Annotated in this window: 52 protein-coding genes and 2 tRNA genes (2 of these 54 cut by a window edge); 33 read left to right on the top strand and 21 right to left on the bottom strand. The window is 55.8% G+C overall.

Features of this window, described 5'->3' with window-relative positions:
- On the top strand, positions 1-263 hold the 3' portion of the coding sequence (murA, locus tag FHW71_RS12375) for a UDP-N-acetylglucosamine 1-carboxyvinyltransferase (RefSeq protein WP_008104349.1). Its footprint begins 997 nt before the window's first position; 263 of the gene's 1,260 nt are visible here — the last part of the coding sequence; its start codon lies off the left edge, out of view; its stop codon occupies positions 261-263.
- Positions 264-330: 67 nt separating this feature from the next.
- Here murA and FHW71_RS12370 read toward each other — a convergent pair whose 3' ends face one another.
- Together FHW71_RS12370 and ispB are read right to left on the bottom strand one after the other, a co-directional pair.
- A complete protein-coding gene (locus FHW71_RS12370) occupies positions 331-612 on the bottom strand; it encodes a helix-turn-helix transcriptional regulator (RefSeq protein ID WP_008104347.1) in 282 nt (93 codons plus the stop codon).
- A gap of 234 nt (positions 613-846) precedes the next feature.
- Entirely contained in the window at positions 847-1,818 is a 972-nt protein-coding gene (ispB, locus tag FHW71_RS12365) for an octaprenyl diphosphate synthase (RefSeq protein ID WP_008104346.1), read from the bottom strand.
- Between the two features lie 253 nt (positions 1,819-2,071).
- On the opposite strand from ispB, the gene rplU reads away from it, so the two are divergent.
- The 3 genes from rplU to cgtA all read left to right on the top strand — a co-directional run bounded on the left by rplU (position 2,072) and on the right by cgtA (position 4,081).
- Positions 2,072-2,383 carry a 50S ribosomal protein L21 gene (gene rplU, locus FHW71_RS12360; RefSeq protein ID WP_007886644.1) on the top strand — a complete coding sequence of 104 codons (312 nt, stop codon included), beginning with the start codon at positions 2,072-2,074 and terminating at the stop codon, positions 2,381-2,383.
- Positions 2,384-2,398: 15 nt separating this feature from the next.
- Positions 2,399-2,656, top strand: coding sequence for a 50S ribosomal protein L27 (rpmA, locus tag FHW71_RS12355; protein WP_007886647.1), 258 nt, complete (start codon positions 2,399-2,401; stop codon positions 2,654-2,656).
- Positions 2,657-2,905: 249 nt separating this feature from the next.
- Positions 2,906-4,081 (top strand): Obg family GTPase CgtA, encoded by a 1,176-nt coding sequence (gene cgtA, locus FHW71_RS12350; protein WP_008104343.1) that lies wholly within the window; start codon positions 2,906-2,908, stop codon positions 4,079-4,081.
- 40 nt (positions 4,082-4,121) lie between these two features.
- On the opposite strand, the gene FHW71_RS12345 is transcribed toward cgtA, so the two are convergent.
- The 5 genes from FHW71_RS12345 to FHW71_RS12325 are packed head-to-tail and all read right to left on the bottom strand — an operon-like array spanning position 4,122 to position 8,978.
- Positions 4,122-4,538, bottom strand: coding sequence for a hotdog fold thioesterase (locus FHW71_RS12345; RefSeq protein WP_179451889.1), 417 nt, complete (start codon positions 4,536-4,538; stop codon positions 4,122-4,124).
- Between the two features lie 3 nt (positions 4,539-4,541).
- Positions 4,542-5,300 (bottom strand): 2,3-dihydro-2,3-dihydroxybenzoate dehydrogenase, encoded by a 759-nt coding sequence (gene dhbA, locus FHW71_RS12340; RefSeq protein WP_179451890.1) that lies wholly within the window; start codon positions 5,298-5,300, stop codon positions 4,542-4,544.
- The gene (locus FHW71_RS12335; RefSeq protein WP_091003749.1) at positions 5,297-6,151 is read right to left on the bottom strand and encodes an isochorismatase; all 855 of its coding nucleotides are present in this window, start codon (positions 6,149-6,151) and stop codon (positions 5,297-5,299) included. The genes dhbA and FHW71_RS12335 overlap by 4 nt, the downstream gene beginning before the upstream one ends.
- 18 nt (positions 6,152-6,169) lie before the next feature.
- Entirely contained in the window at positions 6,170-7,786 is a 1,617-nt protein-coding gene (locus FHW71_RS12330) for a (2,3-dihydroxybenzoyl)adenylate synthase (RefSeq protein WP_179451891.1), read from the bottom strand.
- A 10-nt stretch (positions 7,787-7,796) separates the two neighbouring features.
- Positions 7,797-8,978, bottom strand: a complete 1,182-nt coding sequence (locus tag FHW71_RS12325) for an isochorismate synthase (protein ID WP_154181736.1) — start codon at positions 8,976-8,978, stop codon at positions 7,797-7,799.
- 176 nt (positions 8,979-9,154) lie between these two features.
- Here FHW71_RS12325 and fepB point away from each other — a divergent pair, with 176 nt between their 5' ends.
- Positions 9,155-10,120 (top strand): Fe2+-enterobactin ABC transporter substrate-binding protein, encoded by a 966-nt coding sequence (fepB, locus tag FHW71_RS12320; RefSeq protein WP_179451892.1) that lies wholly within the window; start codon positions 9,155-9,157, stop codon positions 10,118-10,120.
- Here fepB and entS read toward each other — a convergent pair.
- Positions 10,115-11,365, bottom strand: coding sequence for an enterobactin transporter EntS (gene entS / locus FHW71_RS12315; RefSeq protein ID WP_061718256.1), 1,251 nt, complete (start codon positions 11,363-11,365; stop codon positions 10,115-10,117). The genes fepB and entS overlap by 6 nt on opposite strands.
- Positions 11,366-11,506: 141 nt before the next feature.
- Between entS and fepD the strand changes: the two genes are divergently transcribed.
- From fepD to FHW71_RS12300, 3 genes are read left to right on the top strand one after another with little or no spacing between them, the layout of a single operon-like run.
- On the top strand, positions 11,507-12,496 hold the full coding sequence (gene fepD, locus FHW71_RS12310) for a Fe(3+)-siderophore ABC transporter permease (RefSeq protein ID WP_179451893.1): 990 nt from the start codon (positions 11,507-11,509) through the stop codon (positions 12,494-12,496).
- Entirely contained in the window at positions 12,493-13,476 is a 984-nt protein-coding gene (fepG, locus tag FHW71_RS12305; protein ID WP_179451894.1) for an iron-enterobactin ABC transporter permease, read from the top strand. Before fepD ends, fepG begins: the two co-directional genes overlap by 4 nt.
- On the top strand, positions 13,473-14,273 hold the full coding sequence (locus tag FHW71_RS12300; RefSeq protein ID WP_179451895.1) for an ATP-binding cassette domain-containing protein: 801 nt from the start codon (positions 13,473-13,475) through the stop codon (positions 14,271-14,273). The genes fepG and FHW71_RS12300 overlap by 4 nt, the downstream gene beginning before the upstream one ends.
- 33 nt (positions 14,274-14,306) lie before the next feature.
- Here FHW71_RS12300 and FHW71_RS12295 read toward each other — a convergent pair whose 3' ends face one another.
- Positions 14,307-18,218, bottom strand: coding sequence for an enterobactin synthase subunit F (locus FHW71_RS12295; protein WP_179451896.1), 3,912 nt, complete (start codon positions 18,216-18,218; stop codon positions 14,307-14,309).
- Complete coding sequence (gene fes / locus FHW71_RS12290; protein WP_179451897.1) at positions 18,203-19,432, bottom strand: enterochelin esterase; 1,230 nt, start codon at positions 19,430-19,432, stop codon at positions 18,203-18,205. The genes FHW71_RS12295 and fes overlap by 16 nt, the downstream gene beginning before the upstream one ends.
- Positions 19,433-19,691: 259 nt before the next feature.
- On the opposite strand from fes, the gene FHW71_RS12285 reads away from it, so the two are divergent.
- Positions 19,692-21,962: a TonB-dependent siderophore receptor gene (locus FHW71_RS12285; protein ID WP_179451898.1), complete on the top strand. Its 2,271-nt coding sequence runs from the start codon at positions 19,692-19,694 to the stop codon at positions 21,960-21,962.
- Between the two features lie 6 nt (positions 21,963-21,968).
- On the opposite strand, the gene pmrB is transcribed toward FHW71_RS12285, so the two are convergent.
- From pmrB to dacB, 3 genes are read right to left on the bottom strand one after another with little or no spacing between them, the layout of a single operon-like run.
- Entirely contained in the window at positions 21,969-23,030 is a 1,062-nt protein-coding gene (pmrB, locus tag FHW71_RS12280) for a two-component system sensor histidine kinase PmrB (protein ID WP_179451899.1), read from the bottom strand.
- On the bottom strand, positions 23,027-23,689 hold the full coding sequence (gene pmrA, locus FHW71_RS12275) for a two-component system response regulator PmrA (protein ID WP_008104316.1): 663 nt from the start codon (positions 23,687-23,689) through the stop codon (positions 23,027-23,029). The genes pmrB and pmrA overlap by 4 nt, the downstream gene beginning before the upstream one ends.
- Complete coding sequence (dacB, locus tag FHW71_RS12270; protein WP_154154463.1) at positions 23,689-25,122, bottom strand: serine-type D-Ala-D-Ala carboxypeptidase; 1,434 nt, start codon at positions 25,120-25,122, stop codon at positions 23,689-23,691. Before dacB ends, pmrA begins: the two co-directional genes overlap by 1 nt.
- A gap of 245 nt (positions 25,123-25,367) precedes the next feature.
- Here dacB and greA point away from each other — a divergent pair, with 245 nt between their 5' ends.
- Complete coding sequence (greA, locus tag FHW71_RS12265) at positions 25,368-25,844, top strand: transcription elongation factor GreA (protein ID WP_008104312.1); 477 nt, start codon at positions 25,368-25,370, stop codon at positions 25,842-25,844.
- A 126-nt stretch (positions 25,845-25,970) separates the two neighbouring features.
- Here the strand turns inward: greA and yhbY are convergent, their stop codons facing one another.
- Positions 25,971-26,264, bottom strand: coding sequence for a ribosome assembly RNA-binding protein YhbY (gene yhbY, locus FHW71_RS12260; RefSeq protein ID WP_007886683.1), 294 nt, complete (start codon positions 26,262-26,264; stop codon positions 25,971-25,973).
- Between the two features lie 125 nt (positions 26,265-26,389).
- On the opposite strand from yhbY, the gene rlmE reads away from it, so the two are divergent.
- From rlmE to FHW71_RS12175, 17 genes are all read left to right on the top strand, one after another.
- Positions 26,390-27,019, top strand: a complete 630-nt coding sequence (gene rlmE, locus FHW71_RS12255; protein ID WP_007886684.1) for a 23S rRNA (uridine(2552)-2'-O)-methyltransferase RlmE — start codon at positions 26,390-26,392, stop codon at positions 27,017-27,019.
- 175 nt (positions 27,020-27,194) lie between these two features.
- Positions 27,195-29,102, top strand: a complete 1,908-nt coding sequence (gene ftsH, locus FHW71_RS12250) for an ATP-dependent zinc metalloprotease FtsH (protein ID WP_036620266.1) — start codon at positions 27,195-27,197, stop codon at positions 29,100-29,102.
- A gap of 129 nt (positions 29,103-29,231) precedes the next feature.
- A complete protein-coding gene (gene folP / locus FHW71_RS12245; RefSeq protein ID WP_008104309.1) occupies positions 29,232-30,065 on the top strand; it encodes a dihydropteroate synthase in 834 nt (277 codons plus the stop codon).
- Between the two features lie 4 nt (positions 30,066-30,069).
- Entirely contained in the window at positions 30,070-31,404 is a 1,335-nt protein-coding gene (glmM, locus tag FHW71_RS12240; RefSeq protein ID WP_008104307.1) for a phosphoglucosamine mutase, read from the top strand.
- Between the two features lie 217 nt (positions 31,405-31,621).
- Positions 31,622-31,957, top strand: a complete 336-nt coding sequence (gene secG, locus FHW71_RS12235; RefSeq protein ID WP_007886689.1) for a preprotein translocase subunit SecG — start codon at positions 31,622-31,624, stop codon at positions 31,955-31,957.
- 49 nt (positions 31,958-32,006) lie between these two features.
- Positions 32,007-32,093, top strand: a tRNA-Leu gene (locus FHW71_RS12230).
- A 59-nt stretch (positions 32,094-32,152) separates the two neighbouring features.
- Positions 32,153-32,229, top strand: a tRNA-Met gene (locus FHW71_RS12225).
- A 212-nt stretch (positions 32,230-32,441) separates the two neighbouring features.
- On the top strand, positions 32,442-32,894 hold the full coding sequence (gene rimP / locus FHW71_RS12220) for a ribosome maturation factor RimP (RefSeq protein WP_036620302.1): 453 nt from the start codon (positions 32,442-32,444) through the stop codon (positions 32,892-32,894).
- 24 nt (positions 32,895-32,918) lie between these two features.
- Entirely contained in the window at positions 32,919-34,406 is a 1,488-nt protein-coding gene (nusA, locus tag FHW71_RS12215; protein WP_008104302.1) for a transcription termination factor NusA, read from the top strand.
- A gap of 17 nt (positions 34,407-34,423) precedes the next feature.
- Positions 34,424-37,114, top strand: coding sequence for a translation initiation factor IF-2 (gene infB, locus FHW71_RS12210; protein ID WP_061718245.1), 2,691 nt, complete (start codon positions 34,424-34,426; stop codon positions 37,112-37,114).
- A gap of 66 nt (positions 37,115-37,180) precedes the next feature.
- On the top strand, positions 37,181-37,588 hold the full coding sequence (rbfA, locus tag FHW71_RS12205) for a 30S ribosome-binding factor RbfA (protein ID WP_007886693.1): 408 nt from the start codon (positions 37,181-37,183) through the stop codon (positions 37,586-37,588).
- The gene (gene truB / locus FHW71_RS12200; RefSeq protein WP_061718244.1) at positions 37,588-38,532 is read left to right on the top strand and encodes a tRNA pseudouridine(55) synthase TruB; all 945 of its coding nucleotides are present in this window, start codon (positions 37,588-37,590) and stop codon (positions 38,530-38,532) included. The genes rbfA and truB overlap by 1 nt, the downstream gene beginning before the upstream one ends.
- A 133-nt stretch (positions 38,533-38,665) precedes the next feature.
- Entirely contained in the window at positions 38,666-38,935 is a 270-nt protein-coding gene (rpsO, locus tag FHW71_RS12195; protein ID WP_036620269.1) for a 30S ribosomal protein S15, read from the top strand.
- A gap of 309 nt (positions 38,936-39,244) precedes the next feature.
- Positions 39,245-41,383, top strand: a complete 2,139-nt coding sequence (pnp, locus tag FHW71_RS12190; RefSeq protein ID WP_179451900.1) for a polyribonucleotide nucleotidyltransferase — start codon at positions 39,245-39,247, stop codon at positions 41,381-41,383.
- A 129-nt stretch (positions 41,384-41,512) separates the two neighbouring features.
- Positions 41,513-42,397 (top strand): lipoprotein NlpI, encoded by an 885-nt coding sequence (gene nlpI, locus FHW71_RS12185; protein WP_008104288.1) that lies wholly within the window; start codon positions 41,513-41,515, stop codon positions 42,395-42,397.
- Positions 42,398-42,501: 104 nt separating this feature from the next.
- A complete protein-coding gene (yrbN, locus tag FHW71_RS24140; RefSeq protein ID WP_098053093.1) occupies positions 42,502-42,558 on the top strand; it encodes a protein YrbN in 57 nt (18 codons plus the stop codon).
- Between the two features lie 16 nt (positions 42,559-42,574).
- Positions 42,575-44,485 carry a DEAD/DEAH family ATP-dependent RNA helicase gene (locus FHW71_RS12175; RefSeq protein WP_008104286.1) on the top strand — a complete coding sequence of 637 codons (1,911 nt, stop codon included), beginning with the start codon at positions 42,575-42,577 and terminating at the stop codon, positions 44,483-44,485.
- Between the two features lie 68 nt (positions 44,486-44,553).
- Here the strand turns inward: FHW71_RS12175 and FHW71_RS12170 are convergent, their stop codons facing one another.
- Complete coding sequence (locus FHW71_RS12170) at positions 44,554-45,300, bottom strand: glucose 1-dehydrogenase (protein ID WP_061718243.1); 747 nt, start codon at positions 45,298-45,300, stop codon at positions 44,554-44,556.
- A gap of 183 nt (positions 45,301-45,483) precedes the next feature.
- On the opposite strand from FHW71_RS12170, the gene FHW71_RS12165 reads away from it, so the two are divergent.
- A complete protein-coding gene (locus tag FHW71_RS12165) occupies positions 45,484-46,401 on the top strand; it encodes an AraC family transcriptional regulator (protein ID WP_179451901.1) in 918 nt (305 codons plus the stop codon).
- 3 nt (positions 46,402-46,404) lie between these two features.
- On the opposite strand, the gene FHW71_RS12160 is transcribed toward FHW71_RS12165, so the two are convergent.
- The 3 genes from FHW71_RS12160 to FHW71_RS12150 all read right to left on the bottom strand — a co-directional run bounded on the left by FHW71_RS12160 (position 46,405) and on the right by FHW71_RS12150 (position 49,422).
- Positions 46,405-47,415, bottom strand: a complete 1,011-nt coding sequence (locus tag FHW71_RS12160; protein ID WP_179451902.1) for a luciferase-like monooxygenase — start codon at positions 47,413-47,415, stop codon at positions 46,405-46,407.
- A 117-nt stretch (positions 47,416-47,532) separates the two neighbouring features.
- Positions 47,533-48,417: a U32 family peptidase gene (locus FHW71_RS12155; protein WP_179451903.1), complete on the bottom strand. Its 885-nt coding sequence runs from the start codon at positions 48,415-48,417 to the stop codon at positions 47,533-47,535.
- 9 nt (positions 48,418-48,426) lie between these two features.
- A complete protein-coding gene (locus FHW71_RS12150; protein ID WP_061718239.1) occupies positions 48,427-49,422 on the bottom strand; it encodes a peptidase U32 family protein in 996 nt (331 codons plus the stop codon).
- Between the two features lie 203 nt (positions 49,423-49,625).
- On the opposite strand from FHW71_RS12150, the gene FHW71_RS12145 reads away from it, so the two are divergent.
- Complete coding sequence (locus FHW71_RS12145) at positions 49,626-50,150, top strand: SCP2 domain-containing protein (RefSeq protein ID WP_036648365.1); 525 nt, start codon at positions 49,626-49,628, stop codon at positions 50,148-50,150.
- Positions 50,144-50,650 carry an N-acetyltransferase gene (locus FHW71_RS12140; protein WP_061718238.1) on the top strand — a complete coding sequence of 169 codons (507 nt, stop codon included), beginning with the start codon at positions 50,144-50,146 and terminating at the stop codon, positions 50,648-50,650. The genes FHW71_RS12145 and FHW71_RS12140 overlap by 7 nt, the downstream gene beginning before the upstream one ends.
- On the opposite strand, the gene FHW71_RS12135 is transcribed toward FHW71_RS12140, so the two are convergent.
- Positions 50,634-50,921, bottom strand: a complete 288-nt coding sequence (locus FHW71_RS12135; RefSeq protein WP_061718453.1) for a GIY-YIG nuclease family protein — start codon at positions 50,919-50,921, stop codon at positions 50,634-50,636. The genes FHW71_RS12140 and FHW71_RS12135 overlap by 17 nt on opposite strands.
- 80 nt (positions 50,922-51,001) lie before the next feature.
- Here FHW71_RS12135 and FHW71_RS12130 point away from each other — a divergent pair, with 80 nt between their 5' ends.
- Together FHW71_RS12130 and FHW71_RS12125 are read left to right on the top strand one after the other, a co-directional pair.
- On the top strand, positions 51,002-51,433 hold the full coding sequence (locus FHW71_RS12130) for a YhbP family protein (RefSeq protein WP_179451904.1): 432 nt from the start codon (positions 51,002-51,004) through the stop codon (positions 51,431-51,433).
- Positions 51,434-51,573: 140 nt separating this feature from the next.
- Positions 51,574-52,608: a permease gene (locus tag FHW71_RS12125; RefSeq protein ID WP_179451905.1), complete on the top strand. Its 1,035-nt coding sequence runs from the start codon at positions 51,574-51,576 to the stop codon at positions 52,606-52,608.
- Here the strand turns inward: FHW71_RS12125 and nrdG are convergent.
- Positions 52,501-53,067: an anaerobic ribonucleoside-triphosphate reductase-activating protein gene (gene nrdG / locus FHW71_RS12120; protein ID WP_179451906.1), complete on the bottom strand. Its 567-nt coding sequence runs from the start codon at positions 53,065-53,067 to the stop codon at positions 52,501-52,503. The two genes, FHW71_RS12125 and nrdG, sit on opposite strands and share 108 nt — an antisense overlap.
- Positions 53,064-55,202, bottom strand: coding sequence for an anaerobic ribonucleoside-triphosphate reductase (gene nrdD / locus FHW71_RS12115; protein ID WP_179451907.1), 2,139 nt, complete (start codon positions 55,200-55,202; stop codon positions 53,064-53,066). The genes nrdG and nrdD overlap by 4 nt, the downstream gene beginning before the upstream one ends.
- A gap of 416 nt (positions 55,203-55,618) precedes the next feature.
- Between nrdD and FHW71_RS12110 the strand changes: the two genes are divergently transcribed.
- A protein-coding gene (locus FHW71_RS12110; protein WP_179451908.1) for a family 20 glycosylhydrolase crosses the window boundary here: on the top strand, positions 55,619-57,671 show its 5' portion. It continues 332 nt past the right edge of the window; only the first 2,053 of its 2,385 coding nucleotides appear in the window; it begins with the start codon at positions 55,619-55,621; its stop codon lies beyond the right edge, outside the window.

Here is a 57,671-nt window from a genome sequence, read left to right as displayed (position 1 = left end):
TGCATATCCCTGAACTGATTCGTATGGGCGCGCATGCGGAAATCGAAAGCAACACAGCGATTTGTCATGGCGTTGAAACCTTGTCGGGTGCGCAGGTGATGGCTACCGATCTGCGTGCATCAGCTAGCCTGGTACTGGCAGGTTGTATTGCTGAAGGCACTACGTTAGTCGATCGTATCTATCACATCGACCGTGGCTATGAGCACATCGAAGACAAGTTGAAAGCAATGGGTGCAAATATCGAGCGCGTAAGCGGCGAATAATTTTACCTTTGCGCATTAAAAAACCAGTCACGGTAACGCGGCTGGTTTTTTTTCATCTGCAGCACACTCAGATCTTTTTACGATCCTTGGGCGATCGTATGCGCTTTTTGCGATCCTTCAGCAGGCCGGTAAAAGGATCATAATATCGGCTCGGCCAGATCTCTGCCGGATGCACCTTGATTGCATTGGCGATTAGCCACTCGCCTTTCGGCCAAGGACGCGACAGCGCATTGGCCAATGTTGACGAGCTAAGCCCTGATTCACGTGACAGCGCTGCCAGTGATGTGCCTTTCTTACGTAATGCAGCAATGATATCTGCCGGGTGCCAATCCACTTTCCTTGGGTACATAACTTTCTTCTCCGTGTCCGTGTTATTACTTGATCTCCGCTGAAAAAGCTTTCCCGTTGCAGAGATATCTGGAAAAAACCCGCATTTTTATAGCAAATGTTTCCAGTTAATTTCCAGTAAATGTTTGAACGGCGCACGAAACTGCGTCGCTTTTCGCAAAAGCAATGCAAGCGATGTAAGTGAAAGGGGAGAAGAGTGAGAAAGGAAACGGGACCAATGCAGGCCCCGTTAAAATCAGAAGTCGCGTTGTACTGACATGTGTGCCAGTGCTTCGAGTGCGCTGCGCCACGGGCTTTCGGGTAATACTTGCAGTGCTGAAATAGCTTTATCCGCCTCTTCTTCAGCACGTTTGCGCGTCCACTCCAGCGAGCCAGTTTGTTGCATTGCAGCCAGCACCGGTTCCAGCAGGTGACGACCGTTGCCTTCTTCAATGGCTTTACGGATCATCTGCGCCTGTTCAGGCGTTCCGTTGTGCATCGCGTGCAGCAGCGGCAGCGTCGGTTTGCCTTCGCTCAGGTCATCACCGGTATTTTTACCCAGCGTTTCGCCATCCGCGCTGTAATCCAGCAAATCATCAATTAACTGGAAAGCGGTGCCAAGATAGCGACCATAATCCTGCAGCGCTTTTTCCTGCGCTGGCGAAGCATCAGCTAAAATCGCCGATGCTTGCGAAGCTGCTTCGAACAAGCGGGCGGTTTTGCTGTAGATCACCCGCATGTAGCTCTCTTCAGTGATGTCGGGATCGTTGCAGTTCATTAACTGCAGCACTTCCCCTTCGGCGATCACGTTGACCGCTTCGGACATCAGCGCCAGGATCTTCAAGGATCCCATGCTGGTCATCATCTGGAATGAGCGCGTATAGATAAAATCGCCCACCAGCACGCTAGCCGCATTACCAAACGCGGCATTCGCGGTAGCTTTGCCACGGCGCATATCGGATTCATCCACCACATCATCGTGCAGCAGCGTCGCCGTATGGATAAATTCGATCAGCGCCGCATTGGTGATGTGCAACGATCCCTGATAATTCAGCGCGCGTGCCGACAGCACAGCGATCATCGGACGGATGCGTTTGCCCCCGCCGCTGATAATGTAATAGCCCAACTGGTTAATCAGTGAGACTTCTGAATTCAGCTGCTCGAGGATGGTCTGGTTGACGGCCGCCATATCCTGCGCGGTTAATTCATTAATCTGTTCTAAGTTCATTCGTCTTTTCAGCTTTACTCGTTTTTTGCATGGTAAGCGCTTTAAACAGCGTGAGTTCAGGTAATCTGTTACTGATTGTACTTGAAAAATCGGGTTGCGAAACGTTTGCATTCGCCTTGCGCTTTTTTTCTGCAAGAGAGTGCAAAGTGCTCTTGTCTTCTGCTGGAGTATTGCGTAGAATTCGCGCCCTATTGTGAATATTTATCGCGCCGCCTGATGAACAAGAAAGGCACGCGCAGAAGCGGAGTTTTATATGTACGCGGTTTTCCAAAGTGGTGGTAAACAACACCGAGTAAGCGAAGGTCAGACCGTTCGCCTGGAAAAGCTGGACATCGCAACCGGTGAAACCATTGAGTTTGACCAGGTTCTGATGATCGCAAATGGCGAAGACGTGAAAATCGGCGCGCCACTGGTTTCAGGCGGTGTGATCAAGGCAGAAGTTGTGGCTCACGGTCGTGGCGAGAAAATTAAAATCGTTAAGTTTCGTCGTCGTAAACACTACCGTAAGCAAGCTGGTCACCGTCAGTGGTTCACAGATGTGAAAATCACTGTGATCGGCGCGTAAGAGGAGATCTGACAAATGGCACATAAGAAGGCTGGTGGCTCGACCCGTAACGGTCGCGACTCCAACGCAAAACGTCTGGGTGTAAAACGTTTCGGTGGCGAATCTGTTCTGGCAGGTAGCATCATCGTTCGTCAGCGTGGCACCAAATTCCACGCAGGTAGCAACGTAGGTTGTGGTCGTGACCACACCCTGTTTGCCACCGCAGACGGCAAAGTAAAATTCGAGATTAAAGGCCCGAACAACCGTAAATATATCAGCATCGTTGCTGAGTAAGGTTGTCGTGCTGCAGACGTCTAACGTCTGAATACACGAATGAAAGGCCCCGCAGCTTTGCGGGGCTTTTTACATTCTGCTACTGAGCTTGCTGGATAACAGTTACGCTTTAGCACAGTTGTTGTACAATTTATGTACTCCTGGCTTTGCCAATCTTGTATTATCCGCCGTCGGTCAGCGCAGAAGACCCTGGCGGACCCGTTTGCGGCCTGCAAGCTGCCGTGAACGACAGCGTGACGGAGAAATAAAATGAAGTTTGTAGATGAAGCGACGATCCTTGCGGTCGCGGGTGATGGCGGCAACGGCTGCGTAAGCTTCCGCCGTGAAAAATATATTCCAAGAGGCGGCCCTGATGGCGGCGACGGCGGCGACGGCGGCGACGTGTATCTGTTGGCGGATGAAAACCTCAACACCCTGATCGATTATCGCTTTGAAAAGTCTTTCCGTGCCGAACGTGGCCAGAATGGCCAAAGCCGTGATTGCACCGGTAAACGTGGTAAAGACATCATCGTTAAAGTGCCAGTTGGTACCCGCGTCATTGATCAGGGTACAGGCGAAACGCTGGGCGACATGACGCGTCATGAGCAGAAGCTGATGGTGGCGAAGGGCGGCTGGCATGGCCTTGGCAACACGCGCTTTAAATCCTCGGTTAACCGTTCCCCGCGTCAAAAAACCATGGGAACACCGGGCGAGAAGCGTGACCTGCAACTGGAACTGATGCTGCTGGCTGACGTTGGTATGCTGGGTCTGCCGAATGCCGGTAAATCGACCTTTATTCGCTCGGTTTCCGCGGCGAAACCAAAAGTTGCGGATTATCCGTTTACCACGCTGGTGCCAAGCCTTGGCGTAGTCCGCATGGACAACGAAAAGAGCTTTGTTGTCGCTGATATTCCTGGCCTGATTGAAGGCGCAGCGGATGGCGCAGGTCTGGGTATTCGCTTCCTGAAGCACCTTGAGCGTTGTCGTGTGCTGTTGCACCTGATCGATCTTGCCCCTATCGATGAATCTGATCCGGTCGAAAATGCCCGCATCATTCTCGGCGAGTTGGAGAAATACAGCGATAAACTTTTCCAGAAGCCGCGTTGGTTAGTGTTCAACAAATGTGACCTGTTGAGCCGCGAAGAAGCGGAAAGCCGTGCCAAAGCGGTAGTGGAAGCATTAGGCTGGGAAGAAAAATATTACCTAATCTCTGCGGCTAGCCATGATGGCGTGAAAGATCTTTGCTGGGATGTGATGAGCTTTATCATCGAAAATCCAAAAGAAGCCGAAGAAGAAGCTAAAGAGCCAGAGAAAGTGGCCTTCATGTGGGATGATTATCATCGTGAAGCCATGGAAACTGCGCAGGAAGTGGAAGAAGACGATGATTGGGATGACGACTGGGACGAAGAAGACGACGAAGGCGTCGAAATCATTTACCAGCGTTAATCGCACAAAAAAGCGGCCAGAAGGCCGCTTTTTTTATGTCTTAACCCAGCACCGCCACCGTCAATCTCGATGTGCAGCACAGCTGATCGCGGGCATTACGAATCTCGATCTGCCAGCTTTGATTACGCGCACCAAGGTGTAGCGGGCGACAAATGCCGCGCACTTCACCGCTGCTCACCGCGCGATGGTGGCTAGCACTCACCTCAATGCCCACCACGCTTTTGCCTTCTTCGATGCTGAGATACCCGGCGATCGATCCCATCGACTCCGCCAGCACCACCGAAGCACCGCCGTGCAGCAGGCCAAACGGCTGCTGCGTGCGGGCATCCACCGGCATGGTGGCTTCGAGGTAATCTTCGCCGATAGTGGTAAACACAATACCAAGGTGTGCCACCAGCGAGTTCTCACCCATCTTATTCAGCGTTTCAAGATCGACCGATCGTTTCCAGATTGCCATCACTTAGGATCCTAGCGTTGCGCCACCGTCGACCACAATATCCTGCAGTACTACGTGGCTGGCAAGATCCGAAGCGAGGAACATCACGTTCGCGACGATCTCCTGCGGTTTCGCGATCTTGCGCAGCGGGATCCCCAGCTTGTACTGATCTGGGAAACCATTAATCATCTCCTGCTCGGCTTCTGGCGTATGCCACAGGCTGCGTTGCATATCGGTATCGGTGGAACCTGGCGAGACGATATTGCAGCGCACGCCGTAAGGTGCCATTTCCAAACCCACGGTCAGACACAAGCTGCGCAGTGCGGCCTTGGAAGCGCCATAAGCGGACATACCAAGACGTGGCGCATGTGCGGCATTAGACGCGATGGTGACAATCGCGCCCGCCCGCTGCTGGCGAAACACCGGCAAGGTTTGCTGGAACATGTTGAACGCGCCGCCGGCATTCACCGCCAGACACGCTTGCCAATCTTCGAACGACAGTTCATCGGTGCTGCCAATACGCAGGATGCCGGCACCGTTCACCAGCACATCGAGACGTGGCTGGTCAGCCAGCAAACGCTGACAAACCGCTTTCACCTCGGCGGCATTCGCTACATCCAGCACCTGCGTGGCGAACGGATAATCGGTTTGATCAAATCGCAGATCGAAGCCAATAACCTGCGCACCTGCCTGATGGAAGCTCAGCGCGGTGTGATAACCAATCCCTTTGCCCGCGCCGGTCACCCAGACAATCTTTCCGCTAAAATCGAACGTCGCACTCATTTAGTCGGCACCCTTGATAACAGCGCCCACCAGCCATCGATGGTCGGATTTTTTGCCAGACTGACGAAGTCGATATCGCTGTGCACCTGACGCCAGCGCGCCGCCAGCGCCATTACGCGTACCGAATCCAGACCGTAATCGATCAGGTTCTCGTCATCTGCTGGCACATCGTCATCTTCCAGCAGCGGCAGAATCAGCGCGCGCAGATCGTCTTTGCTCAACGGCAGCGGCATCAGATCGGCGGTCATCACCACTTTACCGCTGCGACCTGCGGTGTAAGTCAGCGCCATCATGTGTTCTTCGCGCGTGAAGTCAGCCAGCGCATCCGCCACCATAAACGGCTGGATGTTACGCATAAAGGCGTCAGTCGCGGTGGTCAGGCAGCCGATATGCGCGTACACGCCGGTGATGATCAGCTGATCGCGGCCCATCTCCTGTAGGATCGATTCCAGTGGTGAGCGCACGAAGGCGCTGTAACGCCATTTGGTCAGTACCTGATCGTCCTGATCCGGTGCCAGCGCATCAACGATCTTCTGCTGATCGGGATGTTTGTTCAGGCCCGGTCCCCACATGTCGTTAAGCAGCGCGCGATCGGCATCGCTCTGCTCGTTCGGCTGAGCGGTATAGAACACCGGAATGCCCTGCGCTTTGCAGTAAGCGCGCAGGCGAGCGATGTTTTCCACCACCTGATTAACCAGCGGGCTGTTTTCGCCCCAGAAATTGAGGAAATAAGCCTGCATATCGTGAATCAGCAGCGCGGCGCGCTGAGGTTCAACCGCCCACTTCACTTTATTGGTTGGCAGTTCAGTCGCTGCAGGCAGCGCGTAAGAGTTCAGTTTTGGAATAGCCATTACAATCTCCGGAACAGGTCAGGCTTGCGCTTGTTGATCGGCAAGCTGTTGGCGTAAACGTTTTTTATCCACCTTGCCGACAGGCGTCAGCGGCAGGGCATCTACGCAGGTAATACGGTCAGGTAATTTGAACTCGGCCACGCCCAATTCGCGTAGGTGACGACGCAGCGCCACTGCTTTGATCGGTTGGCTGGCGACAATAAAGGCGCAGCTCTTTTCACCCATCAGTTCGTCGTTCATTGACACCAGCGCAGCGTGGATCACATCTGGATGGCGCTGTAGCAGGTTTTCGATCTCTTCCGCGGCGATCTTCTCGCCACCGCGATTGATCTGATCCTTTTCGCGCCCTTGCACGGTGATGTAGCCCTGCGCGTCGATCTCAATCAGATCGCCCGAGCAGTAAAATCCGTTGGCATCGAAGCTGGCAGCGTTATGTTCCGGGCTCTTGTAGTAGCCACGGAAGGTATAGGGTCCGCGCGTCATCAGGCGACCGATGGTGCCGGTTGGCAGCGCATTACCGTGCTCATCGGCGACCCACACTTCATCATCTTCAGAGATCGGGCGGCCTTGCGTGGTGAGAATAATTTTCTCATCGTCGCCAAAGCGAGTGTAGTTCACCAGACCTTCGGCCATGCCGAACACCTGTTGCAGCTGACAGCCGATTTCGCGCTGAATACGTGCCGCCAGGGTTTCGCCCAGTTTGGCGCCGCCCACCTGGATACGCTGCAGCGAGGCCAGCTGTTTATTGCTGCCCCATTCCTGAATCGCCTGTAACCACAAACTCACCGCTGGCGGCACCAAACCGGTATCGGTGACCTGATGCTTCTCGATCAGCGGGAAACAGAGCGTGGCGCTGGGATCGGCGGCCAGAATCACCTGACCACCGGCATAAAATACGCCGAGCGAGCCCGGTGAGCTCATAGCGAAGTTATGCGGTGCGGGCAGGGCGATGAGATAGCGCGTATCGGCGGTCACGTGGCAAATCTCATCACTGGCGCGAATGCTGTAGTAATAGTCGTTGTGGGTGCGCGGAATCAGCTTCGGCGTGCCGGTGCTGCCGCCAGAGAGCTGGAAAAACGCCACTTCATCGGCGGCGGTTGGCGTGGCGACGAAATCACCCGCAGCTTCCGCCATCAAGGATTCCAGCGTGTTTTCCGGCTGGTTGTCGTTGCGCAGAATCACCTGCTGCAGTGAAGGTTGCGCATCGCATAGCGCGCTGATAAAGCTATCGTCAGCAAACAGCGCGTGAGTGCGATCGGCAATCAGCAGCTTAGGTTCGATCTGCGCCGCATAGGCGCTCAGCTCGGTACGCTGATGGCTGAACAGGGCGAATACCGACGCCACGCCGAGCTTAAACAGCGCAAATACCGTGACATAAAAATCAGCCACATTGCCAAGCTGCACCAGCGCCGTATCACCGTTTTGCAGACCACGACGCTGCAGCGCGGCGGCCAGATTGCTGCTCAGCACATCCATTTCGCGATAGCTGATTTGACGATCGCCATCAATCACCGCGATGGAATCGTTGTGCTGATGACGCGCCAGAATGTCGGTCATCGGCACATCCAGCCAGTAACCTTTTTCGCGGTAGCGCGCAGCCAGATCGTCCGGCCAGCGAGTATAGGGAATGCTCATGCTCTTTCCTTTATTGCAGTCCAAAGGCGCGCAACATGGTGTCCAGCTTCACGCCGGTTTCACGCCACTCTGATTCGGGTTGGGAGTCGGCGACAATGCCCGCGCCAGCAAACAGGCGCACGCGCGTACCCTGCACGGTGCCGCAGCGGATGGTGACGACCCATTCGCCGTTGCCTTGGCTATCGCACCAGCCGACGATGCCGCCAAACAGTTGGCGATCAAAAGGCTCCAGCTGCTGAATGAGCTGCTGCGCGCGCTGATGCGGGAAGCCGCTCAACGCTGGCGTTGGATGCAGCAGGCAAGCCAGCGACAGCGCATTTTCGCGCTCATCCTGCACTTCACCGTCAATTTGCGTGGCGAGATGCCACAAAGTGGCGGTGGTGATCAGCGATGGAATGGTTGGAACCGACAGCAAACGGCTGCGCGGCTGCAAGGTGTCGCGCATCGCATCGGTCACCAGTTTGTGCTCATGACGATCTTTACCGGAATCCATCAGCGTATCGCCTGCAGCACGATCCTGTTGGGCATCGTCGTGATTGCGCCGCGCCGAACCCGCCAGCGGACAAGAGCTAAAATCGCGCCCCTGTTTGCGCAGCATCAGCTCCGGACTGGCGCCAATCAGCGCACCGCCTTGCGGCAGCGGCAGATGGAAATGGTAGCTGTTGGGGTTCTGCGCAATCACGCGCTGCATCAGTGCGGCGGTATCAACCGGCTGTTCGGTGACGATATCCATCAGACGCGACAGCACCACTTTATCCAGATCGCCGCGCTGCGTGGCCGCCACCGCATCGGCCACCATGGTGGTAAACACGTCGTGGTCCGGTATCGCTGCGCGGCGACGCACCTGCGGCAGATCGCTGACGTTTTGCGGCAGCGCGTTTTGCAGGTCGGCGCGGTTAAACGTCTGATAGGTCTCAGGAATAAACAGCGCAGCCGGCTGGCTGACGTCAAACGGGATCGCACCGACCAGAATCGGATTGTCGATGCCCTGTTTTTTCGCCGTCGCAAAATGCTGACGCAGCTGTTGTTGGAAATCACCGTCCAGCGACGCGGCATCTGCTACCGGCGCGGTAATGGTGGTATAGCATCCTTGCGTTGCCAAACTACGCCACGGCGAGGTAAAGAGGAAACCACGGCTTAGCGCGGAATAATCCTTCAGCCAGGCATTTTCAAACGTGGAAGATTCCACCATAATTTTCACCTATAAATGATAAGATTATTAAGAATGATTATCATTTTTATTATGGGCCTGTAACCTACGTCGATTGGGCAAAGGTGTCAATCCATTCGCGGGATTTCAGCTGCGTTTAAACGTAATCAGGCGCTGACGCTAAGCAGGGCAATATGCTAAAAAGTGGACCAAAACTTATGAATAAATGCGGTTTTTGGGGCATTGCAGCCCTTATATGTGTTTTCCAGACTTTCACCAGCATCGCCCATGCCGAACAAGGTTGGCCGCGCACCGTGCAGGGCGCCAACGGATCGATCATCCTCAATCACGCGCCGCAGCGCATTGTATCGACCAGCGTCACGCTAACTGGCTCGCTGCTGGCTATTGATGCGCCAATCATCGCATCCGGCGCGACCGCGCCGAACAGTCGCCTGGCTGACGATCAGGGTTTCTTCCGTCAGTGGAGCGATGTTGCCAAAAAGCAGCATCTTCAACGTCTGTACATCGGTGAACCGAATGCCGAAGCGGTTGCTGCGCAAGCGCCGGATCTGATCATCGTCAGCGCTACCGGCAACGATTCTGCCATCAAGCTCGCCGAACAATTCTCGGCTATTGCACCGACGTTGGTGGTCAATTACGACGACAAAAGCTGGCAGGATGTTGTGACGCTGTTAGGCAAGGCCTCCGGTCACGAAGCGCAGGCGGCGCAGCGCATTAAAGCTTTCGACGATCGCGAAGCAGCGCTTAAAAAAGCCATCACGCTGCCACCGCAGCCGGTTTCCGCTATGGTGTGGAATGGCGGCGGGCGCGCGGTCAATCTGTGGACCGCAGCCTCGGCGCAGGGCAAGCTGCTGGAACAACTTGGCTTTACCCTGGCAGCGCCACCGGCGACGGTTGAGCAGGGGCACAGCATGGGACAACGCAAAGACATCATTCAGCTATCGGGCGAAAGCGTTGCCAGCGGCCTGACTGGGAAAACTTTCCTGCTGTTTGCCGCTGACGATAAAACCACCCAGTCGGTGCTAGGCAATCCGTTCCTCGCGCAAAACGCTGCCGTGCAGAACAAGCAGGTGTACGAGCTGGGCGTCGATTCGTTCCGTCTCGATTACTACAGCGCCAGCAATCTGCTGGCGCGTCTGGAAAAGCTGTTCGTTAAATCATGATGCCTGTTCCGCCAGCTCTGGCGCTGGCGGATGGTAACGACGTAAACGGCCCATCACCAACCACATCAATATGCCCAGCAGCGCCGCCGCAAAGCCAAACACGGCGGCGGCCTGCGGTGGCAGCAACCATGAACCCATCGCACCAATCACCGCCGCACCAATCGCATCGCCGGTCACGTTCTGCGCGGTCCACAAGCCGTTGATACGGCCTAACAGATGATCCGGCGTTAATGCCTGAATCATCGCGTACTGCACCAGGCTGTTGATGGCGCTGAAGTAACCGAAGGCGACTAAACAGGCTAATGCCAGCGGCAGGTTCGGCATCAGACTAAACAAACCCAGCGCGATAAACGCCGCAATCGCGCTGCCGAGCACCAGCTGTCCGGGACGCGCGGCGTGTTTAAGCTTACCGCTAGTGAATGCGCCGATCGCCGCTCCGAGCGGTACGGCGGCGTACATCAGGCCAAGCTGGTCCGCGCTTACGGACCAATGCGGCGCGAGGGATGGATAGAGCACGCGCACCGCGCTGGCCAGCGTCACTAATGCGCCAATCAGCGCCACCATGCCGACAATCGGGCTGGCGAAAAGAAACTGCACGCCCGCGGCGAGGGATTTCAGCGGATGTTCACGCGGCTGCGGCGGAGGCGGCAAGGTCGGCAACTTCAGCAGCGTTAACACGGTAAGCAAAGTGCCGAAGGCGGCGAGGGCGTAGTTCCAGGTTACGCCGCCATGCGCAATCACCAGACCGGCAATCGCCGGCGATAAAATCGAGCCGAAGCGCACCGTCAACATGGTGATCGCGCCCGCCTGCATAATGTTTTCCCTGCCGACCAGCGCGGGCGTCGCCGCCAGCAGCGCGGTCACGCCAATCGCGCCGAAAAAGCCATCCCAGAAACCGAGCAGATAAACCGCAATTAAAGAGGGTTCTGGCAGCGCGGCGTTGATAGCCAGCGCGATAAAACCTAAGCCGCAGGTGGATCGGGCAAACAGAATCAGCTTTTTGCGTTCATGGCGATCCGCCAATACGCCGCCGGTGAGCAGGCCGATAAACATGCCCGCAGCGGCCAGCGTCACCGCCAATCCCACCAGCAGCGGTGAATTTGTCATGTGCTGGATCTGCACCGGCACCGCCACGGCGAGCATGCCGAGTGCGACAATCGAGATAAAACGCGCGATAAACACCGCGCGAAAAGCCGGATGGGTTTTCAGCAGTGAGAGATCGATAAAGTGGGAAGATTTGTTCATGTGTTCGCCTTATTGCACCAATTTTCCTCATCGTCCGCGAGGCGAGTCATGGTAACATAGCTAAACGCGAGTAATAACGATAACCATTATCAAGTTACATCGCGCATGCGACGACGTTGAACAGTGAAGGTTTAGAACGCTATGCGCCAGATTCGTGCATTAGCAGGCTCAGGGATTCTGCTCTTGCTCCTCATCGCGCTCAGCTTAATGCTGGGGGCAAAATCAATACCGCTTCCCGATGTTTATCATTCGCTTACCACCTCCTGTAACAGCGCGGAGTGCGTCATTGTGCGTGACGCGCGCCTGCCCCGTACGCTGGCCGGTTTGCTGGCGGGCGTGGCGCTCGGCCTCGCCGGTGCATTAATGCAGAGCCTGACGCGTAATCCGCTGGCCGATCCCGGCATTCTTGGCGTTAACGCCGGAGCCGGTTTCGCGGTAGTAATTGGCATTGCGCTGTTCGGTGCTGACTCGCCGGTAGATTGGCTCGGCTTCGCCTTTGGCGGCGCGCTGTTGGCTTCCGTGCTGGTGGCGATGACCGGCGCGATTGGCGGCGGGCGCGTCAATCCGGTGCGTCTGACGCTGGCCGGCGTGGCACTGGGCGCGGTGCTGGATGGATTAACTTCTGGCCTGTCGCTGCTCAATCCTGACATCTACGATCATCTGCGCTTCTGGCACAGTGGTTCGCTGGATATTCGCAACTTCTCCACGCTGCGCACGCTGTTCCCGGCGGTGCTGATCGGCAGCATGGTGGCCATTGCGCTGTCGCAGGCGCTAAACAGTTTGAGTATGGGCGGCGACATGGCGACCGCGCTCGGTACGCGAGTGGCGCGCACCCAACTGCTTGGCCTATTGGCGATTGCGCTGCTGTGCGGCGCAGCCACAGCGGCGGTCGGCCCGATAGCCTTTGTTGGTTTGATGACGCCGCACTTTGCCCGCTGGCTGGTGGGTAACGATCACCGCTGGATGCTGCCCGCGACCGCGCTGGTCACGCCGATTCTGCTGCTCGCCGCCGATATTCTTGGCCGCCTGCTGGTGGCGGGCGAGCTGCGGGTTTCCATCGTTACGGCGATGCTCGGTGCGCCGATGCTGATTGTGCTGGTGCGCCGTAAATTGGGCCGGGGTGCAATATGACGCGTCGTCTCTGGCTTCATACGCTTTGGCTGCTGTGCGCCTGCGCTCTGCTGGCCTGGCTGGCGATGACGCGCGGCGCATTGCAGATCAGCAGTGAACAGATCTGGCAAATTCTGCTCGGGCAGGGCGCCAGCAACGTCAAGCTGATCGTGCTGGAGTGGCGCTTGCCGCGCGTGCTGATGGCGCTGTTGATTGGTGCGGCGTTAGGCATCAGCGGCGCGATTTTCCAGTCGCTGCTGCGCAATCCGCTCGGCAGCCCGGACATTCTTGGCTTCAACACCGGCGCTTACAGCGGCGTGCTGGTAGCGCTGGTGCTGTTCAATCAAAGCATCACGGCGATGACTGGCGCAGCCTTGATTGGCGGCATCGCCACGGCGGCGCTGGTCTATCTGTTTGCCTGGCGCAACGGCGTGGAAACCTTCCGGCTAATAATCGTCGGCATCAGCGTGCGTGCGCTGCTAATGGCGTTGAATTCATGGCTGATTATCAGTGCCTCGCTGGAGTCGGCGTTGAGTGCGGGCTTGTGGAGCGCCGGATCGCTCAACGGCATTACCTGGGCGAAAACGCCGCCGGTGATTGCGGTGCTGCTGCTGGCGTTACTGCTGATGGCGCTGCTGGCGCGGCGGATGAGTTTGCTGGAGATGGGCGATGATACCGCCTGCGCGCTCGGTGTGCCGGTGGAGCGCAGCCGCATGTGGCTGATGCTGATTGGCGTGGTGCTTACGGCGGCGTCTACCGCGCTGGTCGGGCCGATTTCGTTTGTCGCGCTGCTGGCACCGCAGATCGCCCGTCGTCTCGGCGGCGGCGTCAAAGGTGCCTTGCCGCTGGCGGCGTTGTGCGGCGCGCTGCTGCTGATAGCCGCAGATTTCGCCGCACAGCATCTGTTCCTGCCTTATCAATTACCGGTTGGCGTGATAACCGTCATCCTCGGTGGACTTTATCTGATTGCTTTACTGGTGCGGGAGGCGCGACGCCAATGACCGAGATCCCTTCACGTCTGCGCGGCGATAGCCTGACGCTGGGCTACGACAAAAAGGTGGTGGCAGAGAATCTGTCGGTGGCGATTCCGCAAGGTGAGCTGACGGTGATTATCGGCCCCAACGCCTGCGGCAAATCGACGCTGCTGCGTACGCTGAGTCGCCTGCATACGCCGCTGAAAGGTGAGGTGTTGCTGGATGGCGCGGCCATTGCCAGCTATCCCACTAAAGAGGTGGCGCGGCGTCTGGGCCTGCTGCCGCAAAGTTCCAACGCGCCAGCGGGCATTAGCGTCACCGAGCTGGTGGCGCGCGGACGCTATCCGCATCAGGCGCTGTTTGGGCGCTGGCGTGCGGAAGATGAAGCGGCGGTGCAGAACGCGATGCGCGCCACCGGCGTGGCCGATTTGGCGCAGCAGTCGGTGGATACGTTATCAGGCGGTCAGCGCCAGCGCGTGTGGATTGCCATGGTTTTGGCGCAGGAAACGCCATTACTGCTGCTGGATGAACCGACCACCTGGCTGGATATCACCCATCAAATTGAGCTGCTGGAATTGATGCAGGATCTTAATCAGCAGCATGGTCGTACGCTGGTAGTGGTGCTGCACGATCTCAATCACGCTTGTCGCTATGCCACGCATTTGATAGCGATGCGTTACGGCAAGATCGTTGCCGAAGGGAAGCCGTCGGAGATCGTCACGCCCGAGTTGATCGAGCAGGTGTACGGTTTGCGCTGCGTGATTGTGGAAGACCCGGTGGCGCATACGCCGATGATAGTGCCGCTGGGGCGCGGGAGTAATTGAGGAGGTCGCCATGAATGGCGACCTTCTTTCAAATTATCCCAATAACTCCTGCAACAACGGCCCAATCTGCTCAAACATCTGCGGTGAAATGATCTCCACGTGAGCGCAATCCATCGGCCACACCTCCAGTTCACCGACATACGGCGCCCAGGCGCGGCGCGCATCTTGTCCAGGCTGCTGCGTCTGCTCGGCGAGGAACAGCGTGGCGCGACCGTTGAAACGGGCGCTGCGGGCCGTTGCCAGCAGGCGCACCGAGCTGGCGTAGTTGGCTTCGATGGTATCGAACATCGCACGCATCTCTTCACCGGCCTGATGACGCTGCGCGGCGATAAACTGCTCGCGCTCGCGATTCACCTCTTCCAGCACCGCCGGATCCAGCACGTTCTCGCCGCGTTTCTCATCCCAGTTTTGCGTTTCCGGCGGCCAGGTATCCAGCAGGCCAAGGAACGCCACTTCTTCACCTGCCGCTTCCAGCCGTGCGGCGATGCCTTGTGCCAAAGTTCCGCCCAGCGAATAGCCGAGGAAATAGTAAGGTCCGTGCGGCTGCACCTCGCGCAGGGTTTGCAGATGGGCGTCGCACACCTCATCCAGATGTGCACTTTGGTTCAGCGGGCTGTCGATATCCGGCGACTGAATGCCCACCAGCGACCAGCGTTGATCGAGATAACGCTGCAGGATACTGAACTGCCAGGCAAAACCCGACGCCGGATGGAAACAGAACAGCGTCGGTCCGTTGCTCTTACGCAGCGGCAGCACCGCTTCGAAACCGGCTTGCTGATGTGATTGCGTATCACTGAGCAGCGTTGCCAGTTTCTCCACCGTCGATGCCACCATGATTTGCCCCACCGAGACCGGCTGTTGCAGTTCACGGCGCAACTGCGCCGCTAAGCGCATCGCCAGCAGCGAATGGCCGCCGAGGGCGAAAAAGTCATCCTGCGCGCTGATTTCCTCACGCGCCAGCAGCTGACAGAAAGCATTGGCTAAGGTGGTTTCCAGCCCGGCGAGCGGGGCACGTCCAGCGCTGACGCCAGCAGATTCCGGCAACGGCAGCGCTTTACGATCCAGTTTGCCGTTGCTGCTGAGCGGGAAGGCATCGAGCTGCACAATTGCCACCGGCACCATATGCGCGGGCAAGCGTTGCGCCAGCGCCTGACGCAGCGCGTCGCTATCAACCGGCTGCTCTGCAATCACGTAGCCGACCAGCTGGCGCGCATCACCTTGCGCCGCTGTGCCACCGAGTACCACCGCGTGTGTGACCGCCTGTTCAATGCCGGGCTGCGCGCTGAGCACATGATCGATTTCATTCAGTTCGATGCGCTGACCGCGAATCTTCAGCTGATCGTCGCTGCGGCCGAGATATTCCACCGCGCCGTTATCCAGCCAGCGCGCTACGTCGCCGGTAAGATACATGCGTTCGCCGGGCACAAAAGGATCGGCGATAAAGCGGCTGGCGGTGAGATCGGGACGGCCAAGGTAGCCATGCGCCAGTTGCACGCCGGTTAAGTAGAGATCGCCCGCCACGCCCGGCGGCACCGGCTGCATGCGGGCATCAAGGATGCGCAGGCCGGTATTCCACACCGGAAAACCAATCGGCACGCTGGCACCTTCGACCGCGGCCAATGCATCACCAAACGCCGGATACCAGCTGACATCCACCGCCGCTTCGGTGGGGCCATACAGATTATGCAGCGGCACGCGCGTCAGTTTTTCCCACTCGCGCGATAAATCCGTTGGCAGCGCTTCACCGCTGCAGAACACGTTGCGCAGGCTGGCGCAGCAGGCAATCGCCGGTTGATCATCCAGCGCCGCGACAAAGGCCGCCAGCATTGAGGGGACGAAATGCGTGGTGGTGACTTGGTAGCGGGCAAACAACTGCTGTAGCGCTTCCGGGTCGCGATGGGCTTCTGGCGGTGCCATCACCAACTGCGCACCGACCAGCAGCGGCCAGAAGAATTCCCACACCGAAACGTCGAAGCTGCTCGGGGTTTTCTGCAGCACCACATCATCGGCTTGCAGCGGATAGCGATCCTGCATCCACAACAGGCGATTGACGATGGCTTCATGTCCCACCAGCACGCCTTTAGGTCGACCGGTCGAACCTGAGGTGTAAATGATGTAGGCGCCATCCTGCGGCGTCGGCTCGCTGGCCGGCTGCGGCGCATGCGGGTTGTTATACAGCACATCAAAATGCAACTGATTGACCGACGCGATGGCGCTGAAGCGCGCGCTGAGCGCCGCGGAGGTGATCAGCGTTTTCGGCGCGGCGTCCTCTAACATCAGCTGCAAACGGCCATCCGGGTATCCGGTATCGAGCGGCAAGTAGGCGGCACCGAGCGAAACAATCGCCTGCAGCGCCAGCGAGAGCTGCACCGAACGCGGCAGCGCCACGGCGACAATATCGCCACGCTGCACGCCTGCGGCGCTGAGATCGGCGGCCAGCGCAAACACCTGCTGCTGCATTTCGCGGTAGCTAAGCTGATGCTGTGCGTCGGCCAGCGCTGGTGCATCGGGCGTACGCGCCGCCTGTTGCGCTAACAGGGAAGCGAGCGTTTCAGCTGGCAGCGGATAGGCGGTTTGGTTGATCGCGGCAATCTGCGCATGTTCTTCGGCGGTGAGCAGGTCGAGTTCGCCGCACGGCCGTAGCGGCTGTTGCGCCAGCTGATCGAGCAGCAGAGCAAAGCGGCTGGCGTGACGTTGCAAAGTTTGTTCGCTGTAGCGTTCGGCATTCGCCAGCAGCTCCAGCGTCAGTTCACCGTGCTCGCTGATATAGATGGCGATTTCCAGATCGCGCACCGGGCCTGACGCCAGCTGATGCGTAATGCCTTCCACGCCAGCGAAATCGAGTTGGTAATCAAACATCTTCAGATTGATCACCGGTCCATACAGCGGATCGCCATCGCCGAGACGGCCGAGATCGCGCTGCACCTGCTCAGCGTCATAGCGCTGATGACGACGCATCTTTTTCACTTCGCCCGCCAGCTGGGCGGCGAGCGCGCTGATCGGTTGCGTTGGATCGTAATGTACCGCCATCGGCAATACGTTGATCACCGGGCCGGTGGCGCACAAGGCGGCCGAGCCGATACGGCGCATAAAGATGAAACCGGCGGCAAAGTCGTTTTGCCCGCTGAGACGCGCCAGCCACAGCGCTACCAGCGCAAAGGCGAGATCGGCGGCGCTGGCGTGCGGATGCTGCTGAACCAGCGTCTGGAAGGTGCTGCGATCCAGCGTAACGCTGTGGCGCAGCAGATCGGTGCTGGCATTTTGTCCGGCGAGCGGCAGCGGCGAGAGCGAAGCTGGTGAAGGCAGCGCCGCGCCTTTTTCGCGCCAGAACTGGCTGTCACGCGCAAAGGAGGAGGATTCACGATAGCGCTGATACTCGTCCACCACTTCGCTAAACGGAATAAACGGCGTCGGTTCAGCGGCTTGCTGCTGTACGGCTGCGGTATAGAGATTGGCGATGCGGCGCGTCAACGCGGTAAAGCTGAAGCCATCCACTACCAAATGGTGATAGCGCTGATACCAAAACCAATGCTGATCGTCGAGACGGAACAGGCGGTGATGCCACAGTTTTGCGCCGCTTAATACGCGCAGATCGCCATTCATGTCGTCACGCATCAGCGCACGCGCTGTGGCGGGCGCATCGGCCTCAGCACGCAAATCGACAATCTGCGGCAGGCTAAAGGAGTGTGGCTGCGGCCACTGCAACGCTTCGCCTTCCACTTCGCCAAATGCCATGTTCAGCGTGTCGGCTTCCTGCATGCCCGCCACGATCGACTGGGCCAACAGGGCGCTATCAATCTCACCGCGCAGTTCGACAAAGTGCGCCACTGCGTAAGCGTTGTGGTGCGGTGACAGCTGATCGGCAATCCAGATGCCGGGCTGTGCCGCGACTAACGGCAAGGTTTTTTGGTCGGTCATAGGCATGTTCATCAGAGATTCGGACATGGATGCTCCGGTTTGCTCCACAGCGCTTGCAGGCCATTCAGCAGGCCGCCGCGCCAACAGAGCGCGTCATGGCCGCCTTCCACCGGCTGGTAATTTACCTGATAGCCGGCAGCGCTAAGCTGCTGTTGAAGTTGTTGATTAGCTTGGATAATCAAGCCTTCGCGTTTGCCGGCTTCGAGCCAGAAACGCAGCGGTTGGCGCGGCGCGAGACCGCTATCCAGCGCCTGCAGCAGCCAGCCGTGCGGATTGCCGCGTTCCGGCCACCAGAAGGACCCGGACAAGCTGAGCGCGTTGCCGAAAGTTTCCGGCCAGTGCAGTGCGGCAAACACCGACGCCAGGCCGCCAAAGCTTTGTCCGGCGACGATGGTGCTGTCCGCCTGCTGGCGATAAGGCGTTGATTGTGCGATTTGCGGTAACAGTTCTTGCTGCATGGCTTGCCAAAACTGCGCGTTGCACGGCAGCTCGCGGCTGCGGTGTTCGCTGTCGATGATGTCGATAAACAGATATACCGCTGGCGGCAAAGAACCGGCATCGGTGAGCTGCTGCAGCGGTCCGGCAATCGGCATGCTGTGCGCCCAGAATTGCCCGTCGAGCATGATGGCCAGCGGACGCTTTGCGGGGTTGGCCTCGCCGGTGGTGTAAATCCATACCTTGCGACTGTTGCCTAATAGTGCGCTATCCCATTGCTGCTGTTGCAGTTCAATGGCTGGCGCTGTGCCGTGATCCACCGCTTGCCACAGTTGTTGATTGGGCGCGTGCGGCAGATGCAGCGGCGATACGACCATGCCGCGACCACCGGACCAGCCACGTAAGTGATTCAAAGGATCGGCCTGCGCCGTCGGGAATTTGTCGCGCCACCAGTTGCGCAGTGTGGACATCTCGGCAACGCCGGTGAAGTCGGTGGCCTGTTCATCGGGCATCAAACAGTAACTGCCGCGCCAGTTGGCGGGCAGCGAAGTCTGCCAATACCAGACGTTAGTGCCACTCACACGCATTAACGACTGCGGCGGGCGGCGCTGGTGGTGATCGGTCACGCCGGTGATGTTGATCCACACGCGCTGGGTCGACGATTGCGTTTCATCGCCTTGCGGGTCACGCCAGAAGAAGGTGACCTGGCATTGGCCATCGTCTGCTAACTCAATGCGGGGAATGCCTTGGGATTGTTGCGCCTGCCACCAGGCTTCACTGCCGGTTACATCATTTCGCCAGGTCATAGGGCTGCCAGTCGGTGTTTACGCGGAGATTTACATAAGCTTGATGAATAATACTATTGATAATAATTTGCATTTGCAATAGGGTGACTGCGCTCAAAAATGAGCACGCCTGTTCCGCCTGATGCTTACCGTTCGGTAAGGTTGCGCTACGGATGGTTTGAAGGGTCTGGAACTGGGCGCGATATGGACAGGGATCTTCTCACCGGCTCGCCAGTTAAGCATCCAACGGCTTTTCGCTGGCCATCCAGGAACGTATAAAATGAAAAATTACTCACGGTTATCATTAGCCATTCTGATTGAACTGGGGCTCAGCGCCTCACTGCTTTCCAGCAGCGCCTGGGCAGAAGAGACTTCTTCCAGCAAAACCTCAGCCAGCACCACTGACGCACAATCAATGGACGGCGGCACCTTGATGGTCACCGCGCAGCAGCAGAACCTGCAAGCGCCGGGCGTTTCAACCATTACCGCCGACGAGATCAAAAAACATCCGCCAGCACGCGATGTATCCGAAATTATCCGTACCATGCCTGGCGTTAACCTGACCGGCAACTCCACCAGCGGCCAGCGCGGAAACAATCGCCAGATCGATATTCGCGGCATGGGCCCGGAAAACACCCTGATCATGGTGGATGGCATGCCGATCACCAGCCGCAATTCGGTGCGCCTTGGCTGGCGTGGTGAACGTGATACGCGTGGCGATACCAACTGGGTGCCGCCGGAGATGATCGATCACATCGACGTGATTCGCGGACCGGCAGCGGTGCGTTACGGCAACGGTGCAGCGGGCGGCGTGGTGAATATCATCACCAAAAAACAGACCGATCAGCAGTGGCACGGTTCCTGGAACACCTATTTCAACGTGCCGGAACATAAAGCGGAAGGCGCGACCAAGCGCACCAACTTCAGTCTCGAAGGGCCGCTGGGCGATGATTTCAACTTCCGTTTGTACGGCGGTTTAGCCAAAACCCAGGCCGATGCCTATGACATCAACGAAGGGCATGCGGCTGCACGTACCGGAACCTATGCGGGCAGCTATCCGGCGGGTCGTGAAGGCTCGGTTAATAAAGATATCAATGCATTGCTGAGCTGGGCGTTTGCGCCGATGCAGACGCTGGAGCTGCAGGGCGGTTTCAGCCGTCAGGGCAATCTGTATGCGGGTGACACGCAGAACACCAACACCAGCGCGCTGGTGAAAAGCATGTACGGTGACGAAACTAACCGACTGTATCGCCAGAACATTTCATTGAAATGGACCGGCGCATGGGATAACGGCGTCAGCACCAACACCTACGCGCGCTACGAGAAAACCCGCAACTCGCGCATCAATGAAGGTTTGGCCGGCGGCACCGAAGGCATCTTCTCCAACAGCGGTTTCAACACCATCCAACTGGATGACGTGCTGCTGCATAGCGAAGTCAGCATTCCGTTTGAGCTGCTGTTTAACCAAACCGCGACGCTGGGTACCGAATGGAACCAGCAGCGCATGAAAGACGGTTCTTCCAACACGCAGGCGGCGAACTACGGTTCGGTGCCGGGCATCGATAACACCGGCCGCAGTCCCTATTCACAGGCAGAGATTTTCTCGCTGTTTGCGGAAGACAACATGGAGCTGACCGACAGCACCATGCTGACGCCAAGCCTGCGTTTCGATCATCACTCAATTGTTGGCAATAACTGGAGCCCGTCGCTCAACCTGTCGCAAGGTTTGGGCGATGACTTCACGCTGAAGATGGGGATTGGACGCGCTTACAAAGCGCCGAGCCTGTATCAAACCAACCCGAACTATCTGTTGTACAGCAATGGTCAGGGTTGTGCGGCCAGCACCGGCGCCTGTTATCTGCAAGGCAACAGCGATCTGAAAGCAGAAAACAGCATCAACAAAGAGATCGGGCTGGAGTGGAAACACGAAGGTTATCAGGCCGGTTTGACCTGGTTCCGCAACGATTATCGTAACAAGATCGAAGCCGGTTACTCGCCAGTCAGCAAAGCGTCCAATGGCACCACCGATATTTATAAGTGGGAAAACGTACCGAAAGCGGTGGTGGAAGGGCTGGAAGGCACCGTCAACGTGCCGTTCTCCGACAGCGTGACGTGGAACAATAACTTCACTTATATGCTGCAGAGTAAGAACAAAGAGACCGGCGATCGTTTATCGGTGATTCCGGAGTACACGCTGAACTCGACGCTGAGCTGGCAGGCGACGCAGGATCTGTCGCTGCAAACCACGCTGACCTGGTACGGCACGCAGACGCCGAAGAAGTATGATTACAAAGGGAATCTTTCTACCGGCAGCGCAACGGATAAAGTGAGTCCTTACTCAATTATCGGCATGAGCGGTACTTACGATATCAACAAGTACGCCAGCGTCACGGTGGGCATCGATAACCTGTTCGATAAACGTCACTATCGCGAAGGTAATGCGCAAACCACCGGTAACGCCAACACCAACTCTTATCTGTATGGTGCCGGCGCCAATACTTACAACGAATCCGGTCGTACTTACTTTATGAGCCTGAATACCCACTTCTAACGGCGTTTAGCCAATTAGTTGATGCGGTAAATAGCAGCGGGCAATCAGCCCGCTGCGATCTTCACGATTGACCAATTCCAGCCTGCCGCGATGCATCTGCACGATGCGCAGTACGATATTCAGACCCAAACCGCTGCCACCGTAACGCTGATCGCGACGACGAAACGCCTGCGTCAGCTCTTCCGCCGCGGCGGCTTCAATGCCCGGACCTTGATCCCACACTTCAATAATCACCTGCTGCTTGTCCTGCTGCATCTTCACTGCGACTTCACTGCCTTCCGGGCTGTAGCGCGAGGCGTTTTCCAGCAGATTGCGCAGCATCAGGCGCAGCAGCACCGCTTCGCCTTGCTGCGGCACATCGTTATTCTGCGGCCAGTGCAGGATTTGCTGACGCTGTTGATACATCTCGGCCATTTCTGGTTTCAGCGGCTGCATGATGTCTTGTTGCCACTGCAACTGCTGATAGTGACCGCCCGCCAGCGCTTGTCCGGCGCGCGATAACATTAAAAGCTGTTCCACGGTGTGCATCAGCTGATCGATGCGTTCAATCAGCATCTCGCTCTGCGGCACGTTCTGCTGGTGGAGCAGCTCGAGATGCAGGCGCAATCCGGCCAGCGGCGTACGCAACTCGTGCGCGGCATCGGCGGTAAACAGGCGTTCCTGCTGTAAGGTGTGATCGAGGCGTGAAAACAGTTGGTTGATCGAAGTGGTTACCGCCACGATCTCATCCATTTCGGAGTAGATCGGCAATGGCGTTAGATTATCCGCTGAACGATGCGCAAGGCTGTCTTGCAGCGATTTCAGCGGACGGATAATCCAGTTTATCGCCCAAAACGACAGCAGCAAGGTGAGGGCGACCATCACTAAGGAAGGCAGCAGCAACGAGGCAATCGCCTCACGAATCTCATTTTCCACGCGGTCGTTACGCGCCTGAGCCGTGAGCGTTTCGTTGACCAAAAAACTGATCTGCTCGCGGCTTTCATGCCACAGCCAGATGGCGCTCATCACCTGACAGGTGAGGAGAATCAGCGCCAGCATAATCAGTAACCGCTGACGCATGCTGTTCATTCGCGGATTTCCAGACGGTAACCTACGCCGCGCACGGTTTTTATGCGATCTTTCCCGAGCTTGCGACGTAAATTGTGGATATGAACTTCAAGGGTGTTGGAACCGGGATCGTCATTCCAGCTGTAGAGATCCTGCTGCAGCGTTTCGCGGTGCACGTTTTGCCCCACGCGCATCAGTAAGCGGGTGAGCAACGCGAACTCTTTTGGCGTGATCTCCAGCGGGATCGCTTCCAGCAAGACCTGCTGCGAACTGAGATTGAGCGTCAGATCGCCTTGCTGCAGCAGGTTATCGCTGTGGCCCTGATAACGGCGAATCAGCGCTCGCACACGCGCCTGCAGCTCAACCAGCGCAAACGGCTTCACCAGATAATCATCAGCGCCGGCATCCAGACCATCAACGCGATCCTCCAGCGCATCGCGCGCAGTGAGGATCAAAACTGGCACCGCAATGCCGTCGCGTCGCCACTGACGCAGCAGCGAAGCACCATCGCGATCCGGCAAGCCGAGATCGAGCACGATCAGGCTGTATTGCCCGCTACGCAGCAGCGCATTGCTCTCTGCGGCCGTGCTGGCGCAGTCGATGGCGTAGCCCTGCGAGCTTAGTGCCTGCGCGAGGCCCGATTGCAATAGTGCGTCATCTTCAACAATTAGCAGTTTCATCAGTTGTTCTTGTTGATATCCGTATAGAGGCGGCTCTCAAAACGTACCAGCGGGATGCGGCGCGTTTTCTGATCTTCCGGCGGCACAGCATAGCCGGACAGGAACTGGACAAAGGCGACGCGTGCGCCACTGGAAGTGGTGATGAATCCTGCCAGATTATAGACGCCCTGCAGCGAACCGGTTTTCGCCGATACTTTGCCATCCAGTCCTGCTTCGTGCAGACCGCCGCGATATTGCAGCGTGCCGTCGTAACCGGCCAGCGGCAACATCGAAATGTAATTCAGCGTTGAATCATTTTTCGCAATGTATTGCAGTACTTGCATCATGGTGTCTGGCGCGATCAGGTCATGACGCGACAGGCCGGAACCATCGACCTGAATGCTGTTGCCGAGATCGACACCGGCTTTTTCGCGCAGAATGCGACGTACCGCATCCGAACCCGCGCGGAAGGTGCCCGGCACGTTGAAGTAGTGATGGCCGATGGTGCGGAACACGGTATCGGCAATCATATTGTCCGACTTCTTCAGCATGGTGTGCAGCAGCGTATGCAGCGGCGCAGATTGGGTCGAAGCCAACACGGTGCCTGGCGATGTCACTTGCGCCTGGCGAACCAGATGCCCGCTGTAATCAATGTCGGCGGCGCGCAATTCGGCTTTAAGAATCTCACCGGCCCACGCAGCACCATCCTGCACGGCAAATGCCAGCGGCAGCGGCTCTGAACGTTGGCGCATGCAGCCGGTTAAGGTGTAGCGATTGAGCTCACCTGGTACGACATCCAGCTCGCAATATTGTCCGTCACCGCTGTTGCGACCAATGGTGCGCACCTGACTAAACATGTGCGCCGGATAATAGGAAGCGATACGCACAAAGGCGTTTTCGCCCGGCGTATTGGCGCTATACAGCGAAACCGAGAAACAGTTTTTATCGACGATTGCCGCGCCCGGCGGCGCGCTGAAGCACTGCGTCAGATCGTTCCACGGCCAGCCTGGCGCCATATCGTGGCTGGCGAACACCGAGGTGTCGATCACCAGGTTGCCCTTGATATGCGTGATGCCCTGCTTTTTCAGCGCGGCAACCATGTTGCGCAAATCCTGGCGGCCCAGCGTAGGATCGCCGCCAAAACGCGCCACTAAATCGCCATTCAAGGTGCCATCGTTAACCGCACCTTTGGTCTCCATGGTGGTCTGGAAACGGAAATCGGGCCCGAGTTCTAACAAAGCCGCCAGCGCTGTCACCACTTTCATGGTGCTGGCCGGTAACGCCATCTGTTTGCCGTGATAATCGATTATCGGGGTGGATGCGCCCACTTTTTGTACCATCAGCGCCAGGTTTGCGCCGTCTGGCAAATACTGCATGTATTCATCAACGGGGGCTGCTTGTGCCTGCAGCATAAACGCACAGGTTAATCCGGTAACAAGTCGTGAAAATCGCATAATCTCGCGGTAACTGACGGGTGAGGGCGTCAATACTACGTCCCCGGACGGTGCAAAGTAAACGATGACCCACAGGGAACTCTGGGGTAAAATACGTATCAAAATGCAAAACCGAACCTGACCCGGAAAGCTTTCCCGGTCAGGCTTCTTTTGCTTGTGAAAAGAGGTAACGCGCCGCAGAAGCAGTTTCTGCTGTCACCGGTCAGGATGACGCCGTTAACCAGGATAGATGACGAGGAGCCAAAATGAATCAGATTCCGATGACGTTGAAAGGCGCTGAGAAGCTACGCGAAGAGCTGAACGAACTGAAATCCGTGAAGCGTCCGCGCATTATCGCCTCCATCGCCACAGCCCGTGAGCACGGCGATTTGAAAGAGAATGCCGAATATCATGCGGCTCGCGAAGAACAGGGTTTCTGCGAGGGTCGTATTCAGGAGATCGAAGCCAAGCTTTCCAATGCGCAAGTCATTGATGTGACTGCCATGCCGAAAACCGGTCGCGTGATTTTTGGCGCTACCGTGACCATCCTGAATGTGGATACGGATGAAGAGTTCACCTATCGCATCGTGGGTGACGATGAAGCGGACTTCAAACAGAACCTGATTTCAGTGAATTCGCCGATGGCGCGTGGATTGGTTGGAAAATCAGCAGACGATGTCGCGATTGTGAAAACCCCGGGCGGGGATGTGGAATATGAAGTCCTGAAGGTGGAATACCTTTAAGATATTGCTACGCTTTGCAATATGTCGCTGCATTTTGTAAAGAAAGGAAAAAGGCCGCATTGCGGCCTTTTATCACATGCAGGAGCGTGGCACTTTCTTTGCCCGTCGCCGCCTTTAAAGGCATGATTAACGCGGAAGAGTAATTTTACGCTCTTTGGCAGGGCGATACAGCACCAGCGTGTTGCCGATTACCTGTACGTTGCCTGCTTTAGTCTCACGCACGATAGCGTCCACGATCAGCTGCTTAGTTTCACGATCTTCCGAGGCAATTTTTACCTTGATCAATTCGTGATGCTCGAGCGCCAGTTCGATTTCGGCGAGCACGCCTTCGGTCAGGCCATTACCGCCCAGCATGACAACCGGCTTAAGCGGATGGGCAAGGCCTTTCAGGTGCTGTTTTTGTTTGGTACTCAGATTCATCGTATTTTTTGCTTACTCAGGGATTGAAAACGGTTCATTCTACCGCCATCTCGGGTATATCGCCAAATCAACGCGACCATTGCGTGCTGATTTATCGCTACGATGACGATTTAATTGGAAAAATTATGACGGGTAAAAAGCGTTCGGCCAGTTCCAGTCGCTGGCTACAGGAACACTTTAGCGATAAATATGTGCTGCAGGCACAGAAAAAAGGGTTACGTTCGCGTGCCTGGTTTAAACTTGAAGAAATTCAGCAGGGTGACAAGATTTTCAAACCCGGGATGACAGTTGTTGATCTCGGTGCGGCACCCGGCGGTTGGTCGCAATATGTGGTTCAACTTATCGGATCAAGTGGTCGTATCATCGCCTGCGATCTGTTACCAATGGATCCAATTGTCGGCGTTGATTTTTTGCAGGGCGATTTTCGAGATGAGGCGGTACTTAACGCCTTACTGGAGCGCGTAGGCGACCAAAAGGTGCAGGTGGTGATGTCTGATATGGCACCCAACATGAGCGGTACACCTGCGGTTGATATTCCACGTTCGATGTATTTGGTAGAATTGGCGCTGGAAATGTGTCGGGATATCCTGGCCCCAGGCGGCAGTTTTGTCGTGAAAGTGTTTCAGGGAGATGGCTTCGATGAATACCTGCGGGAAATTCGCTCCCTGTTTACGAAAGTGAAAATTCGTAAGCCGGACGCTTCGCGATTACGTTCGCGCGAAGTGTACATTGTGGCGACGGGGCGCAAACTTTAGCCCGAATTGCCGGAATCAAAGCAAGACGACCAATGCGTTTACTCTGATGTGTAATTCTGAGTTTCAGGGTAAACAAGCAAAATCATCCGCACTGCGATTCCAGGTATGAAGGAACTATAGTACCCTACGCTGTCTGTTAACATCGTTGTAATATGAGGTTAATCCCTTGAGTGACATGGCGAAAAACCTGATTCTCTGGTTAGTCATCGCGGTCGTGCTGATGTCTGTATTCCAGAGCTTTGGGCCCAGCGAGTCGAATGGCCGTAGGGTTGATTATTCAACTTTCCTATCGGAAGTGAACCAAGATCAGGTCCGCGAGGCACGAATTAACGGGCGTGAGATTAACGTTGTCAAAAAAGACAGCAATAAATACACCACCTATATCCCCGTCAACGATCCTAAGTTACTCGATAACCTGTTGACCAAAAACGTCAAAGTAGTTGGCGAACCGCCTGAAGAACCAAGCCTGCTGGCTTCCATCTTCATCTCATGGTTCCCAATGCTGCTGCTGATTGGCGTGTGGATCTTCTTTATGCGGCAGATGCAGGGCGGCGGCGGCAAGGGCGCGATGTCCTTCGGCAAGAGCAAAGCCCGCATGCTGACCGAAGATCAGATCAAAACCACTTTTGCTGACGTGGCCGGTTGTGATGAGGCCAAAGAAGAAGTGGGTGAGCTGGTTGAGTATCTGCGTGAGCCGAGCCGTTTCCAGAAACTGGGCGGTAAAATCCCGAAAGGCGTCCTGATGGTCGGCCCTCCGGGTACCGGTAAAACGCTGCTGGCGAAAGCGATTGCTGGCGAAGCCAAAGTACCGTTCTTTACTATTTCCGGTTCTGACTTCGTTGAAATGTTTGTCGGTGTTGGTGCATCTCGTGTGCGTGACATGTTCGAACAAGCGAAGAAAGCTGCGCCGTGCATCATCTTTATCGATGAAATCGATGCGGTTGGCCGTCAGCGTGGCGCAGGTTTAGGCGGTGGTCACGATGAACGTGAACAAACGCTGAACCAGATGCTGGTTGAGATGGATGGCTTTGAAGGTAATGAAGGCATCATCGTTATCGCGGCAACTAACCGTCCAGACGTACTTGACCCGGCGCTGCTGCGTCCAGGCCGCTTTGACCGTCAGGTTGTCGTCGGTCTGCCAGACGTGCGTGGTCGTGAGCAGATTCTGAAAGTCCATATGCGTCGTGTGCCGCTGGCAACTGATATGGATCCTTCAGTCATCGCACGTGGTACGCCTGGCTTCTCCGGTGCGGATTTGGCTAACCTGGTCAACGAAGCTGCGCTGTTTGCTGCTCGCGGCAACAAGCGTGTGGTTTCGATGGTTGAGTTTGAAAAAGCCAAAGACAAAATCATGATGGGTGCAGAACGTCGCTCCATGGTGATGACCGAAGAGCAGAAAGAATCGACGGCCTATCATGAAGCGGGTCACGCGATCGTCGGTACGCTGGTTCCGGGTTACGATCCGGTGCACAAGGTCACCATCATCCCGCGTGGTCGTGCTCTGGGCGTGGCTTTCTTCTTGCCAGTGGGCGATGAGATCAGCGCCAACCGTCAGAAGCTGGAAAGTCGAATTTCTGTGGCTTACGGCGGACGTCTGGCGGAAGAGATCATTTATGGTCCTGACTATGTTTCTACCGGTGCTTCATCTGACATCAAAATGGCAACCAGCGTAGCACGCAACATGGTTACGCAGTGGGGCTTCTCTGAGAAGCTGGGTCCATTGCTTTACGCTGAAGAAGAGGGTGAAGTATTCCTCGGTCGTTCAGTGGCGAAAGCAAAACACATGTCAGATGAAACGGCGCGCATTATCGATCAGGAAGTTAAACACCTTATCGATACCAACTATCAGCGTGCACGCCGTATTCTGAATGAAAACATGGACATCCTTCATGCGATGAAAGACGCGCTGATGAAGTATGAGACCATTGATGCACCGCAAATCAGCGATCTGATGGCACGCCGCGAAGTGCGTCCACCAGCAGGTTGGGAAGAGGCGAAAGTTGCTGTGGGTAACGGCGACTCAACGCAGGCTCCACGTCCTGTTGATGACCCGAAAACTCCGGGTTCAGACAAGATCATGTGATAGCGTTCTGGCGGGATGCGTAGCTCCCCGCCAGATTTGCAGCCGCAATACTTGTTACAATGCAAACCCCGGCAAGTCCGGGGTTTTTTACATTCTGCGATTCAGTGATTCCTCAAGGAGATTCTCGCCATGAAGTTGTTCGCCCGTGATTCCCATCTCGATCTCTCTTTTCCCCATGTGATGGGCATTTTGAATGTCACGCCGGACTCTTTCTCTGATGGTGGAAGCCACAACACGCTGGTCGATGCGCTGACGCACACCAATGAAATGGTGAACGCCGGTGCCACCATCATTGATGTGGGCGGTGAATCAACACGTCCGGGCGCTGATGAAGTCAGCGTGGAGGAAGAGCTGGCACGCGTCATTCCGGTGGTGGAGGCCATCGCGCAGCGTTTTGAGGTGTGGATTTCCGTCGATACTTCCAAACCAGAAGTGATTCGTGAAGCGGCGCGAGTGGGCGCTCACATCATCAATGACATTCGTTCCCTGTCCGAACCGGGCGCGCTGGCAGCGGCAGCAGAAACCGGTTTGCCGGTGTGTTTGATGCACATGCAAGGTGAACCGCGCACCATGCAGCAGGCACCGGAATATAGCCACATCGTGAGCGAAGTGGACGCTTACTTCGCTGCGCAGATTGCGCGATGTGAAGCAGCCGGTATCAAAAAAGATAATCTGCTGCTCGATCCTGGCTTCGGTTTCGGTAAGAATCTCAGCCACAACTATGAACTGCTGGCCAATCTGAGCCATTTCCACCATTACGGCTTACCGCTGTTGGTCGGGATGTCGCGGAAGTCGATGGTTGGTCAGTTGCTAAATGTCGGTCCGGCGCAGCGCCTGACCGGAAGCCTCAGCTGTGCGGTAATTGCCGCCATGCAAGGGGCGCAAATTATTCGCGTGCATGATGTGAAAGAGACTGTCGAAGCGATGCGCGTCGTCGAAGCGACACGGAGAGCAAAAGGATAAAGGCATGAGTAATCGTAAATATTTCGGTACAGATGGTATTCGCGGCAAAGTCGGTGAAGCACCGATTACCCCTGATTTTGTTCTCAAGTTGGGCTGGGCGGCCGGTAAGGTGCTGGCGCGTCAGGGTTCACGCAAAGTATTGATTGGTAAAGATACGCGTATTTCAGGCTATATGCTGGAATCGGCGCTGGAAGCGGGTCTGGCGGCGGCGGGATTATCTGCAGCCTTCACCGGTCCGATGCCGACACCTGCTATTGCTTATCTGACACGCACTTTCCGCGCTGAAGCCGGCATTGTGATTTCGGCTTCGCATAATCCCTTCGACGACAATGGCATCAAATTCTTCTCTGCTGAAGGCACCAAGCTGCCGGACGAAGTCGAAGAAGCCATTGAGCTGGAGATGGAAAAGCCGATCACCTGCGTGGAGTCAGCTGAACTGGGCCGCGCCAGTCGCATTGTCGATGCTGCAGGTCGTTACATCGAATTCTGCAAAGGGACGTTCCCCAGCGAGCTGAGCCTGAATGGGCTGAAGATTGTGGTTGATTGCGCTAACGGCGCGACTTACCACATTGCGCCGAATGTGCTGCGTGAGCTGGGTGCGACGGTGATTGCTATCGGCGTGCAGCCGGATGGCATGAACATCAACAAAGATTGCGGTGCGACCGATTTGCGTCTGCTGCAGCATCGCGTGTTGGAAGAGAAGGCCGATCTCGGACTGGCTTACGACGGCGATGGCGACCGCATCATGATGGTTGACCATTTAGGTCACAAAGTCGATGGCGATCAGATTCTCTACATCATTGCACGCGAAGGGCTGCGTCAGGGCCAATTGCGCGGTGGCGTGGTCGGCACGCTGATGAGTAACATGGGTCTGGAACTGGCGCTGAAACAGCTGGGTATTCCATTTACCCGTGCGAAAGTGGGCGACCGCTACGTGCTGGAAAAAATGCAGGAGAAGGGCTGGCGTTTAGGCGCAGAAAACTCCGGTCACGTGATTCTGCTGGATAAAACCACCACCGGCGACGGCATCGTGGCAAGTTTGCAAGTGCTCACTGCAATCGTGCGCAACCATATGACGCTTCACGATCTGTGCAGCGGCATGAAAATGCTGCCGCAGATTTTGGTCAATGTGCGTTTCGCTGGCGAGCACGATCCGTTGGAAAGCGAGAGCGTGAAAGCCGTGACCGCAGAAGCAGAAAAAACCCTGGCGGGACGTGGTCGTGTGCTGCTGCGCAAATCCGGCACTGAACCCCTGATTCGTGTGATGGTGGAAGGCGAAGATGAGGCGCAGGTCAGCGCGCTGGCGCACAAAATCGCGGATGCAGTAAAAGCGGTTTAAGTTGTTTCAGGCGGAGAGGTTTTGTACTTTCCGCCTGCAAAATCACCGGGATGGTGCTTTTTTCCGCAATCGAAAGCGATGGTGAAAATTGCACTTGCAGAGGTATGTGCCTTTGGTTAGTATTCACACCCGCTTCTGATGGGTGATGACGAGACTCCCCATCGATATTGGTTGAAGCTTTAACTGTGCAGATAACGCGCAAGGAAACAGGTTGATTATGTACGAAGCTCTGTTAGTTGTTTTCCTTATTGTAGCGATTGGCCTCGTAGGTTTGATCATGCTGCAGCAAGGCAAAGGCGCTGATATGGGAGCCTCATTCGGTGCGGGCGCTTCTGGTACGCTGTTCGGTTCAAATGGGTCTGGCAACTTTATGACTCGCATGACCGCAGTACTGGCTACGCTGTTCTTCATCATCAGCTTGGTTCTGGGTAACCTGAACAGTAATAAAACAGCCAAAGGTAGCGAGTGGGATAACCTCACTGCGCCGGCGCAGTCTGAACAGCAGACTCAGCCAGCTAAACCGGCAACGCCGGGCAATGATATCCCGCAGTAAGATCGTCAACGCTGTAGTGCGATAAAACAACGTCGCAGTCTAGTGATGTACCGAGGTGGTGAAATTGGTAGACACGCTACCTTGAGGTGGTAGTGCTCGAAAGGGCTTACGGGTTCAAGTCCCGTCCTCGGTACCAAATCTCAGTTTAACTTGCATTTTTTGCAAGGTCGGCGTATTATTCGCCACGTTTTCGGACGCGGGGTGGAGCAGCCTGGTAGCTCGTCGGGCTCATAACCCGAAGGTCGTCGGTTCAAATCCGGCCCCCGCAACCACTTTCCCTTAGAGTTCTTTTTCAAATATACTGTATGCATCGACGGACGCAATCTCAGTGATTTTTGAAAAAAATTCTTTTGGATTGTGCTCCGAAGCCGCTATGCGGCGTACAGGGTCCAGTCACAAAAAGCCCCGAATATTCGGGGTTTTTTGTTATCAGGAAATCGAAACACTGGGCTATAGGCCCTTTTTTTATGTCTTGGGGGTGGGCTTGTCCACATTAGAGCAAAAATTGACAGAGTTGATCTCTGCTCCAGTAGAAGCGCTTGGCTACGAATTAGTCGGTATTGAGTTTATTCGTGGTCGCACATCAACCCTGCGCATCTATATTGATAGTGAAGAGGGTATCAATGTTGATGATTGCGCCGATGTTAGCCACCAGGTTAGCGCAGTAATGGATGTGGAAGATCCTATTACCGTGGCTTACAACCTTGAAGTTTCCTCGCCGGGTCTCGAACGTCCTCTTTTCACTGCTGAACACTATGCACGTTTTGCCGGTGACGAGGTGAGCCTGGTACTACGCATGGCCGTACAAAACCGCCGTAAATGGCAGGGTATCATTAAGTCTGTTGAAGGCGAGATGATCACGGTGACCGTTGAGGGTAACGATGAAGTGTTCGCGCTGAGCAACATTCAGAAAGCGAACCTGGTCCCCCACTTTTAAAAGTCCGGATTGAGGCTAACCAGGATGAACAAAGAGATCTTAGCTGTAGTAGAAGCCGTTTCTAACGAAAAAGCCCTGCCGCGTGAGAAAATCTTCGAAGCGCTGGAGAGCGCTTTGGCCACTGCGACCAAAAAGAAGTATGAGCAAGAGATCGAAGTGCGTGTCAGCATCGATCGCCGCAGCGGCGATTTCGACACCTTCCGTCGCTGGCAGATTGTGGAAGAAGTCACGCAGCCGACTCGCGAGATCACGCTGGATGCAGCTCGTTATGAAGACGAAGCGTTCAATCTGGGCGAATTTGTCGAAGATCAGATTGAATCTGTCACCTTCGACCGTATCACCACCCAAACTGCTAAGCAGGTTATCGTACAAAAAGTACGTGAAGCTGAGCGCGCGATGGTGGTTGATCAGTTCCGTCAACACGAAGGTGAAATCATCACCGGCGTGGTGAAGAAAGTGAACCGCGACAACATTTCACTGGACCTCGGCAGCAATGCTGAAGCCGTGATTGTGCGTGAAGACATGCTGCCGCGTGAAAACTTCCGTCCAGGTGACCGTATCCGCGGCGTGCTGTACGCCGTTCGCCCTGAAGCGCGTGGCGCGCAGCTGTTTGTCACCCGTTCTAAGCCAGAGATGCTGATCGAGTTGTTCCGCATTGAGGTGCCAGAAATTGGCGAAGAAGTTATCGAGATCAAAGCGGCAGCGCGCGATCCGGGTTCACGCGCCAAAATCGCGGTGAAGACCAACGATAAACGTATTGATCCAGTGGGCGCTTGCGTCGGTATGCGCGGTGCGCGTGTCCAGGCGGTTTCAAGCGAGCTGGGTGGCGAGCGTATCGACATTGTGCTGTGGGACGACAACCCGGCGCAGTTCGTTATCAACGCTATGGCGCCAGCCGATGTGGCGTCAATTGTGGTGGATGAAGACAATCACACCATGGATATCGCTGTTGAAGCCGGCAATCTGGCTCAGGCGATCGGCCGTAACGGCCAAAACGTGCGTCTGGCTTCCCAACTGAGCGGTTGGGAACTGAACGTGATGACCGTCGATGATCTGCAGGCCAAGCACCAAGCTGAAGCCCATGCAGCGATCGATATGTTCACCAAACATCTCGACATCGACGAAGAGTTCGCCACCATTCTGGTGGAAGAGGGCTTCTCTTCGCTGGAAGAATTGGCTTATGTGCCAATCAACGAGCTGCTGGAAATCGACGGCCTCGATGAAGAGACCATTGAAGCCCTGCGTGAACGAGCAAAAAATGCGTTAACTACCCTGGCATTAGCGAAAGAAGAGAGCCTTGGTAATCAGGAGCCCGCTGAGGATCTTCTGAATCTTGAGGGCTTGGATCGTGCGCTGGCGTATCGCCTGGCGGCGAAAGGCGTTTGCACGCTGGAAGATCTCGCTGAGCAAGGTGTTGACGATCTGACAGATATTGAAGGGCTGGATGACGAGAAAGCCGGTGCGCTGATTATGGCTGCACGTAATATCTGCTGGTTCGGCGATGACGCGTAATAACAGGAAGGAACAGCATGACAGATGTAACCGTAAAATCGCTGGCCGCCGAAATTCAGACCCCGGTCGATCGCCTGGTACAGCAATTTGCTGATGCAGGGATCCGTAAGTCTGAGAACGATGCGGTGTCCCAGCAAGAGAAAGAAACCTTACTGTCTCACCTGAATCGTGAGCACGGTCAGACCGGTTCAAGCAAGCTGACTTTGCAGCGCAAGACGCGCAGCACCTTGAATATTCCCGTCACCGGGGGTAAAAGTAAGTCGGTACAAATTGAAGTCCGCAAAAAGCGCACATACGTGAAAGGCGACGCAGAGTCTGAGCAAGCTCAGGCAGAAGCGGAAGCCGAGGCGCAGCGTGAAGCGGAAGAGCAGGCGCGTCGCGAGGCGGAAGAACAAGCCCGTCGCGAAGCTGAACAGAAAGCGCAACGTGAAGCCGAAGATAAAGCCAAGCGCGAAGCCGCTGACAAGGCCAAACGTGAAGCAGCGGAAAAAGAGAAATTGACTAATCAACCTACCGACGTAGTAGCCAAGGCTGCGCAGTCTGATAAAGCCCGTCGTGAAGCAGAAGCTGCCGAACTGAAACGTAAAGCAGAAGAAGAAGCACGCCGTAAGCTGGAAGAAGATGCGCGCCGCGTGGCTGAAGAAGCCCGCCGCCTGGCTGAAGAAAAAGCTGTTGAATGGGCCAAACCTGAAGAAGAGGATAAAGGCGACTATCACGTCACTACCTCAACTCACGCCCGTCAGGCTGAAGACGAGAACGATCGCCAGGTTGAAGCTGGCCGTGCACGTGCTCGCACCACCAAAGCAGCTCGCCCGGTGAAGAAAGGCAACAAGCATTCTGAAGCCAAAACCGATCGCGAAGAAGCGCGTGCGCAGGTTCGTGGCGGCAAAGGCGGCAAACATCGTAAGCCAAGCACCCTGCAGCAGGGCTTCAACAAGCCAGCTCAGGCTGTTAACCGCGATGTCGTCATCGGTGAAACTATCACCGTTGCTGAACTGGCCAACAAAATGGCGATCAAAGGTTCTCTGGTCGTTAAAGCGATGATGAAGATGGGCGCCATGGCGACCATCAACCAGGTTATCGATCAAGAAACCGCTCAGATGGTCGCGGAAGAGATGGGTCATAAAGTGATCCTGCGCCGCGAGAATGAGCTGGAAGAAGCGGTAATGGACGATCGTGATACCGATGCTGCGCAAGAGTCTCGTGCTCCGGTCGTGACTATCATGGGTCACGTTGACCACGGTAAAACCTCTCTGCTTGACTACATTCGTTCAACGAAGGTGGCATCAGGCGAAGCGGGTGGTATTACCCAGCATATCGGTGCTTACCACGTTGAAACTGACAACGGTATGATCACCTTCCTCGATACCCCGGGCCACGCCGCGTTTACCGCAATGCGTGCTCGTGGTGCGCAGGCCACGGATATCGTTATCCTGGTTGTTGCTGCTGATGATGGCGTGATGCCTCAGACCGTTGAAGCTATCCAGCATGCGAAAGCAGCCGGTGTGCCAGTGGTTGTTGCGGTCAACAAAATCGATAAGCCAGATGCTGATCCAGACCGCGTTAAGAACGAACTGACCCAATACGGAATTCTTCCGGAAGAGTGGGGCGGTGAGAACATGTTCGTTAACGTATCCGCGAAAGCCGGTACCGGTATTGACGACCTGCTGAATGCAATTCTGCTTCAAGCAGAAGTACTGGAACTCTCTGCTATCCGTGAAGGTATGGCGAGCGGCGTGGTCATTGAATCGTTCCTCGACAAAGGTCGTGGTCCGGTTGCTACCGTGCTGGTACGTGAAGGTACGCTGAATAAAGGCGATATCGTGCTGTGCGGCTTCGAATACGGCCGTGTACGTGCGATGCGTGACGAACTGGGTCGTGAAGTGCTGGAAGCGGGTCCATCCATTCCAGTGGAAATCCTGGGTCTGTCCGGTGTGCCGGCCGCAGGTGATGAAGCGACTGTCGTACGTGATGAGAAGAAAGCGCGTGAAGTTGCACTGTATCGTCAGGGCAAATTCCGTGAAGTTAAGCTGGCGCGTCAGCAGAAGTCTAAGTTGGAGAACATGTTCGCCAACATGACTGAAGGCGAAGTGTCTGAGCTCAACATCGTACTGAAATCTGACGTACAGGGTTCTGTTGAAGCCATCTCTGATTCGCTGCTGAAACTCTCTACCGACGAAGTGAAAGTGCGCATCATCGGTTCAGGCGTAGGTGGTATCACCGAAACCGACGCAACGCTGGCTGCAGCATCCAACGCTATCATTCTCGGCTTCAACGTGCGTGCTGATGCTTCTGCTCGCCGCGTGATTGACGCTGAAAACGTTGACCTGCGTTACTACTCCGTCATCTATAATCTGATCGACGAAGTGAAAGCAGCAATGAGCGGTATGCTGGCTCCAGAGTTTAAACAGCAGATTATCGGTCTGGCTGCGGTACGTGACGTGTTCAAATCACCGAAGTTTGGTGCCATCGCGGGCTGTATGGTCACCGAAGGTAACATCAAACGTCACAACCCAATCCGCGTATTGCGTGACAACGTGGTTATCTATGAAGGCGAGCTGGAATCTCTGCGCCGCTTCAAAGATGACGTTAACGAAGTTCGTAACGGCATGGAATGTGGTATCGGCGTGAAGAACTACAACGATGTTCGCGTTGGCGATATGATCGAAGTGTTCGAAGTGATTGAAATTAAACGCACCATCGATTGATCATCATTTGATGTGTTGCAATTTGGGAGGCCTCTGGCCTCCCGAATTATTTGGGAGAAAGAAATAATGGCAAAAGAATTTGGCCGCCCACAGCGCGTTTCTCAGGAGTTGCAGAAAGAGATTGCAATCATCCTGCAGCGCGAAATTAAAGATCCACGTCTTGGTATGATGGTGACAGTTTCGGGCGTCGAAGTGTCGCGCGATCTCGCCTATGCCAAGGTGTTTGTGACCTTTTTGAATGACAAAGATGAAGAAGCGGTACAAAACGGCCTGAAGGCGCTGAAAGAAGCCTCTGGCTATATCCGTACGCTGGTGGGCAAAGCTATGCGTTTGCGTATCGTGCCGGAGCTGACCTTCTTCTACGACAACTCGCTGATCGAAGGTATGCGCATGTCGAACCTGGTCAGCAATGTCATTAAGAGCGATGTTGAGCGTCGTGGCGATAGCCCGGCGGAAGATGACAAGGAGGACTAATGAGTCGTCCTCGTCGTCGCGGTCGCGACGTCCACGGTGTGTTTCTGCTGGATAAGCATCAAGGCGCCTCTTCCAATGATGTGCTGCAGAAAGTAAAGCGTCTGTTCAATGCGAATAAAGCGGGCCACACCGGCGCCCTCGATCCACTGGCGACCGGCATGCTGCCGGTTTGCCTCGGCGAAGCCACCAAGTTTTCGCAGTATCTGCTCGATTCTGACAAGCGTTATCGCGTCATTGCTCGCTTGGGTGAACGCACCGATACGTCTGATGCCGACGGCAATATTGTTGAGACGCGTGCGATTACTTTTGATCAGGCGGCACTGGACGCGGCGCTGGACTATTTTCGTGGCGACACCATGCAGGTGCCGACCATGTTCTCCGCGCTGAAGTACCAGGGACGCAAGCTGTATGAGTACGCACGTGAAGGCATTACCGTGCCGCGTGAAGCGCGCCCGATCAAAGTGTTTGAGCTGCAGTTTATTCGCTGGGAAGGTGATGAGCTTGAGCTGGAGATTCACGTCTCTAAAGGCACTTACATCCGCACTATCATCGATGATCTCGGTGAGCGCCTTGGCTGCGGTGCGCACGTTATCATGCTGCGTCGTCTGCAAGTGGCGCGTTATCCGATCGAAAGAATGGTGACGCTCGAGCAGCTGCAGGACGTGGCGGCCACCGTCAATATGGCAGAAACGCCAGATTACAGCGCGCTCGATGCGTTATTGCTGCCGATGGATAGCCCGGCAGAAGAGTTCCCGATTGTGAATTTGCTGCCTGCGGTGGCGGCTTATTTTAAACAGGGTATGCCGGTTCAGGTGGCGGATGCGCCGGAACAGGGATTGGTGCGCGTGACTGAAGGTAATGAGCACAAATTCATTGGTATGGCCGAAATCGCCGAGGATGGGCGCGTGGCGCCGCGTCGTCTGGTGGTAGAATTTCCTGCGTAATCAATCCTCTCGCATTTGACCTAACGGCGCATTTGCGTTGCTATCAGGCGAAGAGTAGAATGGCGCGGCTTTAAAAGCGGGCTGCTGAATTAGAGATCGGCACCCATACATTCATTATTTACTGGAGTTTATTATGTCTCTAAGCGTAGAAGCTAAAGCAGAGATCGTTGCTAAATACGGTCGTGGTACCAACGACAGCGGTTCAACTGAAGTTCAGGTTGCTCTGCTGACTGCTCAGATTAACCACCTGCAGGGTCACTTCTCTGAGCACAAGAAAGATCACCACAGCCGTCGCGGTCTGCTGCGCATGGTATCTCAGCGTCGTAAGCTGCTGGACTACCTGAAGCGTAAAGACGTTGCTCGCTACACCGGTCTGATCGAAAGCCTGGGTCTGCGTCGCTAAGTCTGAAGAATCTGATCAAGGGTGTAGCGCATGCACTATGCAAAAAAACGCATCTGACGATCAGATTTGTGCGAGTTTCGCGAAAAGGGGGCCTTTATGGCCCCTTTTTTCGAGCAATCCGCAGCAATCCGGACCAAACTCATGTATTGTTGCAGAGAGTGATCTTTGCTTGCAGAGGTTCGCGCGGCTAATGAGAGGCTTTACCGCATGGGCGGTTAAGGTTGTCATTAGTCGCGAGGATGCAACTGAAGATCGGTAATCCCCGGCGCGCCAGAGTGGGCTGCGCCCCTGAATTTAAGGACTTAAATTTTGCTGAACCCGATCGTACGCAAATTCCAATATGGTCAGCATACCGTCACGCTGGAAACCGGCATGATGGCGCGCCAGGCTACCGCTGCAGTAATGGTGAGCATGGATGACACTGCTGTATTCGTTACCGTTGTTGGCCAGAAAAAAACTAAACCAGGTCAGGATTTCTTCCCGCTGACGGTTAACTATCAGGAGCGTACTTACGCTGCTGGTCGTATCCCGGGTAGCTTCTTCCGTCGTGAAGGCCGTCCAAGCGAAGGCGAAACCCTGATCTCACGCCTGATTGACCGTCCAGTTCGTCCGCTGTTCCCGGAAGGCTACATTAACGAAGTTCAGGTTATTGCGACCGTGGTTTCAGTTAACCCACAGGTTAACCCAGACATTGTTGCGATGATCGGTGCATCTGCTGCACTGGCTCTGTCTGGCCTGCCGTTCAATGGTCCAATCGGTGCAGCGCGCGTCGGTTATATCAATGACCAGTACGTGCTGAACCCAACTGCTGATGAAATCAACGAATCACGTCTGAACCTGGTTGTTGCCGGTACCCAGAACGCGGTGCTGATGGTGGAATCAGAAGCTGACATCCTGACTGAAGAGCAGATGCTGGGTGCTGTGGTATATGGCCACGACCAGCAGCAGATCGTTATCGAAAACATTAATGCGCTGGTTGCCGAAGCCGGTAAACCACGTTGGGATTGGCAGCCACTGCCAACTAACGATGCACTGATCGCACGCGTTACTGCACTGGCAGAAGCGGGCATCAGCGATGCCTATCGCATCACTGATAAGCAAGAGCGTTACACTCAGGTTGGCGCAGTGAAAGACGCAACAATTGCGGCACTGCAGGCTGAAGATGAGACGCTGGACGCTGGCGATATCGCTGACATCGTACACGATCTCGAGAAGAGCGTTGTTCGTAGCCGCATCATCCGTGGCGAACCGCGTATCGATGGCCGTGAGAAAGATATGATTCGTGGTCTGGACGTGCGCACTGGCGTACTGCCACGTACGCACGGTTCATCACTGTTCACCCGTGGTGAAACGCAGGCGCTGGTTACCGCAACGCTGGGTACCGCACGTGATGCGCAGAATCTGGATGAGTTGATGGGCGAGCGTACTGATAGCTTCCTGTTCCACTACAACTTCCCTCCGTATTGCGTGGGAGAAACCGGTATGGTTGGCTCACCGAAGCGTCGTGAGATTGGTCACGGTCGTCTGGCGAAGCGTGGCGTGCTGGCAGTAATGCCTAAGCAAGCTGACTTCCCATACACCGTGCGTGTGGTTTCAGAAATCACCGAATCTAACGGTTCTTCTTCAATGGCTTCCGTGTGTGGTGCTTCTCTGGCACTGATGGACGCTGGCGTACCGATCAAAGCAGCCGTAGCCGGTATTGCGATGGGTCTGGTTAAAGAAGCCGACAACTTTGTGGTTCTGTCTGACATCCTGGGTGACGAAGATCACCTCGGCGACATGGACTTCAAAGTAGCAGGTAGCCGCGATGGTATTACTGCGCTGCAGATGGATATCAAAATCGAAGGCATCACCCGCGAAATTATGCAGGTTGCTCTGAATCAGGCTAAAGGTGCGCGTCTGCACATCCTGAGCGTGATGGAACAGGCAATCAGCACGCCGCGTCAGGAAATCTCTGAGTTCGCGCCGCGCATTTACACCATCAAAATCAGTTCAGACAAGATCAAAGATGTCATCGGTAAAGGCGGCTCGGTTATCCGTGCGCTGACCGAAGAAACCGGCACCACCATCGAAATCGAAGATGACGGCACCGTGAAGATCGCTGCAACTGATAGCCTGAAAGCTAAAGAAGCCATTCGTCGTATCGAAGAGATCACTGCTGAGATCGAAGTTGGCCGCATTTACTCAGGTAAAGTGACACGTATCGTTGATTTCGGTGCCTTCGTGGCAATCGGCGGCGGTAAAGAAGGTTTGGTTCACATTTCTCAGATCGCCGATAAGCGCGTAGAGAAAGTGACCGACTATCTGCAGATGGGCCAGGAAGTTCCAGTGAAAGTAATGGAAGTGGACCGTCAGGGCCGTGTACGCCTGAGCATCAAAGAAGCGACAGAGCAGAAACCAGCGGAAGAAGTTGCTACCGCTGCATCTGATGCATCTGACGCCGAGTAAGCGTTTACCGATTTACCTCTCCCTGCTTTGCGGGGAGAGGTGTTTAGATCATCGCGAGGGCGGGAATCCTTGTGCACAGCAGGAGGATGACAGGATGGTTGTCCCAATGTTTGTATTCGGGAGTGGGAAATGAAGCCTTTTTTGCGCTGGTGTTTTGTTGCGACAGCTATCACGCTGGCAGGATGCAGCAACTCCAATTGGCGTAAGAACGAAGTTCTGGCAGTACCTTTGCAGCCCACACTGCAGCAAGAGGTGATCCTGGCGCGCATGGAACAAATTCTTGCCAGTCGTGCCCTGACCGATGATGAACGCGCACAGCTATTATATGAGCGCGGAGTGTTGTATGATAGTTTGGGTCTGAGGGCACTAGCGCGGAACGATTTTTCGCAAGCGCTGTCTATAAGACCAGATATGCCTGAGGTATTTAACTATCTCGGTATATACTTAACGCAGGCAGGCAACTTTGATGCTGCCTATGAAGCGTTTGATTCTGTACTTGAGCTTGATCCAACTTACAACTATGCGCATTTAAACCGTGGTATCGCCCTCTATTACGGCGGTCGATACAAGTTAGCGCAAGATGATCTGCTGGCGTTTTATCAAGACGATCCTAACGATCCATTCCGCAGCCTTTGGCTCTATCTCGTTGAAAGCGATATGGATGCCGACAAGGCAAAAGTTACGCTGAGACAGCGTCATGACAAAGCGGTTCGCGATCAATGGGGATGGAATATTGTCGAGTTCTACCTTGGCGACATCAGTGAAAAAACGCTGATGGAACGTCTCAAGGCGGACGCAACGGATAACACCTCGCTCGCTGAACATCTCAGTGAAACCAACTTCTATTTAGGTAAGTACTACCTAAGTCTGGGGGAGAAGGACGACGCGAAAGCGTTGTTCAAACTGGCGGTGGCCAACAACGTAAACAACTTTGTTGAGCACCGATACGCATTGTTGGAACTGGCGCAACTCGGCCAGACACAAGACGATTTATCAGAATCTGACCAGCAATAGCTGACGAACTTTTATTGCCTGAATACCTGTAAAGTCATCATCTTCAGAGATGAGGGCTTTTCTGTTCGTCAAAACTTCTAATTTGAGCCGGTTCACACTTTTTGATGAAAATGACTGAAAGTTTTCACGACGAGTTATGTAGACTGGCCGCCGCAATCTAAGAGGCACGTGTACTACATGACTGATATTCAAACCACTTTTGCTGACCTTGGCCTGAACGCCGACATCCTCGAATCACTGAACGGTATGGGCTACGTTAAGCCTTCTCCAATCCAGGCTGAGTGTATTCCTCACCTGCTGGCTGGCCGTGACGTGTTGGGTATGGCGCAGACCGGTAGTGGTAAAACTGCGGCTTTCTCACTGCCGCTGCTAAACAACATTGATCCTACTGTTAAAGCACCGCAAATTTTGGTGCTGGCACCGACCCGCGAATTGGCGGTACAGGTTGCTGAAGCCGTCACAGAATTCTCTAAACACATGCGTGGCATTAACGTTGTAGCCCTGTACGGCGGCCAACGTTATGACGTTCAGCTGCGCGCACTGCGTCAGGGACCACAAGTTGTTGTGGGTACACCTGGTCGTCTGCTGGATCACCTGAAGCGAGGCACGTTAGATCTGTCTAACCTGCGCGGTCTGGTGCTGGACGAAGCTGATGAAATGCTGCGTATGGGCTTCATCGAAGACGTTGAAACCATCATGGCGCAGATTCCAGACGGTCATCAGACCGCGCTGTTCTCAGCAACCATGCCAGAAGCGATTCGTCGTATCACCAAGCGCTTCATGAAAGATCCACAGGAAGTGCGCATCCAGTCAAGCCTGACTACGCGCCCAGACATTTCTCAGTCTTACTGGACCGCTTACGGCCGTAAAACTGACGCACTGGTTCGCTTCCTGGAAGCAGAAGATTTCGATGCAGCCATCATCTTCGTGCGTACCAAAAATGCCACGTTGGAAGTGGCCGAAGCGCTGGAGCGCAGCGGTTATAACAGCGCAGCACTGAACGGTGACATGAACCAGGCACTGCGTGAGCAGACGCTGGAGCGTTTGAAAGATGGTCGTCTTGACATCCTGATCGCGACCGACGTTGCCGCACGTGGTCTGGACGTTGAGCGTATCAGCCTGGTCGTAAACTTTGATATCCCAATGGATGCAGAGTCTTACGTTCACCGTATCGGTCGTACCGGCCGTGCAGGTCGTGCAGGTCGTGCGTTGCTGTTCGTTGAGAACCGCGAGCGTCGTCTGCTGCGCAACATCGAACGCACCATGAAGCTGACCATTCCAGAAGTTGAACTGCCGAATGCAGAACTGCTGGGTGAGCGTCGTCTGGCTAAGTTCGCGGCTAAAGTACAGCAGCAGCTGGAAAGCAGCGATCTGGACCAGTACCGCGCACTGCTGAGCAAAATGCAGCCGGGCGAAGATCTGGATATCGAAACTCTGGCCGCAGCACTGCTGAAAATGGCTCAGGGCGAACGTCCACTGATTCTGCCACCAGAAGCACCACGTCCAGCGCGTCGTGAGTTCAGCGATCGTCCTGACCGTGGTGAGCGTCGCGATTCACGTGATTCTCGTGGTCCACGCGAAAGCCGTGACAGCCGCGATGGCGATCGTCCACGTCGTGAACGTCGTGACGTTGGCGAAATGCAGCTGTACCGCATTGAAGTAGGCCGCGATGATGGTGTTGAAGTTCGTCACATCGTTGGCGCGATCGCTAACGAAGGCGACATCAGCAGCCGTTACATCGGTAACATTAAGCTGTTCGGTACTCACTCAACTATCGAGCTGCCGAAAGGCATGCCGGGCGAAGTACTGCAGCACTTCACTCGTACGCGTATTCTGAACAAGCCGATGAATATGCAGCTGATGGGTGATGCACCGGTGCACGAGCGTAGCGAACGTCGTCCATCTGCTGGCGGCGAACGTCGTGGCAATGGCGCACCGCGCGGTGAGGGTGCTCCACGTGGCGAAGGCGCTCCACGTCGCTTCTCCGAGCGTCGTGAAGGTGGCCGCGAAGGCGGACGCTTCAGCCGTGAAGGTGGTCGTGGCCCGCGTCCAGAAGGCGCAGCTGCACCTCGTCGTCGTGACGCATAAGCGTTAAACGCTAAAAGTAAAAAGGGACGCTGATGCGTCCCTTTTTTTATGCTTGTGGAAAGTAAAGTTTACACGCCGCCAGCAATCAGCACGCGTTCACCGCTAACATATGCCGCCTCTTCCGATGCCAGAAACAGCGCGACTTGCGCCACATCTTCCGGCAAGCCAAAGCGTCCAAGCGGCGTAGCGGCAATCAGCTGTGCCTTCAACTCCGGATGCATCTTCTTCGCCGCCAGCAAACCTTCGGTCAAAATAATGCCGGGTGCTAACGCATTGACGCGAATATTGCGTGGCCCAAGTTCCCGTGCGAGGCCTTGCGTCAAGGTATCGATCGCGCCTTTGGTTGCCGCCCACAGCACCGAACCGGGCGTGCTGCGTTGGCTGTTTAAGGCGCTTAGATTGATGATGGAACCGCCGCGTGCGGGGAAATGTTTTGCCGCCTGCTGACACACCAGCAAGGTGCCCAGCAGATTCACATTCAGCTGCTGCTGCATTTCGCTGATGCTAAGGTCAGTAAAGTCACCGTGGTGAAAAATGCCGGCGTTATTCACCACAATATCGGGTGCGCCAAACTGCTCAATGCTGCTAGCGAACAGGCGCTGCACATCGGCCTCGCGTGAGATATCCGCCTGTACGGCGATGGCGTCGCTACCCAGCGCCTGGATGTCGGTCACCACATCCGCCGCACCCACTTCGTCCTGAAGATAATTCACCACCACCCGAGCACCGGCCGCCGCGAAAGTCATGGCGATGGCGGCACCAATGCCTTTCGAAGCGCCCGTCACCAGCGCAATTTTGCCTTCAAGTGTTTTCATCGTATCTCTCCACCTGAGATTTCGGGGAAGATAAAGCATGCGCTGTCCATACAATCGGGTGGTAGCGCAATCCTGCAAGCTTCTTGCACGATCCTGCAAATCTGCTGCTCAAGGACTAGGCGCAACGCCAGCGACAAGCGAGAATATCAACTCAGTGATTTCTTATCGCGGAGCGCAGAACGCATGATTCATCAGGAACAATGGCAGCAGTTGGTGGCAATCATTGCCCGCCATGCGCCGCAGGATGGTCGTCACTATTGCCCGATCGATTTTCTCTCTTTCGGCCGCAGCTCTCAGCCCACCAGTTTGGCGCATGTGGCGACCTGGGCCAGCTTTGCTCTGATCGCGCAGGGGCAAAAAGCGCTACGCATGGGCGATGAAGTGATGCATTACGGACCGGGCGATTTGCTGCTGGTGACGCTCGATATGCCGGTGCAATCTTGTGTGGTCATGGCGACGCCAGAGAAGCCAAATCTTGGCGTGGGCATCACCATCAACGAAACGCGGCTGATGCGTTATCTGGAACACTTTCCACACCATCATCTCGGCAGCACGGCGGTTAGCGAGCGCGGTATCGCCGTGCATAAAGTTGCGCCACCATTGGTGGATGCAGTGATGCGTTTGGTGGAGTTGCTGGATCATCCGCAGGACATTGCCGCGCTGGCACCGTTAATTGAGCAGGAGATTTTCTATCGTCTGCTGACCGGGCCAGAAGGGCCGCGTATTCTCAACATGGCGTTGACGGAGCGGCCAGGCAACAAAGTGGCGCGTGCTGCACGCTGGCTACGGGAAAACTTTCATCATCCATTGAAAATGGATCATCTGGCGAGCAGCGTTGGAATGAGTATTTCATCGCTGCATCATCACTTTAAAGCGGTAACGGCGATGACGCCGATGCAGTATCAAAAGCAGCTGCGGCTCAACGAGGCGCGTCGTTTGATGTTGATTGAGAAGCTGGATGCCGGTACGGCGGGTTATCGGGTGGGCTATCAAAGTGCTTCGCAGTTCAGTCGCGAATACAGCCGCTTTCACGGCCAGTCACCGGCGCGTGACGCGCGAACCATTGCGGTGGGTCCAGAGTGGGTAAACCCACCGCAATGAGGTTTACAGCGTGCGTGCCGCTTCCATTGCCAGCGCGAAGGAGCGCAGACGCGCCTGCGAATCGTAAATCTGGCCGTTGACCATGATTTCATCCGCCTGGGTTTCACGCATTAGCGCGGCAAGGCCGCTGCGGACTTTATCGCTATCGCCGACAATCGACATGCTCAGCGCCTGCTGCACGCCATATTGCTCGGAAGGTGACCACAGATTATCCATGTTCTCCACCGGCGCGGGCAGTGGACCCGGCTTGCCGCGACGCAGATTAATAAACTGCTGCTGCATCGAGGTGAACAGGAAGCGCGCATCACGCTCGCTATCGGCCGCGACCACGTTGACGCACACCATCGCATACGGCTTCGCCAGACGCGCCGAAGGTTTGAATTTCTCACGATAAACATGCAGCGCCTGGAACAGCAGATCGGGTGCGAAATGCGAGGCAAACGCAAACGGCAAACCAAGCTGAGCGGCCAATTGCGCGCTATACAGGCTGGAACCGAGCAGCCATACCGGAATTTTCAATCCTAAACCCGGAACCGGTTGAACTGGCGGATGTTCACCCTCTTCGGCGTCAAACCAGCGAATCAGTTCAGAAACATCTTCCGGGAAGCTATCTGCCTGGGCGCTGGAAAGATGACGACGCAACGCCAGCATGGTGCGTTGGTCCGAACCGGGCGCGCGGCCCAGTCCCAAATCGATACGGCCAGGATAGAGTGATTCGAGGGTACCAAACTGTTCGGCGATCACCAGCGGCGCGTGGTTGGGCAGCATGATGCCGCCTGAGCCGAGGCGCAGCGTTTCGGTATTGGCGGCTAAATAGCCGATCAAGACTGAGGTCGCGGCGCTGGCAATCCCCGTCATATTATGGTGTTCAGCCAGCCAGTAGCGGTGGAAACCCAGCGCTTCAGATTGACGGGCCAGCGCCAGCGAATTATGGAACGCATCGCGTGCAGCGGAACCTTGTGGAATAGGCGCCAGATCCAACACGGACAGGCGAACAGTTTTTTTCTCAGACATGGGCACTCCAAATAGGGATGGCGCAGGTGTTTAGTCGGACCTGCGCTTGTGAGTATCACTCATCGTTACCCATATTAAAACTGCTAATAACCGCAGGAATATAGCCGGAATGTGCCTTTACCGCTCGCCTTCAAGCGCCATCCCGGCCAGGCGACGCCAATATCCGTTGCAGTCGCTGCCGCGCGCCATCATTAGCGGGGCCTGACCGGCTTCGTTGGCGCGGAAGCGATCCACTTCGGCGAGCGTGCTTTCGCCCTGTGGCGACAGACGCACAATGTCGATCCAGTTATGCATGCCGCTCAAATCATTGCCGAGGTTGTAGCAATAACCGCTCATGGTCTGAATGCCATTGAGGACAAACACCTGCTGGCCTTCCTGTGAAAGCACGCGGCGGCCGGTTGGGTAATTGATGCAGCAGGTTTGGCAATCATCTTTGCCGCGATTCTCGGCGCGTGCGGTGAAGCAGCGGGCCGACAACGCCAGCGGCAGATGGCCATAACCGAGCACTTCCACCTCAAATTGCTCGCGCACGCCCGCCGCATCGCACTGCTGCAGCAGCTGAATTAGCCAGTCGCGAGACATCTCCACCGGAATGCACCAGCGCGTCATGCCTTCTTGCAGCAACAGTTGCAGCGTCTGCGCGTTATATACGTTGAGCGTTGGTCCGGCGACAAACGGCAATTTGCGTTCTGCCGCCATGTTCACGGTGCCGATGTCATTGGCTTCCAGCAGGAACTCACCGTTCTCGACATAGCGTCGCAGCTCCTTAACTTCCGAGGGCGACTGCAGCAGTGCCAGCGTACTCAGCACCACTTGCTTACCCTGCAGCGCCAGCATGCGCGCAATCTCCATCCATTGATTGAACGACGTCGCGCGTCTCTTGCTGCACACTGCTTCGCCGAGATAGATGATTTCGGCACTGCTCTCGGCGGCGCGTTGATAAAAGGTTTCCAGCGTTTCTGTTGGCCAGTACCACAGCACCGGCCCGATGGCGTATTTCATGCGATCTCCTTATTGCCAGTCGCGGTGATAAGCACCGAGCGTGGTTTGGCTGCCTTCTGATAACTCGCCCAGCGCCTGCATCCAGGGTTCCTGCACGACATACTGCTCAGGCGATGCCATGCAGCGATCGATGGCCTGACGCCACACTTTTGCCACCTGCGCCACATATGCCGGGCTGCGCTGACGACCTTCAATTTTCACCGAGGCAATGTTGGCGCGCAGCAGTTCAGGCAGCAGCGACAAGGTGTTCAGACTGGTGGGTTCTTCCAGCACGTGATAGAGCTGGTTATCCACTTCATAACGCCCTTTACACAGCGTGGGATAGCCCGCGCTCTCGTCGGGCGCATAGCGGTCAATTAGCACTTCATTCAGCCGTGATTCCATGCCTTTGGGCGTCTGTTGCCAGCGGACAAATTTCGCTGGCGAGCAGGCACCTGCGCTGTTAGGCGACTCGCCGGTCAGCCAGGATGAGAGATAGCAGCGGCCTTCGGCCATAATGCACAGGCTACCGAAGGCGAATACTTCCAGCGGCACCGGCGTCTCACGCGCCAGCTGTTTGACCTGATGCATCGATAGCACGCGCGGCAGCACAACGCGGCTAAGTTGAAAGTGACGATGATAAAAATGAATGGCCTGCAGATTGGTGGCGGAGGCTTGTACCGAAAGATGACGCTCAACCTGCGGATAGCGTTTTGCCGCGTACTCCAGCGTGGCAATATCCGCCAGAATCAGCGCATCCGCACCGTTCTGGGCGGCAACATCAATCGCGCTTTGCCAGCGATTCATCCCATCAGGATGGGCGAAGGTGTTGATGGCCACATGCAGTTTGCGGCGATGCTGATGCAGATAGCGCGCGGCTTCAGCCAGTTTCTTATCGGTAAAATTGAGGCCAGCAAAGTGGCGGGCATTGGTATCGTCTTTCAGGCCGACATACACCGCGTCAGCACCATGCTCCACCGCCGATTTCAGCGCAGGCAAATTCCCCGCCGGACACAGCAGTTCCATACATTTTCCTCCCCGGATTCTGAAGCCGAAGAGTGTAAATAACTGACCCGACAGCAATGTTGATTTAAGGCAGTGAAAGCGGCATTGATGATCGGGAGTGAAGCTTTTTCGTCCAGCCAGGCGGCGATTTCCTTGATCTCAGTGGAGGCGACGCCGGTCAGATGTGGCAAAATAGATGAAATTTTCTGAAGGGAATGTCGATGATGTTTGCGCGCTTACGCGGTCTGATTGTGGAAAAAGGCCCAGAATTCCTTGCTTTACCCGTTTCCATTACCCCTTTCCCGCTAAAAAAAGCTATTCTGCAACAACTCCTAAACTGGCAATTTCGTCATGCTTTGTCTGAAGGTGAGTTAGACTTTCTGGAAGGGCGTTATCTGGGGATCGAGGTTGCCGATGTGAATCTGCGCTGGATCACCACCCTGCAAGCAGGGCGCCTGACCGTTTCGCGCGACACCGAGGCTGATGTCTGGTTTCGCGGTGAAGCCAACGATCTGTTGCTGGTGGCAGCACGCAAAGCGGATCCCGATATGTTGTTCTTTCAACGCCGTCTGGTGATTGAAGGTGACACGGAGCTGGGACTTGAGGTGAAAAACCTAATGGATGCCATTGAACTGGATGCCATGCCCACGCCATTACGCACGGGATTGCAGCAGCTCGCTGCTTTTATTGAGGCAGGAATGAAACAGGACGCGAAGGCCGCTGAGGCGCGCGCGGGGATCTCATGTTGATTCGTACTGAAATTGGCGTTGATGCAGCAGGCATCGATAGCCTGTTAAAGCGCAGTTTTGCTACCGCTGCCGAAGCGGAACTGATACAGCAACTGCGCGAAGATGGCTTGCTGACTCTTGGTGTCGTTGCCACGGATGATGAAGGTCAGGTGCTGGGTTATGCCGCTTTCAGTCCGGTGACCCTGCAAGGAGAAGACCGCAACTGGGTAGCGTTGGCGCCGCTCGCCGTGGATGAATCGGTGCGCAAACAGGGCCTTGCTAAACAGCTGGTGTATGAAGGATTGGATTCACTTAATGAGTTCAGCTACAGCGCCGTGGTGGTGTTGGGCGATCCTGAGTTCTACAATCCACTCGGCTTTGAACCGGCGGCACGTCATGGTTTGCATTGTCGTTGGTTAGGCAGCGAAGCGGCCTTCCAGGTGTACAAACTGGCAGACGATGCGTTTGTCGGTGCAGAAGGGCTGATCGAATTCGCCGAACCGTTTAATCGTTTCGACTAAACCAGGCCACTAAGCAGGGCGGCTGCTGCGCAACCAGCAGCAGCTTTTGCGCGCGGCTAAGCTGCTTCACCTGATACTCAAGGCGTGACGCGGCAGCGCGATCGCCGGCATCGCAATGAAACACCAGCGTTAAGGGGCCTTTGCCACGCAGCGAACGCGCGCCGCGTCCTAGCTGATGCTGTTGCAGGCGACGATTAACATCGGTGGTGATGCCGGTATACAGCATGCCTGCGGCGGTTTGTAGCAGATAGAGCTGCCAGCCTTGTTCCATCATACTCATCTCGAAAATTAGCTGGCAGGCAGTGTAGCGCGCTTCAGGCCGCATCGCTATTCGCCGCACGGAGTCCGATTTTGTCTGACCATGCTCATCTGATTCGCTATTTAAAAAAACAGCATGTGCTGTCGTTATCTGCCAGCCACGGCGACGATCTGTGGTGCGCCAATTGCTTCTATGTGTTTGATGCCGCGAACATGGCGTTCTGGCTGATGACCGAGCCTGACACGCGCCATGGCGCATTAATCCAGGCAAATCCTCGCGTGGCGGGCACGGTAAATGGCCAGCCGAAAAGCGTGTTGTTGATCAAAGGCGTGCAGTATCGCGGCGTGATTCAGCTTCTAAGCGGAGAAAGGGAAACGAAGGCGCGTCACGCCTATCAGAAGCGTTTTCCGGTGGCGAAGAAAGTCACTGCGCCGCTGTGGGAAATCATGCTCGACGAAGTGAAGATGACCGACAATGCGCTGGGCTTTGGCAAAAAGATTGTCTGGCACCGCAGCGACATGTAGGTGCAAGAGGTAAATTTCCGCCCCGGATCAAGTTTGAGCGATTTCCACATGGCGGAATGAAATGACCTGAATAACACTAAGGCCTATCCGCCGCGTATCCCAACGCGGCATCGTTATTCAGTTGAATACGGAATTCTGTGATGACCCAACTCTCTTCTCACGCCCCAGCGACACGCTTCGCCTGGTGGAAACCGCTGCTGTTCCTCGCCGTGGTGGTGATCGGCCTGTGGTATGTCAAATGGCAGCCTTATTACGGCAAAGCCTTTACGGCCGCCGAAACTCACTCGATTGGTAAATCGATTTTGGCCAATGCGGCGGACTCACCGTGGCGCGCAGCGCTTGATTACGCCATGGTCTATTTCCTCGCCGTGTGGAAAGCGGCGGTGCTCGGCGTGATCCTCGGATCGCTGGTGCAGGTGCTGATTCCACGTGCCTGGCTGCTGCGTCTGATGGGCAGCTCGCGCTTTGGCTCGACGCTGATGGGCACTGGATTAGGTTTGCCAGGCATGATGTGCAGCTGCTGTGCAGCGCCGGTGACAGCTGGCTTGCGTCAGTCGCAGGTTTCCAGCGGCGCGGCAATGGCGTTTTGGCTGGCGAATCCGCTACTCAATCCCGCCACGCTGATTTTTATGGGCTTTGTACTTGGCTGGAATTTTGCGGCGATTCGGCTGGTGGCGGGTTTGATGATGGTATTGGGCATCGCGTGGCTGGTGCAGCGCAGCGTGCCGGATCAGGCCGTTGCCGCGACCGTTATACCGGCTCGCGATGAGCAGCCGTTTCTGACGCGCTGGCTGCGAGTGATGTGGCGACTGTTCTGCAACACCATTCCGTTGTATATCGTCGCGGTATTGTTGCTCGGTGCCGCCCGCGTTTGGCTGTTCCCGCACGCGGATGGCGCGGTGGGCAATACGCTGTTTTGGGTGATGTTGATGGCGATCGCTGGCTGCCTGTTTGTGATTCCCACCGCTGCGGAAATCCCGATTGTGCAGACCATGATGCTGGCGGGCATGGGCGTTGCGCCCGCGCTGGCGTTGTTAGTCACGCTGCCCGCCGTGAGTGTGCCGTCGTTATTGATGCTGCATCGCGCCTTTCCCGCGCGGGCGCTGTGGATCGCGCTGATCGGCGTGGCAGGCAGCGGCATGCTGCTCGGCGTGCTCGCCTTGTGGCTGGCGTAACCACCAAATCTTCTGATTGCGGCTGCCGCGCCACAGCAGCCGCGCATCTTTTTCCGCTTCGATAAAACGTCCGTCAATCAGCACATCAATCTCATCCACCACTTCGCGCTGTGCCGCACTGAGTTCCGCCATCTCGTAGCCGGTCCACAGCCAGATATCCTTATCCGGACATTCACGTCGCACACGTTTCACCAGGCGACGCACATGCGGCACGTTATGCGGATGCAGCGGATCGCCGCCGCTCAGCGACAAGCCCTGACGCGGAATGCGCCGATCGTTAAGATCGGCGATCAGCTGCTCTTCCATCTCCAGCGTAAAAGGTACGCCGGAATCCAGCCGCCACGTGCTTTGGTTATAGCATCCGCGACATTGATGTTCGCAGCCCGCGACAAACAGTGTGCAGCGCGTGCCGGGCCCGTTAACGATATCAACCGGATAATAGCCGTGGATGCGCATCATCCCAGCTTTCCTGTCTCCAGATGTTTAACGCGCCGCTGCACCTCTTCCTGTTTACCGGCGTTAAACGGACGCGCATCCGGGCTGCCGAGATAGCCGCACACGCGGCGCGTTACCGATACGCGCGCCGGATCGTGATTACCGCAATGCGGGCAGGTGAACCCTTTGCTGGTGCAGCTGAACTCGCCGCTAAAGCCGCATTCGTAGCACTCATCGATCGGCGTATTGGTGCCGTAATAGGGCACGCGGTGATAGCTGTAATCCCAAACGTCTTCGAGCGCTTTGAGGTTGTGCTGGATGTTGGGGTATTCGCCGTAACAGATGAATCCGCCGTTAGCGATGGCGGGATAGGGCGCTTCAAAGTCGATCTTGTCGTAGGGATTGACCTTTTTCTCCACGTCGAGATGGAAGCTGTTGGTGTAATACCCTTTGTCGGTTACGCCCGCCACCACGCCAAATTCGGCGGCATCAAGCCGACAGAAGCGGTCGCACAGATTCTCGCTCGGCGTGCTGTACAGGCTGAAGCCGTAGCCAGTTTCCGCTTTCCAGGCGTCCACTGCGTTACGCAGATGTGTGACAATCGCCACGCCTTTTGCCCGCAGGTATTCGGCGTCATACGGATGCACTTCGTTGCCGCTCAGCGCATTCAGCGTCTCATGCAGGCCGATGTAGCCAAGGGAAATCGAGGCGCGGCCGTTGCGGAAAATGGCGCCCACTTCGTCATCCGCTTTCAAGCGCACGCCGCAGGCACCTTCCATATACAGAATCGGCGCCACGCGCGCTTTGGTTTTTTCCAGCCGGGCGATACGCGTCATCAAGGCACGCTTCGCCAGCGCCAGACGTTCATCCAGCAAGCGCCAGAACTGCGCTTCGTCGCCTTTGGCTTGTAGCGCGATACGCGGCAGATTGAGGCTGATGACGCCAATATTGTTGCGGCCTTCATGAATCTGCTCGCCGTTCTCCTCATAGACGCCAAGGAAGCTGCGGCAGCCCATCGGCGTTTTAAACGAGCCGGTGACTTCCACCACTTTTTCGTAGTTAAGGATATCCGGATACATGCGTTTGCTGGCGCACTCCAGCGCCAGCTGTTTGATATCGTAGTTAACTTCGCCAGGCCGACGATTCACGCCTTCGCGGATAGCAAACACCAGTTTCGGGAACACCGCCGTTTTATGATTTTTACCCAGTCCGGCAATGCGGTTGCGCAGAATGGATTGCTGGATCAGCCGCGCCGCCCAGTCGGTGCCGAGGCCAAAGCCAAAGGTGACAAATGGCGTCTGGCCATTGGCGGTGTGCAGCGTGTTCACTTCATACTCCAGCGACTGAAACGCGTCGTAGCACTCTTTTTCGGTGCGTACGCGCGCATAGGCTTCGGCATCGGGAATCTGCCACTCTTGCGCCACCGCGCGGTGTTTTTCCAGGCTGAGCGTAACGAACGGCGCCAGCACTTCATCAATGCGGTTGATGGTGGTGCCGCCGTAAATATGGCTGGCAACTTGCGCGATGATCTGTGCGGTGACCGCCGTGGCGGTGGCGATCGATTTGGGCGGCTCGATCTCGGCGTTGCCCATCTTGAAACCGTTGGTCAGCATGCCGTGCAGATCGATCAGCATGCAGTTAAACATCGGGAAGAATGGGGAATAGTCGAGATCGTGATAGTGGATGTCGCCGCGCTCATGCGCCAGCACCACATCGCGTGGCAACAGTTGCTGCTGAGCGTAATGTTTAGCAACGATGCCGGCCAGCAGGTCGCGCTGGGTGGGGATCACTTTGCTGTCTTTATTGGCGTTTTCATTGAGCAGCGCCGCGTTGGTTTGCTCCACCAAACCGCGGATGGCGTGATGCAGTTTACCGCGCTGTTCACGCGCTAGATCGCGGTCATGGCGATATTCGATATAGGCGCGCGCCAGTTGCGGCCAGCGTCCACTCATCAGCGTCTCTTCCACCGCGCACTGAATGTCGCGGATATCCACTTCGGCCTGTTCAGCCAGATGCTGGCTAACCTGCGCCGCCACTTGCGCGCACCAGGCTGTATCATCGATTTGTGCCGCACGCGCGGCCGCGCTTACTGCCGCCTCGATCCGCTGCGCATCAAACGGCACTCTGCAGCCGTCACGCTTAATCACCACCGTCGCCATTTCTTCTCCATGAAACTATATGTAGATAATTTTAAGGAGTGTAATCGCTATATATGGTGTTTACGCGCTAATTAATCGCAGGCGGTTTGACCTACAGCAAGGAAGCCACAACCAAGATTGAAAGCCGCGCAATGGTTACTCTAATGCTCGTCAGTTAAGCGTCTTTCGGTCACCATAAATGGCGACCCTACAAAGGATTGGCGCGATTTTCGTAGGGTGCGCATTCATGCGCACCTGCATGCATATGCAAATTAATGTTTAACTGAGCGGCATTACGCAATGGTTACTCTGGTTAAAATACAAAAGTTTTAACCTGCCTTGATTTCAGTCTACGGCCACTTGCTTTGCAAAGCGAAACAGGTTTAATGGGCCTTTTGCCCATTTTGGTCCGCTGTTTCATTTACAAGGATGCCCAAATGCCATTGCAGAGAACCTTGCTTGCCTGTTGTTTATCCATGACTTTTTCCGCCTTCGCCGCGCCCGCCGGAGATTTACCGCTGATGCCGTGGCCACAAAGCGTGGTGCAGCCGAGCGGAGGCGGGGCGTATGCGTTAACGCCGCAGCTCACGTTGCATATCTCGGGCGATCATCTGGAAGGTGCTGAATCGCGCTGGCGCGCGCGCATTGCGCGGCAAACCGGCTGGCCGCTGCTGCCAGCCAGCGCATCCAGCGACCATCCCAGCATTCAGGTGCAAATCGCGCAGGCGGTTGATCCGATCCCGCAGCCGGACAGCGACGAAAGTTATCATCTGCTGGTTAACAGCGACGGCGTGTTACTGAAAGCTAACACTCGCTTTGGTGCGATGCGCGGCATGGAAACCGTGCTGCAGCTGATTGAAAACACCGAAAAAGGCACCGAAATTCCCTACGTCACCATTGACGATAAACCGCGCTTTCCGTGGCGCGGTGTGCTGATTGATTCGGCACGCCACTTCCTGCCGATTGAAACCGTGAAGCGGCAAATCGACGGCATCGCCGCTGCGCGTATGAACGTGTTTCACTGGCACTTAACCGACGATCAAGGTTGGCGTTTTGCCTCCAGCCACTATCCGCAGCTGCAGGAAAAAGCCAGCGACGGCTTGTACTACACGCAGCAGCAGATGCGTGATGTGGTGCACTATGCCACGCAGCGCGGCGTGCGCGTGTTACCGGAAATCGATCTGCCCGGTCATGCCTCAGCGATCGCGGTGGCGATGCCGGAGCTGATGAGCGCGCCGGGCCCGTATCAGATGGAGCGCGGCTGGGGCGTGTTTAAGCCGCTGCTCGATCCCAGCAACGACGCGGTGTTTCGCTTTATCGACACCTTAATGGGCGAAGTAACGGCGATCTTCCCCGATCCCTACATTCACATTGGTGGCGATGAGGTCGATCCAAGCCAGTGGAATGATTCCACGCATATTCAGCAATTTATGCGCGATCACGGCCTGAAGGATACGCATGCGCTGCAAGCCTGGTTTAACCAGCGCGTTGAGAAAATCCTCGAAGCGCATCAGCGCCGCATGATCGGTTGGGATGAGGTTTACCATCCTGATCTGCCAAAAAGCATTCTGATTCAATCGTGGCAAGGACAGGATGCGTTGGGCACCGTGGCGAAAAACGACTTCCGCGGCATTCTCTCCACCGGTTTCTATCTCGATCAGCCGCAAACCGCCGCCTATCACTATCGCAATGAACCCTGGCCGCAAGGGCTTAACGGCGCGGATCAGGTGCAAGCCGGTGAGCAGACGCAGAGCTGGCAATTCACCATGCCGCGTCTTAAAGGCAGCGCGCTAAAAGGCAGCTTTACGCTGATTGAGGGGAAAAACGGCTGGCGCGGCTTTATCGATTTCAGCGGCAAAGCACGTCGCATGGTCAGCGATATCCGCTGGCTGTCGCCAACGCAGCTGACCTTCAGCGTCGATACGTGGATGGGGCCGTTCCAGCCGATGGTGACGCTGACGCAAGACAAGCTGACCGGTTATATGCTGGTGGGCAACGTACGTTATCCCACGGAAGGCAGCAAGCTGGCGCAAGTGCCAACCGGCATTGCGCCATCATTGCCGACGCCGGAGCAGATGCAAAACAACCTGATTGGCGGCGAAGCGGCGCTGTGGGCGGAGAACGTCGATAGCCGGGTGATTGATACGCGCCTGTGGCCGCGCGCTTTTGTGGTGGCTGAGCGGTTATGGTCGGCAAAGGATGTCACCGACAGCGATAACATGTATCAACGCCTGAGCGCGGTGGATCTCTGGGGCACCATTTCAGTCGGTTTGCAGCAGCATCAGCAGGCTGAAGTGCAGATGATGCGACTGGCGAACAGCAGCGACATCACGCCGTTACGTATATTGGCCGAAGTGCTGGAACCGGCGCAGTACTACACGCGCCAGCATCTGAAATTCCAGGCGGGACATTACGACTATTTTGAACCGCTCAATCGTTTGGCGGATGTGTTGCCTGCCGAGAGTAACGCGGTGCGTTTGCTGGATAAGC

The sequence above is a fragment of the Enterobacter sp. Sphag1F genome, from assembly GCF_014193275.1.
GTDB lineage: Bacteria > Pseudomonadota > Gammaproteobacteria > Enterobacterales > Enterobacteriaceae > Pantoea > Pantoea symbiotica.
The sequence above is the reverse complement of the archived record's forward strand: the minus strand, read 5'-3'. Positions and strand labels throughout refer to the sequence as shown.

What these genes read in the sequence shown, in the direction of transcription:
- FHW71_RS12370 (WP_008104347.1), bottom strand. Translation starts at nt 612, where the DNA reads ATGTACCCAAGGAAAGTGGATTGGCACCCGGCAGATATCATTGCTGCA.
- ispB (WP_008104346.1), bottom strand. Translation starts at nt 1,818, where the DNA reads ATGAACTTAGAACAGATTAATGAATTAACCGCGCAGGATATGGCGGCC.
- rplU (WP_007886644.1), top strand. Translation starts at nt 2,072, where the DNA reads ATGTACGCGGTTTTCCAAAGTGGTGGTAAACAACACCGAGTAAGCGAA.
- rpmA (WP_007886647.1), top strand. Translation starts at nt 2,399, where the DNA reads ATGGCACATAAGAAGGCTGGTGGCTCGACCCGTAACGGTCGCGACTCC.
- cgtA (WP_008104343.1), top strand. Translation starts at nt 2,906, where the DNA reads ATGAAGTTTGTAGATGAAGCGACGATCCTTGCGGTCGCGGGTGATGGC.
- FHW71_RS12345 (WP_179451889.1), bottom strand. Translation starts at nt 4,538, where the DNA reads ATGGCAATCTGGAAACGATCGGTCGATCTTGAAACGCTGAATAAGATG.
- dhbA (WP_179451890.1), bottom strand. Translation starts at nt 5,300, where the DNA reads ATGAGTGCGACGTTCGATTTTAGCGGAAAGATTGTCTGGGTGACCGGC.
- FHW71_RS12335 (WP_091003749.1), bottom strand. Translation starts at nt 6,151, where the DNA reads ATGGCTATTCCAAAACTGAACTCTTACGCGCTGCCTGCAGCGACTGAA.
- FHW71_RS12330 (WP_179451891.1), bottom strand. Translation starts at nt 7,786, where the DNA reads ATGAGCATTCCCTATACTCGCTGGCCGGACGATCTGGCTGCGCGCTAC.
- FHW71_RS12325 (WP_154181736.1), bottom strand. Translation starts at nt 8,978, where the DNA reads ATGGTGGAATCTTCCACGTTTGAAAATGCCTGGCTGAAGGATTATTCC.
- fepB (WP_179451892.1), top strand. Translation starts at nt 9,155, where the DNA reads ATGAATAAATGCGGTTTTTGGGGCATTGCAGCCCTTATATGTGTTTTC.
- entS (WP_061718256.1), bottom strand. Translation starts at nt 11,365, where the DNA reads ATGAACAAATCTTCCCACTTTATCGATCTCTCACTGCTGAAAACCCAT.
- fepD (WP_179451893.1), top strand. Translation starts at nt 11,507, where the DNA reads ATGCGCCAGATTCGTGCATTAGCAGGCTCAGGGATTCTGCTCTTGCTC.
- fepG (WP_179451894.1), top strand. Translation starts at nt 12,493, where the DNA reads ATGACGCGTCGTCTCTGGCTTCATACGCTTTGGCTGCTGTGCGCCTGC.
- FHW71_RS12300 (WP_179451895.1), top strand. Translation starts at nt 13,473, where the DNA reads ATGACCGAGATCCCTTCACGTCTGCGCGGCGATAGCCTGACGCTGGGC.
- FHW71_RS12295 (WP_179451896.1), bottom strand. Translation starts at nt 18,218, where the DNA reads ATGTCCGAATCTCTGATGAACATGCCTATGACCGACCAAAAAACCTTG.
- fes (WP_179451897.1), bottom strand. Translation starts at nt 19,432, where the DNA reads ATGACCTGGCGAAATGATGTAACCGGCAGTGAAGCCTGGTGGCAGGCG.
- FHW71_RS12285 (WP_179451898.1), top strand. Translation starts at nt 19,692, where the DNA reads ATGAAAAATTACTCACGGTTATCATTAGCCATTCTGATTGAACTGGGG.
- pmrB (WP_179451899.1), bottom strand. Translation starts at nt 23,030, where the DNA reads ATGAACAGCATGCGTCAGCGGTTACTGATTATGCTGGCGCTGATTCTC.
- pmrA (WP_008104316.1), bottom strand. Translation starts at nt 23,689, where the DNA reads ATGAAACTGCTAATTGTTGAAGATGACGCACTATTGCAATCGGGCCTC.
- dacB (WP_154154463.1), bottom strand. Translation starts at nt 25,122, where the DNA reads ATGCGATTTTCACGACTTGTTACCGGATTAACCTGTGCGTTTATGCTG.
- greA (WP_008104312.1), top strand. Translation starts at nt 25,368, where the DNA reads ATGAATCAGATTCCGATGACGTTGAAAGGCGCTGAGAAGCTACGCGAA.
- yhbY (WP_007886683.1), bottom strand. Translation starts at nt 26,264, where the DNA reads ATGAATCTGAGTACCAAACAAAAACAGCACCTGAAAGGCCTTGCCCAT.
- rlmE (WP_007886684.1), top strand. Translation starts at nt 26,390, where the DNA reads ATGACGGGTAAAAAGCGTTCGGCCAGTTCCAGTCGCTGGCTACAGGAA.
- ftsH (WP_036620266.1), top strand. Translation starts at nt 27,195, where the DNA reads ATGGCGAAAAACCTGATTCTCTGGTTAGTCATCGCGGTCGTGCTGATG.
- folP (WP_008104309.1), top strand. Translation starts at nt 29,232, where the DNA reads ATGAAGTTGTTCGCCCGTGATTCCCATCTCGATCTCTCTTTTCCCCAT.
- glmM (WP_008104307.1), top strand. Translation starts at nt 30,070, where the DNA reads ATGAGTAATCGTAAATATTTCGGTACAGATGGTATTCGCGGCAAAGTC.
- secG (WP_007886689.1), top strand. Translation starts at nt 31,622, where the DNA reads ATGTACGAAGCTCTGTTAGTTGTTTTCCTTATTGTAGCGATTGGCCTC.
- nusA (WP_008104302.1), top strand. Translation starts at nt 32,919, where the DNA reads ATGAACAAAGAGATCTTAGCTGTAGTAGAAGCCGTTTCTAACGAAAAA.
- infB (WP_061718245.1), top strand. Translation starts at nt 34,424, where the DNA reads ATGACAGATGTAACCGTAAAATCGCTGGCCGCCGAAATTCAGACCCCG.
- rbfA (WP_007886693.1), top strand. Translation starts at nt 37,181, where the DNA reads ATGGCAAAAGAATTTGGCCGCCCACAGCGCGTTTCTCAGGAGTTGCAG.
- truB (WP_061718244.1), top strand. Translation starts at nt 37,588, where the DNA reads ATGAGTCGTCCTCGTCGTCGCGGTCGCGACGTCCACGGTGTGTTTCTG.
- rpsO (WP_036620269.1), top strand. Translation starts at nt 38,666, where the DNA reads ATGTCTCTAAGCGTAGAAGCTAAAGCAGAGATCGTTGCTAAATACGGT.
- nlpI (WP_008104288.1), top strand. Translation starts at nt 41,513, where the DNA reads ATGAAGCCTTTTTTGCGCTGGTGTTTTGTTGCGACAGCTATCACGCTG.
- FHW71_RS12175 (WP_008104286.1), top strand. Translation starts at nt 42,575, where the DNA reads ATGACTGATATTCAAACCACTTTTGCTGACCTTGGCCTGAACGCCGAC.
- FHW71_RS12170 (WP_061718243.1), bottom strand. Translation starts at nt 45,300, where the DNA reads ATGAAAACACTTGAAGGCAAAATTGCGCTGGTGACGGGCGCTTCGAAA.
- FHW71_RS12165 (WP_179451901.1), top strand. Translation starts at nt 45,484, where the DNA reads ATGATTCATCAGGAACAATGGCAGCAGTTGGTGGCAATCATTGCCCGC.
- FHW71_RS12160 (WP_179451902.1), bottom strand. Translation starts at nt 47,415, where the DNA reads ATGTCTGAGAAAAAAACTGTTCGCCTGTCCGTGTTGGATCTGGCGCCT.
- FHW71_RS12155 (WP_179451903.1), bottom strand. Translation starts at nt 48,417, where the DNA reads ATGAAATACGCCATCGGGCCGGTGCTGTGGTACTGGCCAACAGAAACG.
- FHW71_RS12150 (WP_061718239.1), bottom strand. Translation starts at nt 49,422, where the DNA reads ATGGAACTGCTGTGTCCGGCGGGGAATTTGCCTGCGCTGAAATCGGCG.
- FHW71_RS12145 (WP_036648365.1), top strand. Translation starts at nt 49,626, where the DNA reads ATGTTTGCGCGCTTACGCGGTCTGATTGTGGAAAAAGGCCCAGAATTC.
- FHW71_RS12140 (WP_061718238.1), top strand. Translation starts at nt 50,144, where the DNA reads ATGTTGATTCGTACTGAAATTGGCGTTGATGCAGCAGGCATCGATAGC.
- FHW71_RS12135 (WP_061718453.1), bottom strand. Translation starts at nt 50,921, where the DNA reads ATGGAACAAGGCTGGCAGCTCTATCTGCTACAAACCGCCGCAGGCATG.
- FHW71_RS12125 (WP_179451905.1), top strand. Translation starts at nt 51,574, where the DNA reads ATGACCCAACTCTCTTCTCACGCCCCAGCGACACGCTTCGCCTGGTGG.
- nrdG (WP_179451906.1), bottom strand. Translation starts at nt 53,067, where the DNA reads ATGATGCGCATCCACGGCTATTATCCGGTTGATATCGTTAACGGGCCC.
- nrdD (WP_179451907.1), bottom strand. Translation starts at nt 55,202, where the DNA reads ATGGCGACGGTGGTGATTAAGCGTGACGGCTGCAGAGTGCCGTTTGAT.